The following is a 57671-nucleotide window of genomic DNA, read 5'->3' on the forward strand; positions in this document are numbered from 1 at the left end:
GGACGAGATCACCCTTGCCGAGCGTCGCTCGTACGTCGCGCGAACGCTGACAGCCCTGGTTGTGCTGCCTGTGGGGAGTGGGCGCCGAGTGCCCTTGCGTGAACGTCTGGTTCCGGTGTGGGCCGAGGAGTAGCACCGGAAGGAGCGGGAGCCCATCACCTCTTACGGCGATGGTGGCGGGCTCTGTCGCGTGTGCAGACGTCCACACCCAAGGCGGCGTTCATCTGGCGCCACTGAGCATCAGACCAGCCAGGGGACTTGCGCGCGTGTGCTCGTGCCCAAGCCATGTCCTGATCTTCATCAGCACTACTCGGGTACCGCACCCAGCCGCCCCCTCTCAGCGCCCCACACTTCCCGAGCTATCTCGCGATTCGCGGCAAGATCTTCCGCAACCCCCGCCGCCAGGAGCGCAGCGCCGGGGGTGTGGCCGGAGCCGACGTAGCGCCAATGCCGTTCGGTGACCGTGTCGGGAGTGTCGGTGTGGCCCATGTGTTGGGCGCGTTCGGCGCGTAGCGCCGTGTATGTCGTGGAGTAGGCGCGCGACTTGGTGAGGACGTGTCCCCGGTACGCGAGCGTGTGAGTCCAAGTGCGCAGGTTCAGGGGGCCGTACTCGGGTAGGCCGCCGAGGCGCCAGCAGGTCCGCATGAGGGTGCGGACGTGTTCGCTCACGGGTGCCGACTCGATGTCTGCCCAGGTCGTGAGCGGGTGGTCGGTGCCGGCGCCTGTCTCGCTCGCTCCCTTGGTGACGTACTTCGCCACGTACGCGGCCACGGCGTCATCGTCGGGCCCGTCGCCGTCCACGCGCAGAGACTGAGCGTCGACCTGGGCGCCCCAGCGCAAGGCCAACTCCCCCACAGCCAGGCTGTAGGGGGTGCGGACCAGGACCCGCCGGGCGGAGGCGCGTACGGCATCGATGAGCAGTTCCGCAGTGCCCCAGGCCGGGGGTTCGTCGTCGGGCCCGTTCGGGCCGTCGAGGCGGACGACAGCGTGTACGTGGACGGCCGCGCGCTTTTGGTACTCGGCGACGCGGGCGAAGGACAGCCGGGCATGCTGGGCGAAGCGGGACTGTACGAGGCCGACCGAGGAGGCCAGGCGCCGCCTTACGTCGATGACGAACCGGTCCCAGAGCTTGGAGGCGTGCGCGTGCCACAGCACATGGGCGGTGTAGTCGTAGCAGTCGGCGCACAGCGGTTGCCCGACGACTGGAGCGTCCGGGGCGTGGACGGCGCCGCAGCCGAGGGAGTGTCCGTGTTCGCAGGTTCCGCTGTCGCGGCGGGGTCGGCACGCTTCCCCTGTGCGGTGGACGGGGCCGAAGGACGGGGCGGTGAGGGTGACGAAGAGCCGGGGCCGGTGCCGAACCGCCGGAGGGATGTTCTTGCCGCCGAGGAGGCCCGCGCGGACGAGGTGGAAGGTGTCTCCGGCGTGGAGGCGGGAGCAGGCCGGGCAGACGGTGGAACGGCGGTTGCGGCAGCGGACGAGGATGCGTTCGCTGGGTTCGTTGCGGGTGTCGTAGTGGCTCAGGATCTCGCCGGTTGTGCCGTCCAGGGTGGTGGTCGAGCCGGTGAGATGGACGGGGTGGGAGCAGCCGCCGGTTGCGGTGATCTGCTCCAGCCAGCGCGGGAACCTAGGATCTTGGGCGATGCGGATTGCGTCGCGGTCTGCTTCGGGGAGTTGACGCAGGCGCGCCGCGCGGTCGAGGACGGCGCGCCTGTCAGCCGGGGTGAACTCCGGGGTGATGGTGGTGACCTTCCGGGGTGGGCCGCCGAGGCGGCACGGTGGATGAGTGGTGGCGCGTGGTCGGTCATGGGGATCGCCTTCCTTGCGTGGTCGGGTGGGGTGGGGTTTCAGCGGATGGTTCCGGTGCCCCGGCAGACGCGGCAGCGCCGCCGCCGTCCGGTCCAGGTCCTACGTGCTCCGTCGCCCTTGCAGTGGGGGCACCTCACACGAGGCATAGGCATGGCCGTGTGTCCTTTCTGCTCAGGTGTGGGAGAAGCCGTTGATCATCCAGGTGACGAGTTCGTGGGCGGTCAGGCCCACGGGGGTCTGACCGAGGTAGAGGCCGAAGAGGCCGACGCAGACCGCTTCCCAGGCGCGGACGTCGCGGGAGCGGACGAGGAGGACGGTGATGATCCCGAAGATCACCGCGAACGTGAACGCCGTACCTTCGCTGATCACTTGTCGTCTCCTTCCAAAGCCGCGAGGGCGCGGGTTATGGCGGGCAAGTCCGGGGTCATGGCGGCGTGCTTCCGGGCCGTCGACACCGCTTCTTCAGTCGGCGTGAGGTGGGAGCGGGCACGGCTCCAGCCGCCGTCCGGACCGGTACAGACGGCCACGCCGCGTTCCTCCGCCGTGATCGACTGGGCGACGGCCACGGCGTCCTTGTTGAGGTCGCCCAAGGTCATCTCTGCCGTGCCGGGATCGTTGACGCGGTGGCAGATACGGCCGCCGAGCTGCGCCCGCAGGGCGGTGACGCCGGGGCCGAGGTCGGAGCCGACCCGCTGTCCGGCGACGACCAGGTGCAGGCCGAGCGCCGCCCCCAGCTGAGCCAGCCGCAACAGCAGGGTGGAGCACTGTTCGGCTTCCGCCTTGCTCTCGCGGGTGCCGTCCGAGAGGTACAGTTCCGCGATCTCGTCGACGATCACGACGACCGGCACCGGCCGCAGCTTGTCAGGCAGCTCCCAGATCGAACGGACACCGGCCGACCGGCACGCGCTCATCCGGTCCTGCATTTCGACCACCAGGGCGGAGAGCACGGCGACCGCTTCCCGTCGACACGTGGCCAGCGCGCTCAACCGTCCGGCGAACAGGCCCAGTTCCATGCCGCCCTTGCAGTCGATACCGACCAGGGCGACGGGCTGTCCTGCGAGTTGGGTGATCAGCCGGGCCAGCAGGGTGGACTTGCCCGAGCGGGTGGCCCCGGCGATCAGCCAGTGCGGCACGAGCCGCAGGTTCATGACCCAGGCGCCCCCGCTCTCCAGTGCGCCGATGAGCGCGGAGAGGAGTCCGGCCGGAGCTGAGACGAGGCCAGGCCGCTCCAGCGGATCCGTGGCCGTAGCCGTCAGCAGCACGAGCCCGCGTTCCGGCGAGGTGACCCGGACCGCGTGGACCTTCCACGCGTGCACTAAGGCGTCAGCCGCCTTCATGTACGTCGCCGGAGTCTGCCCCGCGTGCAGCCGCACGGTCACCGTCAGGCCCATGCGGGTGGCGCGCGGGAACGAGATCCGGGGAGCCACCGGCCGTAGCGGATCGCCCTTGACCACCAGATCCCCGAGCAGTCCGCGCGGCGGACGACGGGAGACCGCCAAGTCGTTGAGCATGGCGACCTTGCGCCAGGTCGCCAGCACCCGGCACGCGGTGACCGGGTAGCCGACGAGGTACCAGTGCCAGACCGGACGATGCCGGCGCACCAGGTCACCGACGACGAGCACCCAGGCCAGTGCGGCCAAGCCGAGGGCGAGCAGGATCGGTCCCATCACGCGTCACCGCCCTTGCTCTGCGCGGCTGTGCCGTGCACCGGCGTGATGGCGTCGGCGCGGAAGCTGACGCCGTGCCGCTCACCCATCGACCAGACGAACGCCGTCAGGCCGGTGACCTTGACGATCTGTCCTTCCTCGATGCCCTTCGGGGCACCGCTGACGGCGATCTCGATGACGGAGATACGCCGTCGGTCCTGCCGCACGGTGACGGCCACGGTGTAGACCGGGTTGCCGTCCCGGTCCCGCTTCACCTCCTGTGTCTCGGGGTTGGAGAGCTTTGCCTCGGGTGCGATGGCGCACCGCAGTACGCCCAGCCGCGCCGTGTCCACGGGAATGGACTGCATTTCGTTGGCCTCCTTGGCCAGTCGGGACGCCAGCTCTGATGCTGACGTCACTTGTCCTTACGAGTTATGACTATGAAGTTCTGTACGGCGAGAGTGCAACTACTTATGCTGACGAGTGATGTCGCGCGTGCGACGTGACTACGACCTCACCCGGAGATGCCGAGATGTCAGAGATCCAGCGCCCCGGAGCCCTCTACCAGCAGGTGGCCGCCGCGATCCGCGAAGCGATTCTGTCTGGCGAGTTCGAGCCCGACTCCCTGTTGCCGTCCGAAGCACAGCTCATGGCCCGTTACGGCGTCTCCCGGCCGACTGTCCGCAACGCCATCGCCGCCCTGCGCGCGGAAGGGCTCATCGACGTCCGTCACGGCAAGGGCAGCTTCGTACGCTCCAGCGGACAGCCCGTCCTCACGATCGAGCGCCGCATCAGCCGCACCTCCGAGGGCAAGTTCGTGATGCCCAACGGCGACATCTGGCAGGAGGCCGAGGAGCCGAGCACCTACCGCACCCACACCACGAAGGACACCGGCCGACTCCTCCAACTCGGTGAGGAGGAAGCCTTGTTCGGGTGCGACCGATTGCTCACCGACCCGGGCACCGGCACGCGCGCGATGCACCGCACGCTGATCCCCTTCGAGGTCGCGGACGGCATCCTGATGCTTGCGGAGGAGCCCTGCAAGCGCCCAGCAGCGATCTACCGATGGCTCACCGAGGACGGCCACAAGCTGACGTGGACCGAGACCGTGCGCGCCCGCATGCCCCTGCCCGACGAGCGCGCCACTCTCCAGCTCCCGGACGCGACCCCGATCCTGCACGTCGCCCGCGTCACGCACGACACCGACGACCGCCCGCTGTTCCTCGAAGAGCTTCGCTTCGGCGCGGACCGTGCCGAACTCGCCTACCGGATCACCGCCGACAAGCAGCCCGCGCGACGCGCCCGCGCCTGAGTGCCAACGGCGATCGGTCGAAACAGCCTTCACATCCTCAAGGGCGCGCCTGCGGCGCGCCGGGGCGCCCGGCCGCCCCGGCCGGGCGTGCGGCGTGGCCGCCGATCCCGTCCGGTCGCCAGACGCCCCCGACCGCAGCAGGCCCGAGAAGTCGAGGCGTCGACAGGCCGTCGCAAGCCGGGGCCCACGGGGCTGGGGGTCGACGGCCTCCGAGACTTTAGGCAGCCACCATGGGGCGAGCCTCGAAGAACAGGGGGCCGATCGGGCTATTGCGGGCAGGTCCAAGGACTGCCCGATCCGCTGGCGAGCGTAAGGCCCCCTGTTCACTCGCCCCATGGCAGCTCCAGCCCAAAGTCTCTCCAGCCGGCGACGTGCCCACGTGCACCACTCACCAGCGAAAAGGCGCATCACGCTGCACCACCGTCGCCGTCCGCCCGCGACTCCAGGAGCCGGGCAAGTCGATCCACGGCGTCCGGCCAGCCCGTCAGCCGCACGACCCCGCAACCGTCCTCGTTCGTCGAGGCGACGGCCCGTACGGCGGACAACTCGAAGCCCACGCCCAGGAACGCCCGGTTCAAACGATCGGCCGCCTCTCGCGCCTCACGCCAACCCGCGATGTAGTCGACACCGGACACCCAGAGACCGGAGTCCACGCCCGGCACGTCCAGACCGTCGCTCAGCCAACCCTCACCCGAGCCAGTCACCTTGCCCACCTCTGCCCTGATCTAGGTAACGGATCATCAACTTCCTGTGACCAGAGCCGAAATGCAGCACGACGGCCCCGGTACCATCAGGCACCGGGAACCGCCGTGTTCCCAGCCGGGCCACCCTTCGCTTTCCAGGGCTGATGGGGTGGCCCGGTCTCGGTATTGGGTTATGAAGCGCGGCCCCTCACTCGGGAGGGGAGACTCCGGATGTCGGAGAGGCCGCGCCCCTTCGGCCGGAGTGGTCGGACTCCGGCCGGTGACCGGGTCGCCGCCCGCTCCCGATCGCGGGGGAGCAGACCGGAGCGGAGACCCGGCGTTTGTCAGGCCGAGTTCTCAGCCCAGAGTCGATCGAGGTCCAGACGAGCCCACACCGATTTGCCGCTGCCCTTGAGCCCTGGCGACCACCAGACCGCATCGGCCAGGCGCTGAACGATCCGCAGCCCTCGCCCCCGGTCCGGCAACAGCGCCTCGACAAAGTCACCGGCCAGGGCCGGCGAGATGAACTCACCCGCCGGAAGGTCGGGCGGAGTCGAGTCCTCGTCCAGGACGCCGATTCCCAGCAGCCCGGGCCAGTTCATGAGCCAGACGTCGATTCGCCTCCCGGCACCAGGCATCGCCAGGCAGTCATCCGGGACCGCGTGGTGGACGACGTTGCCGACGAGTTCCGAGACGATGAGCCGCGCGTCATCGATGGCGTACGCCAACCCCCAGGTCTGGAGGTAGGAGCTGACCATGTCCCGCGCAGCCTTCACGCAGTCCCGGTCCTCCGCATAGAGCGTCAACGCCCGGAAGTGACCGTTGTCCGGGTCGTGCACCGAGCGGCGCGGAGCGCCCGTCGTCGAGGCGTTCGCTGGGCCTTTGCTCTGCTGCGCTTCCACCGCGTTCCCTCCCGAGCGCTGGCGAGCCCGATAGCCCGCCGATCTGTGTCGACCAGTGAACGGCGCAGGAGACTCAGGCGGGAGCGTTCACTAGGGGGTTCACGTGAACACCGGCAAAGGCAAAGGGGGTTCACGAATGAACCCTCTACCGCGAGACTGCTGTGACACGATGAACACTCGCCGTCATTCTCGGGTTGGCAGGGGAGCATGAGCCGAGAGCCAAACGCGCATTTAATCGCTGTCATGGACGAGGCCAAGGTCTCGAACAAGGGCCTTGCGAAACGCATGACGGACCAGGCCGCCCAGCGCGGCATGGACCTGGGAACAACGCACGTCGCTGTGAAGCGGTGGCGCGAAGGTGCGGGCATCCGGCCGCAGACGGCGGCGCTCATGGCAGATGTGCTCTCAGCGAAGCTCGGACGTCGCATCACGCCAGGTGATCTCGGCTTCTTCGACCACACCAAGTCGACCGCACCCGAGCCGATCGGCTACCCGAGCACCGTTCCCGATCTCTTGTCCATGCTCGACGGAGTCACCCAGGAGCGTGCCGACACAGCCGTGTCGGATCAACTGGTGGTCGCGGACGGCGACATCAACTCCGCCGTTCTCTCGTGGATGATCGCGCGCCCCGATGGCATTCAGGCCGACAGGCCATCTCACCAACGAGTCGGCATGCGCGACGTCCGCGCGATCAGGGACGCCGCCGGAATGTTCATGCAGCTCGACTTCAAGTACGGCGGAGGGCACGGTCACAAAGCCCTACGCCACTACTTCCGGCACGAAGTGCTGCCCCTGCTCGACACGAGCTACAGCGAGAAGGTCGGCACGGCGCTATTCAGCGCCTCCGCCGAGATCTCCCAGCTGCTCGCATGGACGGCCTACGACGTCGGCAACCACCGGCTTGCCCACCGCTACCTGACATCTACTCTGCGCTTGTCCCAGGTCATCGATGACCGCATGTTCGGCGCTCGCATCCTGGGCAATCTCAGCCACCAGGCCAACTACCTCGGCAACCACGCCCAAGCCATCCAATTGGCCCGCGCCGCCGTCGAGGGCGCCAAGGGCCGAGCGACCCCGCGCGCGTTGTCGAACTACTCGGCCATGGAGGCCCGCGCTCTGTCCAACGCCGGCGACGGTATTGCGGCGGCACGAGCGATGAAGGAGGCAGAGCGTCACTTCGAGCGCGCTGCGACAGGCGAAGACCCCGCGTGGCTCGGCTACTTCGACGAAGCGGAACTCATGGGCGAACTCTGCCACTGCTTCCGCGACCTCAAGATGCGCCGCGAAGCCGTCGCACAGGCCCAACGAGCCGTCGACAGCACCGACCCGAAGTACGCCCGCACCCTCGGTTTCTGCCGCATGGTTCTCGCCCAGAGTCAGCTGCTCAACGGCGAGTTGGAAGCCGCCGTCACTACCGCGAGCCTCGCAGTCGACGGCGGCGACTCTCTGCAGTCCAATCGCTTCCAGCGCTACGTGACCGACTTCCAGAGGGAAGTCAGCGTGCACCTTGCGAATCCCACTGTCGCTGCCTTCAACGAGAAGGTGCACGACGCGCTCACTCGCCTCGACGAAGACGGTGAGTAGCGGCTACCAGGGCCGCCAGTCCCGGGGCGCATCGTCGTTGCGCAGACCGGCGATGCGCCGGCGGTACTCGGCCGCGGTCTCCTCGTCCTCCTGCACGTTCTGCATGAGCCAGGTCGTCATGCCGAACTCTTGGATGCCCCGCAACGTCTCGTACCCGGGCCAGTCGTACAGGTCACGTCCGTACGCGGCCACGAAGTCGGCGTACTGTTCGCCGGTCTGCCACCCAAGGCTATGGTGCTCAACGGCCGTGACCATGAGATCCCACTCAGGGTGGTCGTAGCAGAAGGCTTCGAAATCGATCAAGATGACGCGTCCCTGATCGTTCACCATGAGGTTCTGCACGTGGGCATCCCCGTGGACCGGCCCCTTGGGCGTCTCGAACTTCAACTCCGCATACTTGTCCTGCAGTTCCCGCCACCGCTTCCGTAGGAAGACCTTGTCATCATCCGGAATCATTGCCCGGTCCAGCCGCAGCTGTTGCTTGTCGAAGGGGGCGAACGACGGGAGCACGAGACCTTCTGGCGCGGTCAGGGCGTGCAGGTCTCGCAGGACGCGCCCTAGCTCCCCGTATGTCGCCTTGCGGTCCCCCTCGACGATCAGATGCCAGAACGTCACCGGGTGGCCATCAATCAAGAAAGGCTGCTCCAGGTCCTCAAGGATGCGAGCAGCTGGAAACCCTTCCTCCTCCAGCCACCGCGACACGGCCACTTCTACGCGCGCTTTGGGCAGCCATTCTTCCCCTCGCGCCACGCGCGCGATCACCGGTACCGAGGCCAACCGAAACAGTGCGTTCTCTCCGAGACGGATCAGCTCTGCGTCTCTGTCATCGAGCCCCGCAGCCCGGCACGCAGCAGCCATGATCCGAGCTGCCCTCGCCGACGTGAACCCCTCTTGCGTTCGAGCAGCGTCAACCGCCATGCCCGTACCAGCTCCCCTAGTCGTGCGCGATCAATCAGCGCACGCCCATGGGTGACCAACCCGACGTGCGCCAGACATGACCCCGACCGTACCTAGCTTTCGCAGGGATCGGCCAGAGTTCCTCGGTGCACGCTCTGCGCTTCACATCACCTAATGAGGCGCTCCTAGCCTGCTAGTGAAAGGGAATTCTCCAGCTTCTGGCGGAAACTGCGTAGGCGTACCCCCCTGGCCGGAACCGCCACCGCCAGGCTATCAATGGCCATAAGGAGCTCTTTCATTTGCCCTAGCGCAGGATTGGAAGCGATGAAATCGGAGTAGCTCTCCTCTGCTTTTTGCCAGCGCATCATGAGGATAGCAGAAAGGAACATATTCCCCTTCGTGGAGGGGGTGCCCGCGTCGGATGAAAGGATTCTCATTGCGCGGATAATCTGCTTTTTCCTATCCTTATGCAGTAATGCATGGAGTACGACCGATCTTTCGTAGTGAGCCCACCCGCTTCGCGGTTCAAGTTCGACGGCACGGTCAAGGTCCGCGAGAGACTCGTCATACCTTCCGATCAGCCTGTAGACTAGTCCGCGATTGGTGTGAGACCAGCTGCGATTTGAATCGAGGTCGATTGCGCGATTGAAATCCGCGAGGGCATCGTCATAGCGCCCTATTAGTCGATAGGTAAGCCCTCGGCCGGTTAGATTACTTGCTCCTTCAGGCTCGATTGCGACCGCGCGATTATAGTCGGCGAGTGCATCCTCATACCGGCCTGTAGAACGGTAGGTGCTGGCCCGGCTGGAGAGGGCCCATGCACTGTTGGGGTCGAGTTCGATGGCACGATTATGGTCCGCGAGGGCGTCATCATGCCGCCCGATCGAATCAAGAGCGCTGGCCCGGCTGGTGAGGGCCCATGCACTGTTGGGGTCGAGTTCGATGGCACGATTATGGTCCGCGAGGGCGTCATCATGCCGCCCCTCAGCACCGTAGGTCAATCCGCGACAAGTCAGGGCATGCGCATTTTCCGGATCTATTTCAATCGCCCGATCATAGTCAGCAATAGCATCGACGGGCAAGTTCTTGTTGAAGTAGGTTACCCCGCGACGGACGAAAAGTCTCGCATTGTTGGATTCTAGCTCAATGGCACGGCTATAGTCTGCCAGTGCCTCATCGTACCGCTCCATGGAATGAAGTGTGTCGCCGCGATTAGCATAAGCCCACGTATCTTCGGGACTTAGATCGACTGCGCGACTGAAGTCAGTGAGAGCCTCGTTGAATCTTTTCATAGAATGATAAATCAAGCCGCGGTTTGCGTGAGCCCAGGAATTATCCGGAGCAAGCTCGATAGCTCGGTCGTAGTCGGCCAGTGCATCATCGAAACGACGCTCGAGTTGGTACGCGAGACCGCGGCTGGTTATGGAACTTGCGTTATTAGGATCAAGTTCGACTGCGCGATTGTAGTCCGCTAGTGCTTCGTCGGCCTGACCGAGAGCTCCGTACGCCAGCCCGCGACACGTGTAGGCCCACGCATGATCTGGACTTACATCGACGGCGCGATTGAAGTCGGAAAGGGCGTCGTCGAATTGCTCCATGGTTGTATAGATCATTCCGCGGCCCACAAGCGCATCTATGCTGTTGGAGTCAATTTCGATGGCACGGGTGTAATCGGCGAGTGCTTTATCGCTCTTTTGTAGCGAATTATAGGTGTCAGCGCGACAGGAATACGTCCAAGCATCCTCTGAGCGAAGCTCGATGGCGCGGTCATATTCAATGAGCGCATCATCGAATCGCCCCATCGTGTGGTATGCCATGCCTCGGCCGTTGTGTGCTGGAAAATTAACTGGATCGAGCTCAATAACGCGATCGTAGTCGGCGAGAGCATCATCGACCTGCCGCTTAGCCAGATATGCGAATCCTCGACTGTAGATACTTAGCGTGCTGGCGGGGTCGAGCTCGATTGCTTGACTATAGTCGCTAACAGCGTCATCCAACCGGCCCATGAGGTGGTGTACTTGTCCGCGCCCACAGTAGGCAGCATGTGCAGTCGGGTTGAGCGTCAGAGCTGTTGAATACTCAGTCAGGGCCTGGTCGTAATTTTTTGATTTCTTGAGGTATCGCCCGCGGAGGGTGTGAACTATGGACCGAGTCTCGTTGTCAAGGTCGGTGCGTACGAGGAGGAGAGAAAGAGAATGGGTTCGGGTGGGAGGCTCTCCCTCAAGAGCATCCAGAAACTGATGTCCCCAGTTGCTAACCGTGGGGACTGCGGAATCTTGCCCAGCTTGCACTATGGTTTGCACCCATCTGCGCGCCGTGTTGATATCATATCTATATGCATCGACTAGCAACCTCAAGGCTTCTGGGAATGCAGTACGGGAGTCGGCGCAAAGGCGATGATAGGTCTCCTGCATTCGGAAGTTTCGCCATATCTCGTCCTCCCACCAATCTTTACTTTGGGCGGGATGATTTTGCTCCAATTGAACTCTTCGTTGGTTGAATGATTCAGCCAAGCGAGTTTGCTGTTCGTGCCAGCGTGAGGGGGACTGACGCCGTTGCAGGCTCAGCATTGCTGCGCGTACAACGTCGTGATACCGACAACGGCCGGCACGATAATTCACGAAAGGCATCGACTTCAGCCAGCCGAAGAGTTCTGCGGCCTCGTCGTCTACTGCCGCACGATAGACGTCCTCGTCTAGCTCTTGAGCCAGGGCGCAGGCCAAGGCGACAGCTCGGCGTGCCGGATCTGTTTCCCACTTCAAAAAGCGTTCAACCGCTGTGTCACTAGGATCCCCAACTTCCGCAACGCTTGTTGGGCGACTTTCTGCCAGAGTGGAAACGAGGACTGGGAGGCGTTGGGAGAGTTGAAGTATTACCTCGATGACGGGTTCGTGTGTAATACCCTTGGCCGTCAGCAGGAGCCGAGCTTCCGCCTCGGTAAATACGTCGAGCGGCACATCGGTGATCAGATCGCGAAAATCACCCCAACATCCATCATTCAGTCCCGATTGGCCGGCCAAGACAACAAGTACGTTTGCAGGGAGCTCTCCATACTTATCGCTGAGTAAGAGGTCACGCAGCCAAGAATTGAGGAGCGGGCCCGTGCGCTCGAAAGTATCGAAATAGAGAACGAGCCATGTTCGGCGCTGTGCTATTTCAGTCAGATCTTCAAGAAAAATGGGGGTGAGTTCTTGTAGCGGGGAGAGGACTAGCTTGACATCGTCATGGTTACTGAAGCGGCTGCTAAGTATCGTCTTGAGATGACTTGCTCCCGCCGCTACTTGTTGTGGGTCGACTGCGCCAACAAATGCTCCCACTCCAGGTATCATGCCCAGCCCTACAAGCCCCAACTGTGAGGCGACGACACTGGAAGGGGACGGGTTCGGTCCCGTCGCTCCTTGACTTGGTGAATCTGATGTTCCACCTCCTGGCTGTACTGCCACGGCAGCAGTGGCATCGGCTTCATGGCGACGCTGTCGGTAGGTGCTAAGCCGCTTGTCGAAGTTTTTCAAGGTCATGCCTTGCTGAGCCAACTGCCCGCTGATGGATTCCATCACCTCAAGGGCGCCAGTCACCGACTCGTCCACATAGGCAGTAATGGCTTGGGCTTCACGAGCTGCACCTTCCATCTGCCGCAGCAGCGTGGATTTTCCAACTCCCCCGGGGCCTCTCACATGGAACAGGAACTGCGTCGTCTCTTCCGGTGGTTGCCTCAAGACGTCCCTGAATATCGACAATTCACCATGTCGGCCGACGAATCCGCTTCGCCTCTGTCGGCGGATCAACTCCTGTCGTGAAGGTCGTTGCACCACCACGTATGCCCCCATATGTGCGGGAATCTCGTCTTCCTACCACCTACTTTCATTCTTGCAGGACCCGACGACGTTTGCACCGTGCATGCCGCGGTCGGGCACAGGCATGGTCAATCTGCGCCAATGTGGATCATGAGCCCACGACGAGTCAGGCTGTCGCTGCTGCCAGGTGCTCCTGGTGATGCCGCTGAGATGGAACAAGAGTGTGCCCCGCAGGGGGATCTCAGGGATGGCTTCGGTAAAGACCTTGCCTGTAGTCCCGAGACATGAGACGAGTTAAAGGGTGTGAGCGCGGCTTGACATGGATCAAGCAACCGTTCCTGCCGAGGACGCATCGCTGTGACTGGGGCATGCAGCCGGAGTCCGCCCTACCGGTTGCTCCAACTCTGGCTCTCCAGTGAGGCCAAACTGGCCCACCCTTAAGTCGCCGGTCACGCTCGGTCAACGGCCAGCTCTCACATCAGGAATGACTGCTTGATCCACGTCATGCGGTCCCGCTTAGGCAGCGGGGTACGGATGAGGGACAACCGTGGCCAAGCCCACGAGGACGATGAAAGCTGAGGGCGCGGGGCAAGAGGTTACTTTCATCGAGGTGTTGCGCGGTCATCCAGGAGACGCCGAACACCTCCAGCGTCACGCCGGTCACGAACATCACCGCGCACAGGACCGTGACCGGGACCGGCACGGCCAGCGCGGCGGAGGGCAGTGCGAGCGGGAAGACGCACAGCGTGCTGGCGAGGAGCAGGCGGCGGGGCTTCCAGCGGGTCATGAGAAGGGCGCCGACGACCGTGCCGGCTCCGAAGAATCCCAGAGCGAGGCCCCATGGGCCCGCCCCGCCGAGGTGATCCCGGGCGACGAGCGGGCCGTAGACCGCGTCGGCGGCGGCGACGACCGCGTTGGCGATGGAGAACTGGACGACGATGCCCCACAGCCACGGCCGCCCGGCGAACTCCCGCCAGCCCTCCCGCAGGTCGGCGAGCATGCCGCCGCCCGGAGTGCGATCGGGAACGTGACTGACGTCGAGGAACGCCCGCATGGCCCCGGCGACCGCGAAGGCCGCCGCGTCCGCCGCCAGCACCCAGCCGGGCCCGATCGCGGCCACCATGGCACCGCCCAGCGCGGCGCCGCCCACCGCCGCCCCCTGCATCGCCATCCGGAAGACGGCGAACGCCCGGCTCGCCTCCTCACCCTGGACCGACGACAGCAGCATGCCCTCGGCCGCCGGGCTGAAGAAGGCCTGGCCGGTGCCGCCGAGGGCGGTCAGCAGCATCATCTGCCACAGCTGAGCCTCCCCGGACAGGACCAGCACGGCGAAGGCGGCCTGCGAGAGACAGTTGAGGGCGTTGGCCGCGACCATCACCCGGTGCCGGGGCAGCCGGTCCGCGACGGCACCGCCGATCAGCAGGAAGAGCACCAGGGGCAGGGTGCGGGACGCGGCCACCAGACCCACGTCGCCGCCGTCGCCGCCCGCCTCCAGCACCGCGAACGCGGCGGCGATCAGCGCGCCGTGACTGCCGAGGTTCGTGACGAACGCCGCGGCGGTCAGCAGGGAGTAGTTGCGGCCCGCCCAGACGGGGCGGCGGGAGCGGCGGCGGGCGTCGGCGGCGGAGGTCACCGGCCGACTATCCCCGCCCGACCGCACAATTGCCAACCGAATTGCAGGTCACGGGCTGTATGCACCACTTCGACCCCCAGCCGGTACGACGCTCGTCACATCGACCTGTTCAGTCGACCCTACTCACGGGTAACCTTGCGGTCATGAGCGCAGACCAGATGTCGATCGGCGAGATGCTCGCCGCCACCGTGCCCATGGCCCGGACCCTGAACCTGGAGTTCCTGGAGACCACGCCGGAGAAGGCCGTGGTGGCTCTGCCGGACCAGGGCGACTACCACAACCACGTGGGCGGGCCGCACGCCGGTGCGATGTTCACGCTCGGGGAGTCCGCCAGCGGGGCCATCGTGCTGGCCGCGTTCGGTGAGCAGCTCGCGCGCGCCGTGCCGCTCGCGGTGCGGGCCGAGATCGCCTACAAGAAGCTCGCCATGGGCGCCGTCACCGCCACCGCGACCCTGGGCCGCCCGGCCGCCGAGGTCGTCGCGGAGCTGGACGCGGGGGAGCGGCCGGAGTTCCCGGTGGCCATCGAGATCAGGCGCGCGGACGGGGCCGTCACCGGCGAGATGACCGTCGTCTGGACCCTGCGGCCGAACAGCTGAGCCCGTCGAACGGCGGCAGGCAGGGGCCCCGACCGGGGCCCCTGTTTCGTGTCCGGGTCCGTCCTCTCAGGCCGCGAGCCGCTTCCGCTCCGCCCCGCCGTCCTCCAGCCCCGCCATGAACTCCTTCAGTCAGGCGACGAACTCCGGTCCCAGGTCCTGCCGGTCGCACGCCGGCCGTACCACCGTGCGCAGGTGGTCCGCCTTGTCGCCGGTGTCGTAGCGCAACCCGTCGAAGACGACTCCGTGGACCGTCCCGCCCGACGCCATGTCCTGCAGGGCGTCGGTCAGCTGGATCTCGCCGCCGCGCCCGGGCGGGGTGCGCTCCAGGACGCCGAAGACGGCCGGGTCGAGGACGTAGCGGCCGATGACCGCGTGGTGGCTCGGCACGTTCTCGCGTGACGGCTTCTCGACCAGGCCCGTGTGCGGAGGTGATGGATGTCGGCGAGCCGGGCGGGGTCGCGGTGGTCCTCGATGGCCCGCACCGCACGCCGAGAGAAAGCTCGGAGCTTGCTGTGCGGCATGCGGAATTGAAGATTCCGTGGACCAATGTTCTTTGCCTGCACACAACTTGGCACCCGGTCCGGCGGTGATTTCGAATGCCGGTGCGGATACCGCCGGTAACTCTTCTGAATTCTCTGCCTTTTGAACATCGGTCACTCGAACTTCTTGTTTCCTGTCCGTTGCTTGTGCGAAAGTGAGCGGCCCGATAGCCGGTCCACAGCCGACGCGGCCTAGGTACGCACCAATCACGCACCTGCTTTCCGACGGACGCCCATTCCCCATGGCGTCCTGCGGCTGGGAAGGAAATGGTTCAGTGCAATCCCCTTACCCCCCACGCCCGCCGTACCCGCCACGGCCCGGGGTGAGCCCCGGAGGGTCCGACCGCGATCTCCTCGCGAACCTGGGCCGTACCGGTGCGGACGGTCACGCCGTCGCTCTGCTCATGGCGCGGCACTGGCGTGCCGCCTACGACTACGCGGCCATCTGCCTCGTGTCCACCGAGAGTTCGGCCTCCATGGTGGCCGCCGCGGCGTTCCACCGCGTGCTCGGTCACCCGGCCGACGGCGCGCTGCGTCCCCAACTGCTCGCCGCCGTACGGGACCTGGTGAAGGAGTGGGCGGCGGACGGCGCCATTTCCGCCCTGCTGCCGGAACTCGGCAAACCCACCGGAGGGCGCGGGCTGCGCGCCGCGCGGTCCGTCACGCCCGAAAGGCGCCATATCGCCGAGCACGCATTCCGGGCTCTCCCGGGGGCTTCGCAATGCCTCCTCTGGCACACCGAGGTCGAGGCGGAACCGATAACCATACCCGCCGGTCTGCTGGGGGTGGACGCGGGAACAGCGTCCGCCGCGATGGAGGAAGTGCGTGAGCAATTCCGGCAAGGCTGTGTCCGCGCCCACCGCGAACTCGCGCCCACCCGGGAATGCCGTTACTACAACCGCCTCCTCGACGTCCCCATTCGCCGGGGCGGAGCCTTGTTGCCCGATGTGCAACAGCATCTGATGGAATGCCGTTACTGCCGTCACGCCGCCGAGCAGCTCAGCCATTTCGAGGGCGGACTCGAAGTGCTGCTCGCCGAAACCGTGCTCGGCTGGGGCGCCCGGCGCTATCTCGACTCCCGGCCCGGCCGCGGCGGCATCGGATCGGCGTCGACCGGCCGTCCCCGACGCGGCGGGCGGCACCGCCCGGCCCAGCTCGCCGTGCCGCGCGGACGCACGCGGGCCCTTGCGGTGGGCGTCGGTCTGACCTCCCTCGTCCTGCTTGTCACGTTACTCACCGCCAAGGGCTGGTCCGAGGAGAACGGTGTCCCCGCCGCGCAGGCGACGTGGGGCGCGCCCAGCGGCCAGTCCGTCAACCCGGGTGCGAACTCCCGGCCCTCGACAGGCGGTTCACCGTCGGCCGCCTCGGCCGAGGACCCCGTCGAGATCGCCCAGGGCAGGCTCCGCAACGTCGACCGCGGCCTGTGCCTGGACCTCCACGAGGGCGAGATCCGCACCGGTGCCCGCGCCGAGCTGGCGGAATGCTCGTCCGCGGCGTCCCAGCAGTGGTCGTACCAGGACAGCGGCCTGCTGCGCAGCGCGGCCGACCCCACGCTCTGCCTGGACTCCGATGCCGACAACGGCAGGGTCGTCCTGGCCAACTGCCTCGCGCACGCCGGCGAGGTGCGCTACGACCTCACCGTCCACGGGGAACTGCTGCCACGCCGCTCCGGGGGGCTGGCGGTCGCTTCCGGTGAGGACGAGAGCGTGGTGCTCGTCGAGCGCGACGGATCCGAGGCGCAGCGCTGGGTGCTCGACGGCGGGCCGGCGGCCGATGGGGTGCCGGAACCGGAGCGGAAGGCGGAGGTGAAAGGGGAGGGCGGCAAGCCCGCGGACCCGGCGCCCGCGCCCGGGCACGAGTCGCCGGATGCCGCCGCCCCCGAGCCGCCCGAGGCCGACTCTCCGAAGGACGAGCCGAACCGGCCGGCGGACGAGCCGGAGCCGCGGTACGAGACGCGATACGTCCAGGACGGCTCCGGCGACGAACCCGAGCCCGCCACTCCTGTCGACGCCGTCGTGACCCTCCCGGCTGAAGTACCGGCCACCGTCTCCAAGGTCGTCGGCGCGGCCACGCGGACGCTCGACTCCGCCCTCCGCTAGTCAGGGGTCACCCCGCACGGGGGTGACCCCTCCTTCGGCCCCTGACGTCATTCGGTCGTTTCTCGTCCATGTCATTGACACGAGTCACTGACGTTCCTAGTTTTCCCGCCGCGCCACTGCAGTCCCATGCTCACGAACGTGGAGGTGGACCGGTGATACGTCGTATGTCCGTCGCACTGTTGGCCCTCGCGGCCGCGCTTGTCGCTCCCGTGCCCGCGCAGGCCGCCGACCCACCTGTCGTCCGCACGGACGCGGGCTGGGTCCGGGGTGAGACCACCGCCGAGGGACGGCAGTTCCTCGGCATCCCCTACGCCGAGCCGCCCGTCGGAGAACTCCGCTGGCGGGAACCGCGGCCGGCCCGGCCCTGGCAAGGCGTGCGTACGGCACGGGACTTCGGCAACAAGTGCGTACAGACGGCCGGTTGGGACCCCGGATACGAGCGGCCGAGCCACACCGAGGACTGCCTCGACCTCAATGTGTATGTCCCCAAGGGCGCCGCCCGCCGGGCGGTCCTGGTCTGTTTCCACGGCGGAGGGCTCACCGCCGGGGCCGGTCAGGACGTCGTCCCCGACACCTTCGCCCGCCAGACCGGCACGGTCGTCGTGACCGTCAACTACCGCCTCGGGGCGATGGGCTTCCTCGCCACGGCCGGCCTGGACGGCGAGGCCCGCGACGGGGTCTCCGGCAACTTCGGCATGCTCGACCAGCAGGCAGCGCTGCGCTGGGTGCGCGCCAACATCGGCCGCTTCGGCGGCGACCCCGGCCGCGTGACCATCGCGGGCGAGTCGGCGGGCGGCCGCTCGGTCTGCACCCAGCTGGCCTCGCCGACGGCGAAGGGGCTGTTCCGGGCCGGGATCATCCAGAGCGGGGCGTACGGCGACTGCGGTGCGCGTACGCACGAGACCGCCGTGACCCAGGGCGCCGCCTTCGCGCGGAAGCTCGGGTGTGCCGACCTGGCCTGTCTGCGCGCCAAGCCGCCCGCCGACATCCTGGCCGCGCAGAGCGGATTCGACTGGGCGCCGGTGACCGGCGGCACCTTCCTGCCTCGGCAGCCGAAGGAGGCGTTCGCGCGGGGAGCCGCGGCCGGCGTACCCGTCATGAACGGCGCCAACCAGGACGAGGGCCGCCTCTTCGCCTTCGCCCGCTTCGACCTGAGCGGCACCCCGCTCACCGCCGAGCAGTACCCGACGGTGATGCGGACGGACTACGGCGACGAGGCGCTCGCGCGCTACCCCCTGTCGTCGTACCCCTCCCCGACCATCGCGTACGCCACGGCCCAGGGCGACCAGCTGTTCGCCTGCCCGGCCCTCCGCCTCGACGGCACGCTCGCCGGACGCGGCAAGGTCTACGCGTACGAGTTCGCCGACCGCACCTCCCCGCCCTTCGCCTCCCTGCGCGACCTCGGAACGGACTTCGACTTCGGCGCGACCCACGTCAACGAGGTGCAATACCTCTTCGAGCACTTCGGCCTTCCGTCACCGCTCAACGCCGAGCAGCGGAGGCTGGCTCGGCAGATGGTCCAGTACTGGGGCTCGTTCGTCCGGGACGGCGTGCCGCGCGCGGCGGGCCAGCCGGGGATGCCCACCCGCCCCGGTACCGTCCTCGCGCTCCGCACCCCGTCCGCCGGCGGGAACGCACTGAGCACCACCGTGCACCGTGAGCACAAATGCAACCTGTGGGACACCGAGAGCGTCACACAGAGCAGGTAGGCTGCCCCGGCGCGCGCTCAAGCCGAGCGTGCGCCGGGAACACAAGGTCCAGGAACCGAGAGGAAGCGGCGTTGCACGTCCAGGAATGGCTCGAAACGGTGCCCCCGCTCGCCATCTATCTGCTGGTCGGCGTGGTCATCGGCCTGGAGAGCCTGGGCATCCCGCTGCCCGGCGAGATCATCCTGGTCTCCTCGGCGCTGCTCGCCTCCCAGCACGGTGAGATCGACCCCTTCGTGCTCGGCGCCTGCGCGACCGCGGGCGCGATCATCGGCGACTCCATCGGCTACGCCATCGGCCGCAAGGGCGGCCGCCCACTCCTGACCTGGCTGGGCACGAAATTCCCCAAGCACTTCAGCGAGGGCCACATCGCCACCGCCGAGCGCTCCTTCCAGAAGTGGGGCATGTGGGCCGTCTTCTTCGGCCGCTTCGTCGCACTCCTGCGCATCTTCGCCGGCCCCCTCGCGGGCGTCCTGCGGATGCCGTACTGGAAGTTCCTCATCGCCAACGTCTTCGGCGGCATCCTCTGGGCGGGCGGCACCACGGCGGTCATCTACTACGTGGGCGTGGTCGCCGAGTCCTGGCTGAAGCGCTTCTCGTGGCTGGGCCTGGTGGCGGCGGTCCTGATCGGCCTGACGTCGATGCTGATCATCAAGCGCAAGGCGAAGAAGGCGCAGCCGGCACAGCCGGAACCAGAACCGGTTGGCGCCGGGGACTGAAACGCCGCCTTCTTGGGCGCGGGGAACTGCGCGATCAACCACAACGAGCCCGCAGACCGCGTACAACCTCTAGCCCCCGTGCTCTTCCCGGTGCGCCTTCGCCAACTCCGCGTACATGGTGCCGTTGAGCGTGACGCCCTGCCGCTCCTCTTCCGTAAGCTCCCGCTTCACCTTCGCCGGCACCCCCGCGACAAGCGACCCGGGCGGCACCCGCATCCCCTGCGGCACCAACGCCTGCGCGGCGACCAAGGACCCCGCCCCGATCACCGCGCCGTTCAACACGGTCGCCCCCATCCCGATCAGACAGTCGTCCTCAACGGTCGCGCCATGCACCACGGCGTTGTGACCGACCGACACTCGTGCGCCGATGCTGACGGGGAAACCAGGATCCGCATGCAACGTGCAGTTGTCCTGGATATTGGAATGAGCCCCGACGGAGATCCGCTCCACATCACCGCGCGCCACCGCGCCGTACCAGATGCTCGCGCCCGCCTCCAGCGTCACATCCCCGATCACCGAGGCCGTGGGCGCTACGAAAGCCTCTCCGTCGATCTTCGGCTCTCTGCCGCCGATGCCTTTGATCAGCGCCTGGTGCGTCATCACCGTCTCCCGTCGTCTGCGGTACATCGGCACGTTACGCCACCCGGTAGGGCGAAGATCACAGCCCCTCGACCTCATAAGGACACCGAACGCTCAGTACGGTGACCCCGTGCCGAAGCATAAGAACACGTTCTCGTCCTGGCGGCGCAGCCTCACGCAGCGCGCCGTCCACGCGGCCTGGGCCTGGGCGCAGCGCGCGGGTTCGGTGACCGCCGAGAACCCCGGCCGCCTCCGCTTCGGCTCGATCGGCGAGGCCACCCGCCTCGCCTTCCCGCTCGGCACCGTCTTCGGCGAACCCTGGATCCACCTCGGCTCCCACTGCATCGTCGGCGAACAGGTCACGCTGACCGCCGGTCTGATGCCCGACCTCGACCTGGGCCCTGAGCCGATCCTGCGCATCGGGGACGGCGTCGTGCTGGGCCGCGGCAGCCATGTCATCGCCGACACGACGGTCACCATCGGCAGCGACTGCTACTTCGGGCCGTACGTCTACGTCACGTCCACCAACCACTCGTACGACGATCCGCACGAGCCCATCGGCAAGCAGTGGCCCCGCATGGAGCCGGTCGAGATCGGCCCCGGGTGCTGGATCGGTACCGGTGCCGTGATCCTGCCGGGCGCGCGGATCGGGCGGAACGTCGTGGTCGCGGCCGGTGCGGTGGTGCGGGGCACGGTGCCCGACCACGCCGTCGTGGCGGGGGCGCCCGCCCGTGTCGTACGGCGCTGGACGCCCGGTGAGGGCTGGCAGCCGCCGCTGCGGACCCCGGCGCCGGTGCCGATACCGGACGGGATCACCCCCGAGCAGCTCCAGGCGCTGTCCGAGCTGGACGAGGAGACGGCGGCGAAGCTGGCGGAGCTGGACGAGAAGGCGGCCGCCGAACTCGCCGAGCCGGCCGCGGAGGCGTGAGCCGGTCGGCTCCGGAACCCTGAGTCAGCCGGCCGCCAGCAGCACCGTGCCCATCAGCGCGAGCCCCGCACCCGCCGCCTGCACCGCCAGCAACCGCTCCCGCAGGAATCCGCGCGCGGCCAGCGCGGTCACCACCGGGTAGAGCGAGGCCAGTACGGCGGCCACGGTGACCGGGCCATGCTGCGCGGCGACCACATACGTGCCGTTCGCCGCCACGTCGGCGAGGCCGACGAAGGCGAACGTGGGGAGCGAGCGCCAAGGGATGCCGCCGTCCGGGAGGGCGGCCGCGCCCCGCCGCACCGACACGTACAACGCGAGGCCGCCGGCCGCCACGTTGACCACGCGCTGGACGAAGAGCGCGAGGAACAGGCCCGTGATGGTGGTCGACGCCTCCGCGATCAGCGCGAACACCGTGCCGAAACCGAAGGCCGCGATCAGCGTGAGCAGGATGGCCCGCCGCTGTACGGGCGCGCCCCGCAACTGCGGTCCGCCCGCGAGTGCGACACCGAGCACGGCGACGGCGATCCCCGCGATCTGCACCAGTCCGGGGCGCTCGCCGAGGAACAGGCCCACACCGACCGGGACCGCGACACCCACCGTGCCCAGCGGGGACACCACGCCCATCGGGCCGAGCGCGAGCGCCTTGTAGAAGCAGAGCAGGGCGACCGGGCCCACCACGCCGGCGGCGACCGCGAACCACAGCTGGGAGCCTGCCTCACTCCAGCCGCCCGTGGCGACCACGATCACGCCGAGCACGGTCGCGGCGATCGCCTGCGAGACGACGACCACCGTGAGCGCGGGGGTGCGCCGGGTCAGCAGTCCGCCGCCGAAGTCGGCCAGCCCCCACAGCAGGCTGGTGGCCAGGGCGAAGAGTGCTGTCACGGTTGGCCTCGCAGTACAGTTCGGTGCACGATCGGGTGCACCCCACCGTAGTGCAGCGTATTGGACCCTGTCATCCAGAATAGTGAACTCCGGAACTTGGACGGAATGTGTCGGACCTTGAACTGCTGACCCAGTCCCTGGCGCGCAACGTCAAGCATTGGCGCGCGGTGCGCGGCTTCACGCTGGACGTGCTCGCCGCCCGGGCAGGCGTCAGCCGCGGCATGCTCATCCAGATCGAGCAGGCACGCACCAACCCCAGCCTCGGCACGGTGATCAAGATCGGTGACGCGCTCGGGGTCAGCATCACCACCCTCCTCGACTACGAGCAGGGGCCGAAGGTGCGGGTCGTCCCGGCCGACCAGGTCGTGCGGCTGTGGCACACCGACGCGGGCAGTCACAGCCGGCTCCTCGCCGGCACCGAGGCGCCCGGCCCGCTGGAGATGTGGCACTGGCGGGTGATGCCGGGTGAGAGCAGCACCTCGGACCCGCACCCCGTCGGCACCGTCGAGATCGTCCACGTCACGGCGGGCGAACTGACCCTCACCGTCGACGGCACGGACTACCTCGTCCCGGCCGGCGCGAGCGCCACCTTCGAGGCCGACGCCCCGCACACATACGGCAATCAGGGTGACGTCCCCACGGAGTGGATGCTGGCCGTCTCGGTCCCGCCGGCCCGCTGAGACCTCACTCCGACGGCGTCGACGGGGCTATTAGCGTGCGCTCATGGACGCACCCATCGGACACTTCGACAACGCCACCCCCGCCCCCGCCTGCCTCGACGAACTGACCCGCCCGGTCGCCGACGCCGTACGCCACTGGCACGGCAGCGTCCCCGCCGACCAGATCGTCTACGTCGAGACCGATCCGCAGTGGGCCGACACCGCCGTCTTCGTCGAGCACTACGGGCGGGAACTGCTGGAGCAGTCCGCGAACTGCGTGGTCGTCGCCGGCAAGCGCGGCGGCGAGACCACGCTGGCAGCGTGCGTCGTGCTGTCCACCACCCGGGTCGACGTGAACGGCGTCGTACGCCGCCAACTCGGCGCCCGCAAGGCGTCGTTCGCGTCCATGGACATGGCGACCGGCGAGACCGGCATGGAGTACGGCGGCATCACCCCGATCGGACTGCCCGGCGACTGGCCGGTGCTGGTGGACTCGGCCGTCGTCGACCTGCCGTACGTCCTGGTCGGAAGCGGGCGCCGGCGGGGCAAGCTGCTGGTGCCGGGGAAGGCGTTCGCGGAGCTGCCGGGGGCGGTCGTACTGGAAGGGCTCGGCGTCGCCTGAGCGGGGCGCGCTCAGGCCTTGGCGTGGTGGGCCAGGGCCAGATGCGGATCCGCCTCGCCCGGCAGCGGTGCCGGGTCGGCGTGGACCAGGGCCGCGGTGAGCCGGGGTACGGCGTGCAGCAGGGCGTGCTCGGCGTCGACGGCGACGGCGTGCGCCTGACGTACCGTCACCTCGCCGTCAACGACGACCGCCACCTCGGCGCGCAGCCGGTGCCCGATCCAGCGCAGCCGCAGCTCGCCCACCTCACGCACGCCCGTGACCTCCCGAAGCGCCCGCTCGGCCCGGTCCACCAGGGCCGGGTCCACGGCGTCCATCACCCGCCGGAACACCTCGCGCGCCGCGTCCCGCAGCACCAGCGTGATCGCGGCGGTGATCGCCAACCCTACGAGCGGGTCCGCGAGTTGCCAGCCCAGTGCGGCACCGCCCGCGCTCAACAGGACGGCCAGTGACGTGAATCCGTCGGTACGGGCGTGCAGCCCGTCCGCGACCAGCGCGGCCGAGCCGATCGCGCGGCCCACCCGGATCCGGTACCGGGCCACCCATTCGTTCCCCGCGAACCCGACGAGCGCCGCCACGGCCACGGCAGGGATGTGCTCCATCGGGCGGGGGTCGAGGAGGCGGTCGACGGCCGTCCATGCCGCGAAGGCCGCGGACGCGGCGATCGTCAGCACGATGGCGATGCCCGCGAGATCCTCCGCCCGCCCGTAGCCGTAGGTGAAGCGGCGGTTCGCCGCGCGCCGGCCGAGCACGAAGGCGATTCCGAGCGGTACGGCGGTCAGCGCGTCCGCTGTGTTGTGCACGGTGTCCCCGAGCAGTGCCACCGAACCCGAGAGGACCACCACGACCGCCTGAACCAGCGCCGTCACGCCGAGCACGGCGAGCGAGACCCACAGGGCGCGCATGCCGCGGGCTGAGGACTCAAGGGCGGAGTCGAGCTTGTCGGCGGTTTCGTGGGAGTGGGGGCGCAGGAGGTGGGTGAGGCGGTGGCGGGGGCCTGCGGTGGAGTGGGAGTGGTCGTGCCGGTGGGGCCGGTGGGGCTGGTCGTGACGGTGCCCGTGCTCGCCCCCGTGCTCATGTGCGTGCCCGTGTCCAGGGTGGGGCTCGCGTCCGTGGTGGTGGTCGTGCTCGTGCCGGTCGCTCACGGCTTCCCCTTCCGGTGCGCGGGTATGGACGCGAAGCCGCCCACCCGGCCATTATGTGCGTATGAGCGCACGCATGCACCTATCACCTGCGCACGATGCGCACCCGCGCACTCCGGGCGAGGAACAGTTCGCGCTCGCCGCCGAACTCCTGGCCCTGCTCGGCGACCGCACCCGCCTCACGCTGCTGCACGCCCTGACGGCGGGGGAGGCCGACGTCACGACGCTCACCGAGGCCTGCGGCGCGGCCCGGCCCGCCGTCAGCCAGCATCTGGCCAGGCTGCGTCTCGCCGGCCTGGTGGACACGCGCAAGGAGGGCCGCCGGGTGGTCTACTCCCTGCGCGACGGCCATCTGCGCCGCCTCGTCGACGAGGCGCTGAGCGTGGCGGACCACCGGCTGAGCGACCGGCCGCTGCACGACTGATGGTGGAGCACCGCCGTACGGCGGGGTCTCAGCAGCCGGTGTTCTTACCCAGGTACTGCTCCGCGAACGCCATCGCCGCCGTCGGGGAGCCGAGGAGGCGGCGCAGTCGCGCGAGGGTGGTGCCCGCGCGATAGGGGTCGCCCGAGGACGGGCCGTGGTAGACCTCGGAGAGCCAGTGGGAGAACTCCTGGTAGTCCCACACCCGGCGCAGGCAGGCCGCCGAGTAGCCGTCCAGGCCGGTTCCGTCACCCTTCGTGAGGTACGCGATGAGCGCGTCGCCGAGCAGGAACGCGTCGTGCAGGGCGAGGTTCATGCCCTTCGCGGCGATCGGGGCGGTCAGGTGGGCGGCGTCGCCGGCCAGGAAGAGGCGGCCGAACACCATGGGTTCGACCACGTAGCTGTGCATGTCGAGAACGCGCTTCTCGATCAGCCGCCCCTCCGTCAGGGCAGGCGCGCCGTTCGCACCGAGCCGCTGCTGCAGTTCTGTCCAGACCCTGTCGTGCGACCAGTTCTCCGGATCGTCGCCCGGCGGGCACTGGAGGTAGTAGCGCGTCACCTCGGCGCTGCGCTGCATGTGCCCGGCGAACCCGCGCGGATGCATGCCGAACACGACACAGTCGGCCGACGGCGGCGCCTCGGCGAGCAGCGCCAGCCAGCCGACGCCGTAGTCGCCGCGCGAGATGCGGGCACGGTCGGCCGGCACGGCGGTGCGCGACACCCCGCGCGCGCCGTCACAGCCGGCCACGAAGTCGCAGCGCACGACCTCGCGCCCGCCCGTCTCCGGGTCGGTGTACGACACCGAGGGGTAATCGGTCCCGAGGTCGTGCAGTTCCACGTCCTGAACGCCGAAGCGGATGGCCCCGCCCCGCACGTCCGCGTACTCCCGCACCAGGTCCGTCACCAGCAACTGCTGGGGGTAGACCCAGTGGTGAAGCCCCGTCAGTTGCCCGTACTCGAACCGGTAGCGCTCCCCGGCGAACCGGAACTCGCACTCGCTGTGCCGCTGCGCCCGCTCCAGCAGCGTGTCCGCGAGACCCCGCCGCTGGAGTCCGCGTACGGCCCACTCCTCGATGACCCCGGCCCGTGGCCGCCGCTCGATGAACCGGCGGGTCTCGGTCTCCAGGACCAGGCAGTCGACGGACGCCGCCCGCAGGATGCTGCCGATGGTGAGGCCGGCCGGTCCGGCGCCCACGATGACGACCGGAAAGCGTTGAGGGGCACCGGAGTTGGTGTGGGGGGAGGTGGAAGTCACCCGAGCATTATGAGGCGGCCGACGTGGGGAGGGGAGGGCTCCGGGTGGGTGGCTCGGCGCTTCGGCGACGTATCGCCGCCCGGTCAGCCCAGGCGCGGGATCTCGATCGCCGGGCAGCGGTCCATGACCATCTCGAGCCCGGCGGCGCGGGTGCGGTCGTACGCCGCCTCGTCGATGACGCCGAGCTGCAACCAGACGGCCTTGGCGCCGATGGCCGCGGCTTCGTCGGCGACGGCACCGGCGAGGTCGCTGTTGACGAACACGTCGACGACGTCGACTTCGAAGGGGATCGCTTCCAGGGAGGGATATCCCTGTTCCCCGTGGACCGTCTCGGCCTTCGGATGCACGGGCACGATGCGCTTGCCGAAGCGCTGGAGGACGTCGGCGACCCCGTATGCCGCACGCCGCTGGTTCGTGGACAGGCCCACGACGGCCCAGGTGTCGCCGAGCTCGGTGAGGATCTTGCGGACTGTCGCCGGGTCGCCGTACACGCTCGGCCTCCTTGGGATGGGTGGGAGGGCTGTCGTCGTGGGCAACAGCGGGCCGAGTGCGGTGATTCCCTGCCGCGACGCAGCACGTACCGCGCCCGGCGGCTGTCGTGCCTCCGGGCGCGGTAGCAGGCCTGTCGCCGCTGGTCGGGCTCCCGCTCGACCGTGGCACGGTCCGCCATGCTGCTGCACAACGGGCGGCCGTATGCGGCACCGGCGGCGGGCTGCCGCCGGTGGTGTTCACCTCATCGCACCTCCCGCGCATAGGGCGCGACCGTGATCCGGTCGATCAGCGGCGCGTAACGGGAGCGGAGCAGTACACCGGGGAAGGTGTCCGAGGCGTAGGTGGTGCCGTCGAAGTTCGGCAGCTCCTCGGAGCGGAAGGCGATCGTGTTCCGCCCCTTCTCGAGGCGGACCGGCACGGTCAGCTCCCAGAAGTTGTTCTGGTGGAAGCTGTGCGGGAAGCCGACCCGCCGCATCTCGCCGCCGTTGACGGTGATGTCGGCGTGGCGGGCGAGTGGGTCCGGGTTGTAGTGCGTGGCCTCGGACTGCTCGGGGTTGGAGTAGCGGACGCGCAGCGCGTACAGGCCGGCCCGGTCGGCGGCCACGGTGAACGTCGCCGTGTTGCCGTTGCCCGGGTCGCCGCCGATGCCGGTGATCGCCGTGCCGCCGGTCGCCAGGGAGAGCGGGACGAGCGCGGCCGAGCCCGCGAGCCGGGCGTCGCCCGCTTCATAGGTACGGGCCTCCAGGGCGCCCTCGGTGGGCGTGACCGTGAGGCGGTCGACCAGGGTGGCGACCGGACCCCCCGTCAGCGTCACCTTGTTGACACCTCCCGAGAGGGAGACGGCCACGCTGCGCTTCCCCTGCGACAGGCGCAGCACGTCGTGTCCGTTGACCGAGAGACGGGCGCCCGAGCCGCTGAGGGTGTCGACCTTGAGGGTGGCCTCGCGGTCGGCGGGGGAGTAGACCCAGAACGTGGCGGTCGCGTCCTTCGGCAGCCGGGCCGCGCCCGAACCGGTGGCCGGGCTCCCGGCCTGCTTGGGCAGGTCGTAGACGGGCCGTGCGGCTCCGTCCAGCCAGGCCAGCTCGCCCTCGTACACCTGGGTGGCGGCCGAAGCCTCCGGCAACGACAGGGTGAGTCGGTCGACGATGGCGTCGCCCTTGGTGGCGCGCTCGCCGTCGAGGCTCTTGGCGGCGAGCGTCAGGGTGTGCCTGCCCTTGGTGAGCCTGACCTTGGTGCCGGTGTGGTCCCACACCACCCACTTGTAGCCCAGCGGCAGGTACAGCTCCTGCTCGCTGTCCGCCTTGCCGTCCACGCGCAGGAAAACGTTGGTGGGGCCCTGCTCCTTCACCTTGTCGAAGGTGTTGAGGGAGTTGGCGAAGACGTTCAGGTCGTAGGTGCCGTCCTCGGGCACGTCCACCGTGAAGTCGAGCGTGACGTCGGAGCCGGTGCGCAGGCCGCCCACGTCGTAGCCGCCGGAGGTGTAGAACTTCGACACGTCGCGGGGCGAACCCTCGGGGCCGTTCTTGGAGTAGCCGGACCCGGTGTGGGCGGCGTCCTCCGCCTCGTACGAACCCTGCCAGCGCACGGGTGGCGACTGCGTGCTCCGCGCCTTCCCGGCGGGGCTGAGGACGATCTCGTACGCCGAGGACTCCTTCAGCGTCGGCAGCGCGCCGTCGCCGAAGTCGACGACCACCTTGCCGTCGTCACCGACCTTCAGATTCGTCTCCCTGAGCAGCTTCGGGCCGGAGTTGTCGCCGACCTGCCCGCTCCACTCGATCTCGCGCACCCAGGCGTGCACGCGGTCACCGAAGACGTCCTTCGGGACGTCCGCGAAGGTGATGTGGCCCTTGCCGTTGGATCCGCCGAAGATCAGCCGCGCCTGCCGCTTCTTCTCGTCCAGCGTGCCGAGGCCCTGCATGGTGTAGTTCTCGCCGGGGAACGGCGGGGTCACCTTCACCGTGTGCCCGGTCATCGAGGCGTACGAGTTCAGCAGCCACCACTGGCCGTTGCCGCGGTTCGACTGCACCGCCGAGTCGGAAAGATTGCCGTCGATGTTCCAGTAGGCGATGTCGGCGTCCACCTTGGACTCCTCGATCGCGGACACCCACTGGATCATCTGGCCTGGTACCGAGGTGTGGTAGTTGAAGGCGTACTCGTTGATGTTGACGGGGAGTTGAGTGCCCTCACGGTCGGTGCCCTTGAACAGGTCCTTCTCCCACGCCCGGTACTTGGCCACGCTCGCGCGCACGGCCTCCGGGTGGCTCAGCTCGTGCCAGGTGATCACCTCGGGGAGGGTGCCGGCGGACAGGGCGTGCGTGAGGAAGCCCTTCACCTGGTCGTACAGGACGCTGGTGTTGGGGCCGGCGATGCGGGCGTCCGGCATCTTGCTCTTGATGAGCCTGTAGAAGTCGTCCCAGGCGGCGAAGAAGTCGTCGGGGTCGCTCAGCCAGCTGACCTTGTCGTAGCTCCATTCGCCGGTGCCGAACATGTTGCCCTCGGGTTCGTTGAACGGCACGAAGACGATGTTGTCCTGGTACTCCTCGGGGAGCTTCATGACCTGGTCGACCTGCGCGGCGATCTTCTCCTTGTAGAGCCTGAGCTTCTCCTCGGGGGTGTCGCCCGGCCACTGGTACGGGAAGCCGCGGTGGATGTCGGTCATGTAGATGTACACATCACCGTCGGTGGAGTCCGCCAGCGGCTTCACCACCTCCAGCGCGTCGGCGCCGGGGTGCTGGGGGCCGTCCTGCGCCTTGGTCGAGACCGTGCGCAGGCCCATGCCCTCCATCAGGTTGTTGGTGGGGACGTCCGGTCCGTACACGCCGTAGAGGGTGCCGGAGGCGCCGCCGTGGAAGGCGCCGGTGTCCGAGCCGAGGTCGACGGTGAGCTCCCCCTCGCGGACCACGGTGACGGTCGCCCGCACGGCACGTCCGGCCGCCGTGCCCGACACCGTGAAGGTGCCCGGCCGGTCGTACTCGTCGGACGGTACGGCGTCCCAGGCGATCGGCAGGTCGCGGTCGTAGCCGTCGGAGAAGGAGGAGCGGACGGCGGCCGGGAGGGGCGGGGCGGTCCCGGTCGTCGTACGCACCTCGAAGGACGTCTTCGAGGGATCCTGCGGCGTCGGCACGGCCCCGACGGTACCGGCCACCTGCTCGGCGCTCAGCGCCGCGTGCCACACGGTGAAGTCGTCGATCGCGCCCTTGAGCAGCGGGTCCGGCCAGAAGGACTTGCCTATGTAGCCGGCCGCCGTGGCCGAACCCTCCAGCAGCTCCTTGGCCTTGATGTGGGTCGCGGCGGAGGAGACCGCCACGCCGTCGAGGTAGGTGGTGAGCCGGCCGGCGGTGGTGTCGAGGGTGACGGTGACCGTCCGCCACTCGTTCGCGGGGAGCGGCGCGTAGCCGCGGACCTGGGCCTCCGCGCCGCCTCCGCCGGTGGTGACGGAGGTCTGGAACAGTCCGCTGCCGCTGTACGGGGTGCTGAACAGGTACTTGGTGGTGTTGGTACCCAGGTCGAAGATCCGCTGCCAGGACGACTTGTCGCCGCTCCACTTCACGCGGGCGGAGACCGTCAGGTCGCTTGCGTCGCCGACCACTTCGCGGGGCAGGCGGACGTATGCGCCGTCGGACGTGGGCGCCCCGCCGGGCAGGGACAGGGCCTTGCCTCCGCCGGTGCCGTCGACGGACCGGGCGGTGGAGCCGTTCACCAGGGTCGCCGTCAGGCCGTTGCCGGAGCTGTCGGCGATCCTGCCGGAGGCGAGGTCGTCCTGGTCGAAGGTGTAGTGGGCGGCGGGCTGGGGCGCATCGGCCGCCTGCGCGGGGACGGCGGGGGCGGTCAGCAGGCCCGCGCCGAGAGCGGCGGCCACGGCGGCCGGGGCTCGGCGCCGGGCGGATCTGTCAGCGGATGGCATGAGTGCGTCCTCAATCGTCGAGTGCGGGTCGAACCGGTTCGATGTCGGGCGTCACAGCGGCACGGGGATTCTTCGGGTGGCGGGGATGACGCCTGGGGAAGCGGGGCGGGCGCGGAACAGGCCACGGTCGTCGGAAGGGATCACTTCATCGAACCGGTTCGCGAAGCTAGCACCGGGACACTCGGCCAGCAATCCCTTCGGCACAAGGATTCTCCAGGCATCCTGCCGGGATCCATGAGTCACGTCAGGGGTGTTGACAGGCGCTCGGTCGGTTCCTACCTTCACTTCACGCGAACCGGTTCGACGACCGGTCCGCCGTATCGAACCGGTTCGACCTAGGAGTCGCTGTGAACATCGGTGAGATCGCCCGGCGGGCCGGTGTCTCACGCAGCACCGTGTCCTACGCGCTGAGCGGCAAGCGACCGGTCTCGGACGACACCCGCCGGAAGATCCAGCAGGTCATCGACGAACTGGGCTACCGCCCCAACGCCACCGCACGCGCCCTGGCCAACGGCCGGACCAGCACCATCGGCCTGGTCTTCCCGCCGGCCGGCAACCACTACACCGGGATGCAGCTGGATTTCATCGGCAGTGTCGTGGAGGCCGCCGCGGCCTACGACTACGACGTGCTGCTGTCGCCGAGCGGCGTGGACAGCGACCGCTCGTTCCAGCGGCTGCTGGGGGAGCGGCGGGTCGACGGCGCGATCCTGATGGAGATCAGGCTGGAGGACGACAGGGCGGAACACCTGGCCGCTCTGGACTTCCCCTTCGTCGCCATCGGCCGTACCGCGCAACCCGACGGCGGCTGGTGGGTGGGCCTGGACCACACCGCCCTGGCGGCGGCGTGCGTCCACCACCTGGCGGATCTCGGCCACCGCCGAGTGGCCTTCGTCAACCGGCCCGAACAGTTGCTGCGGGCCGGCTACGAGTCGGCGCACCGCGGCCTGGACGGTTTCACCAAGGCCGCGGCAGAGCGCGGGCTGACGGTGCGGACGTACTGCTGTGGGGACGACGCCGCCTCGGGTCAGGCCTGCGTGGAACGCATCCTGCACGACGACCCGGCCACCACGGCCCTGGTCACACTGAACGAGGCCGCTCTGGGCGGCCTCTTCCGGGGACTCGCCCAGTCGGGCCGCCATGTGCCGCGCGACTTCTCGGTGACCGGCGTCGTGGCGAGCCGCTGGGCGGAGACGGTGACCCCGCAGCTCACGGCGGCGGACGTACCGGCCGAGGAGATGGGCCGGCGCGCCGTCGAACTGCTGGTGGAGCGGCTCGACCAGCCCGACGGACCACCGCGGCACCACCTCCTGGCGCCGCCGATCTCCCTGCGGGCCAGCACCGGGCCCGCAGGGACCGCAACCTGACCGCACCCGCGTAGTTCTCCTCGACTCACTTCACTCCACTTCACCGGGCGTTCGAACGGCTCGACAGCGCCGTTCGCCGTGCCCTTCTTCCCTCGCCACCCCGTGCCCTCGGTACCCGCATGCCCAGAACAAAGGAACCCTCGCGATGAACAGCTTCTCCAGACAGCGCCGTCTGACCGCCGCGGCCATGACCGCCCTGGCCGTCGCCACCAGCGCCACGGCCTGCGGCTCCGGCTCGGGCGGCACCGGGACCAATGCGGCGGACAGCGGCACGTACACCATCTGGGACCCGTACCCGCAGTTCGACAAGAGCTCGGACTGGGCGAAGCTGCTGGACGACTGCGGCACCGAGGCCGGCGTCAAGATCAAGCGGACCGCCTTCGACACCAGCGACCTGTCCAACAAGGCGCTGCTCGCCGCGCAACAGGACAACTCCGCGGACATCCTCATCGTCGACAACCCGGTCGTGTCGACGCTCGCCGAGGCGGGGGTGCTCACCACGACCGACGACAACAAGCTGGACACCTCGAAGGCGGACCCCAACCTGCTCGCGGCCGGCCAGTCGGGCGGCAAGACCTACGGCACGCCGATCGGCGCCAACACCCTCGCTCTCTACTACAACAAGGAGGTGCTGAAGGAAGCCGGCGTGGACGCGGACTCCGTCAAGGACTGGACGTCGCTGACGGCGGCACTGGAGAAGGTGAAGAAGGCCGGCAAGAAGGGCATCACGTTCTCCGCGATCGGCACCGAGGAGGGCAGCTTCCAGTTCCTGCCCTGGTTCTGGGGATCCGGCGCGAAGCTGACCGAACTCGACTCTGCCGAGGCGGTCTCCGCGCTGTCCCTGTGGAAGAACTGGCTCGACAAGGGCTACGCGCCCAACTCGGTCATCAACAACACCCAGACCACCAGCTGGCAGGAGTTCGCGAGCGGCGACTACGCCTTCGCCGAGAACGGCACCTGGCAGCTGGCAAACGCCGAGAAGGCCGGATTCGACTACGGCGTCCTGCCCATCCCCGGTGCCGACGGAGGCAACGCCTCCGCCCCTACCGGCGGCGAGTTCGTCACCATCCCGGTCCAGGGCGACACCGGCCGCTACGCCACCTCGCAGAGGCTGGTCACCTGCCTGACCAGCACCGAGAACCTCTACGACACCGACACCACCCTGTCCTACGTGGCCCCCACCAGCGAGGTCCAGGACAAGCAGGTCGCGGCGAACGCCGAGTTGAAGCCGTGGGTCGACGCGGTCAAGGCGGCCAAGGGGCGGACCAGTGACGACCTCGGCACCAAGTACCCCAAGATCTCCGAGCAGATGTGGAAGGCCGTCCAGTCGGCCCTCAGCGGCTCGAACTCCCCGAAGGACGCGCTGACCGCCGCCCAGTCCGCCGTCAAGTGACCGCATCCCAGGGCCCTTTGATGAGTCATTCCCGCTCCCAGCCGGGGGTCCCCCCGGGCGAAGCACGGGGGAGGGCCGCCTGGGCCTTCCTCACCCCGGTGACCCTCTACCTCGCCCTCTTCTACGCCTATCCGCTCTACCGCAACGTCGACCTGAGCCTGCGCGACTACACGGTCCGTTCCTTCGTCCAGGGCGACGCGCCGTTCACGGGTCTCGCCAACTACCGGACCGTCTTCGACGACCCGACCTTCGCCCCGGCGCTGCTCCACACCGTGGTCTTCACCGCCGTGTGCCTGGTCTTCCAGTACGTCATCGGCCTGGCCCTCGCGGTCTTCTTCAACCAGCACTTCCGGCTGTCGGTGACCTTGCGCGCGCTGTTCCTGGTGCCCTGGCTGCTGCCGCTGATCGTGTCGGCCTCCACCTGGTCGTGGATGCTGAACAGCGAGTCCGGGATCATCAACGCCGCTCTGCACGCCATCGGCGTCGACCCGGTCAACTGGCTGACCTCGCCGTCCTGGTCGCTGACCTCGGTGATCATCGCCAACATCTGGATCGGCGTCCCGTTCAACCTGGTCGTCCTCTACAGCGGGCTGCAGTCGATCCCGGCCTCGCTGTACGAGGCGGCGGCCATCGACGGCGCGAACGCCTGGCAGCGGTTTTGGCGGATCACCTTCCCGCTGCTGCGCCCGGTGTCCGCGATCACCCTGCTGCTGGGCCTGGTCTACACGCTCAAGGTCTTCGACATCATCTGGATCATGACCAAGGGCGGCCCGGCGGACTCGTCCTCGACCTTCGCCACCTGGTCCTACCAGCTCGGCTTCGGAAACCTCGTGCCCGCCTTCGGCCCGGGTGCGGCCGTCGGCAACCTGCTCGTGGTCGCCGCCCTGGTGTTCGGCCTGGTGTACCTGCGGGTGCAGAGAAAGCAGGCCTTGTCATGAGCCGAAGCGGCAAGCGTACGGGGTGGAAGACGGCCGTCGGTGTGCTGCTGACCGGGATCATGCTCTTCCCGGTCTACTGGATGCTGAACGTGTCCTTCACCCGCGACCAGGACATGCGCAAGAGCCCGCCCGACCTGTTCCCCGTCCACGGCACCCTCGCTGGCTACCGCACCGTTCTGGACGAGCAGTTGCCCTACCTCGGCACCAGCCTCGTCATCGGCCTGGGCACCGTCGTGCTGACGGTGGCCCTGTCCGCCCCCGCCGGCTACGCCCTGGCCAAGCTGCGCCCCCGCGGCGGCGGTGTGCTCAACTTCCTCCTGCTGGCGGCCCAGATGATCCCCGGCATCATCATGGCGATGGGCTTCTACGCCATCTACCTCCAGCTCGGCCTGCTCCAGTCCGTCCCTGGCCTCATCGTCGCCGACTCCACGCTGGCCGTCCCCTTCGCGGTGCTGATCTTCACGGCGTTCATGTCCGGCATCCCCGGCGAACTGCTCCAGGCCGCGAGGACGGACGGCGCCGGACCCTTGCGCACCTTCTGGTCGATCGTCCTGCCGATGAGCCGCAACGCCGTCGTCACGGTCTCCCTGTTCGCGTTCCTGTGGTCCTGGTCCGACTTCGTCTTCGCCGGCACGCTCGTCAACGGCGGCGCCCACGAGCCGATCACCCTCGGCATCTACCACTACATCGGCAACAACAACCAGGAGTGGAACGCGATCATGGCCACCGCCGTCGTGGCCTCGCTGCCCGCCGCGGTCATCCTCGTCCTCGCCCAGCGCTACGTCGCCGCCGGTGTGACCGCTGGCGCGGTCAAGGACTGAGTTCCCTTCCCTCCGTTCGAGTCCCCGTGCTCGAGAAACGAGTCGCACTTCATGACCGCCGCTCTGCCCGGCCCGTCCTTCTCCGTCCACGACATCCCGTTCAGCATGTACGGGTCCTGGTTCGACATCTCACCCGTGGTGGCGGAGAAGACGTACGCCGAGGATCTCCATCTCGTCTCGCACCAGAACGGCATGCACGCCGTCCTGCGTCTGGCCACCGTGGACCCGTCGACGCGTGATCGCGCCGAAACCCGCGTCGAGGCGACACCGGGACTGCTCAGCTGGACCGGTGAGATCGGCCGTGTCGATCTGGCCTACGAGTCGCCGGACACCGTACGCCTGCGGGGAAGCGGCCTGGGCATCGGCGTCTTCGCGGCCGCGCAGGCCCTGACCCCGTTCAGCGGCACCTATTTCTTCCGCGACCCGGCGGCGAACGCGCACGTGTTCACGTCGTACGAGACCGGACGCCGGTACCGCGTCACCGTGCTGTCCGGCACCATCGCCCACACAGCCGGTGACCAGACCCTGGGCAGCGGCCACCGCGGCCTCATGGTGACCGCGGAGGCGGCCGGCGTCTGGGAGATCGCGGTGGAGGAACTCGACACCGCCCGCCCGCCGTACGCGTCGACAGTGACCTTCGGCAAGATCGTCGAGGCCGCGCGGAACTCCTTCGCGGACTTCGTCGACACGGTGGCCCCCTGGCGGTCGGCCGCGACCCCGGCCGCCGAACTCGCCGCGTACGTCGTGTGGTCCGCGACCGTACGCCCCGTGGGTCTGGTCACCCGGCCCGCCGTCCTGATGTCCAAACACTGGATGGACAAGGTCTGGAGCTGGGACCACTGCTTCAACGCCCTGGCCCTGGCCCCCGGTCGCCCCGAACTGGCCTGGGACCAGTACCACCTGCCCTTCGACCACCAGGACGAGACCGGGGCGCTGCCCGACTCGGTCACCCACTCCGAGGTTCTCCACAACTTCGTCAAACCGCCCGTCCACGGCTGGGCGTTCGGGCACCTGCGCCGTCGCCTGGCCACGCCGCCGGGCCGGGCGGAACTGGCCCAGACGTACGACAGGCTGGAACGCTGGACGAACTTCTGGCTCACCGCACGGCGCGCCACCGGAGCCGAGCTGCCCCACTACCAGCACGGCAACGACAGCGGCTGGGACAACGCCACCGTCTTCGACCCCGAGCGCGTCGTCGTCACCGCGGACCTGGCCGCCTTCCTCGTCCTCCAGCTCCGCGAACTCGCCGCCCTGGCCACGGACTTGGACAGGCCGGACGATGCCCGCCGGTGGACGGGGGCCGCCGAGGCGACCCAGGCGGCGATGCTCGATCAGCTCTGGACCGGTGACCGGTTCGTCGCCCGGGGAGTCGACAGCGGCGACACCTGGCACAGTGCCGGACTGCTCGACCTGATGCCGATCGTCCTGGGCGAGCATCTGCCGGAGGAGATCAGCGGCGTGCTCGCAGCCCGTGTCGAGGCCCACCTGACCCCGTACGGGCTGGCCACCGAGCTGCCGAGTTCGCCCCATTATCTGGCCGACGGCTACTGGCGCGGCCCCATCTGGGCCCCTGCCACGGTCCTCATCGAGGACGGCCTGCGCCGCGCCGGCCACCATGGACTGGCGGACGAGATCAGCGCCCGTTTCCGCAGCCTGTGCGAGAGCCATGGCTTCGCCGAGAACTTCGACGCCCTGACCGGAACGGGCCTGCGCGACCGCGCCTACACCTGGACCGCCAGCAGCTACCTCCTCCTCGCCGAAGCGCACGCGGGCCGTTCCCTTGACAGGAGGTCGTCGGTCGGGCTTTCTTAGACGCGTTGCGCATAACGCTACTGTTGTGCAATTCGCAACGTGGTAGTGGCCCCTACACCGCGGAGTAGCGCTCCAGATGACTCGCAAGCCACCTGCTGAGGACCCCGGCGACGCCCGTCTGCGAGTCGGTCCGCCGAAGGAGTACGCCGCCGGCCTCCCCGCGGTCACCTCCTCGCTGCGGCACGCCGGCGAACAGATGGGTGCCCGGCGCAGCCTGCTCACTCTGCTCCGGGTCAATCAGAAGGAGGGTTTCGACTGCCCGGGCTGCGCCTGGCCCGAACCCGAACACCGGCACCGGGCGGAGTTCTGCGAGAACGGCGCCAAGGCGGTCGCCGAGGAGGCCACCGTACGCCGGGTCACTCCGGACTTCTTCGCCGAGCACACCCAGGAGGACCTGCTCCCGCGCAGCGACTACTGGCTCGGGCAGCAAGGACGCCTCACCCACCCGATGTACCGCCCGGCCGGCGCGGACCGCTACCGGCCGATCTCCTGGGACGACGCGTTCGCCGTGATCGCCCGCGAGCTCACCGCGCTCGACCACCCGGACCAGGCCGCCTTCTACACCTCCGGACGGGCGAGCAACGAGGCCGCGTTCCTCTACCAGCTCTTCGTGCGGATGCTCGGCACCAACAACCTGCCGGACTGCTCCAACATGTGCCACGAGTCCAGCGGTTCGGCCCTGACGGAGACCATCGGGATCGGCAAGGGCAGCGTCAGCCTGGAGGATCTCCACGAGGCCGACCTCATCCTCGTGGTCGGCCAGAACCCCGGCACCAACCACCCCCGCATGCTCTCCGCGCTGGAGGAGGCCAAGCGGCGGGGCGCCCGCGTCATCGCGGTCAACCCGCTGCCCGAGGCGGGACTGCTCCGGTTCAAGAACCCCCAGAAGCCCTCCGGCGTCGTCGGCGGCGGCACCCGGCTGGCGGACCAGTTCCTGCAGATCAGGCTGGGTGGCGACCAGGCGCTGTTCCAGGCCTTCAACCGCATGCTGCTGGAGGCGGAGGACGAGGCGCCCGGCACCTGCCTCGACACCGCCTTCATCGGGCGGTACACGCATGGCTTCGAGGAGTTCGCCGAGCGCGCCCGCAAGGCCCCGTGGGAGGAGATCCTGGCGGCCACCGGCCTGTCCGAGGAGGAGATCCGCACGGCGTTCGGCCATGTGTCGGCCGCCGAGAAGATCGTCGTCTGCTGGGCGATGGGGCTCACCCAGCACAAGCACTCCGTGCCCACCATCCGGGACGTCGTCAACTTCCTTCTGCTGCGCGGCAACATCGGCCGCCCGGGCGCCGGACTCTGCCCGGTGCGCGGCCACTCCAACGTGCAGGGCGACCGCACGATGGGCATCTACGAGAAGCCGGACGCCGCGTTCCTGGACCGGCTCGGCGCCGAGTTCTCCTTCACACCCCCGCGGCACCACGGCCACGACGCGGTCGACAGCATCCGCGCCATGCGCGACGGTGACGTACGGGTCTTCGTCGCGCTGGGCGGCAACTTCGTCGCCGCGGCCCCCGACACCGAGCTGACCGAGCAGGCGCTGCGCAGGTGCCGGCTCACCGTCCAGATCTCGACCAAGCTCAACCGCTCGCATGTCATCGCCGGGGAGCAGGCCCTCATCCTCCCGTGTCTCGGCCGGACCGAGGCGGACCTGCGGCCGAGCGGGCCACAGCTGGTCACGGTGGAGGACTCCATGGGCATGGTGCACCTCTCGCGGGGACGGCTCGCCCCCGCGTCCGGGCACCTGCTCAGCGAGGTCGCCATCATCTGCCGGATGGCGCGGGCCACCCTGGGGGAAGGTCCGCGGGTGCCGTGGGGCGACTTCGAGTCGGACTACGACCGCATCCGGGACCGTATCGAACGCGTGATCCCCGGCTTCGAGGACTTCAACGTACGGGTACGGCGGCCGGGCGGCTTCGCGCTGCCCCACCCGCCCCGCGACGAGCGCCGGTTCCCGACCGCCACCGGCCTGGCCAACTTCACCGTGAACCTGCTGGAGAGCCCCCGGGTCCCGCCGGGCCGGCTGCTGCTGCAGACGCTGCGCTCCCACGACCAGTACAACACCACCATCTACGGCCTGGACGACCGCTATCGCGGCATCCACCAGGGCCGCCGGGTTCTCTTCCTGCGCCCCGACGACCTGACCGAGCGAGGCCTGGCCGACGGTGACCTCGTCGACATCGTCAGCGAGTACGGCGACGGGGTGGAGCGCAGGGCGCATGCCTTCCGGGCAGTGCCGTACCCCACGCCCCGGGGCTGCTGCGCCGCCTATTTCCCCGAGACCAACGTGCTCGTACCCCTGGACTCCACGGCGGCCATCAGTAACACCCCCACGTCGAAGTCCATCGTCGTCCGGCTGGAACCGGTGACCGCCGACGCGTAGCCCGGGGTTCGGCCGGCCGGGGTTCCACTGCACGGCCGTTCGCGGTGACGGGCCGATCGCGGTCGGGCAACTCAGCACCTCCGACCCCTTGACAGCCCTACCCGGGGCCCAGAGGGTTGTTTCCCATAGTGAATGCCGATGCATTATTCGCAACGACGCAGGACGGCGCCCGCTCCGCCTCCCCCTCCCTCGTCGATCTCCGATCCGCCCCGGCGCGCCGGTCGGCCAGGCGGAAGCACCGACGAGTCTCCATGACGTCGTCCGCGACAAGGACTCCACTGCCGTCTGTGGAAAGGACGAGCTGATGAACAACACCCGCGAAAGAGACGGGAGTCGAGGTCATCCCGTCGACGCGGATCTGCCCGGAAGCCCGGCGGCCTCCGGCGGCCCCCGCACCGACATGGTCGTCTTCGGCGTGGCCGCGGTTCTCACCCTTGCCTTCGTCGTCTGGGGAGCGACGGCGACCGACACGTTGGAGAGCGTGTCCGGGAAGCTGCTGGACGGGGTCATCCGCAACGGCGGCTGGGCATTCGTGCTCGCCGCCTCGGGCTTCGTGGTCTTCGCCCTGTGGCTGGCGATGAGCCGCTACGGGCGGATCACGTTGGGCGAGGAGGGTGAGCAGCCCGAGTTCCGCACGGTCTCCTGGATCGCCATGATGTTCAGCGCGGGTATGGGCATCGGCCTGATGTTCTACGGCGTGAGCGAACCGCTGTCGCACTTCGTCACGCCACCGCCGGGCACCGACCCGGCCGATGCCCACCAGGCCATGGAGACCGCCATGGCCACCACCCTCTTCCACTGGACGCTGCACCCGTGGGCGATGTACGCGGTGGTCGGCCTGGCCATCGCCTACAGCACCTTCCGACGTGGACGCCGGCAGCTGATCAGCGCCGTGTTCACGCCGCTGATCGGCGAGAAGCGGGCGAACGGCTGGGGTGGCCGGGTCATCGACATCCTCGCCATCTTCGCCACCCTCTTCGGTTCCGCGGCCTCCCTGGGGCTCGGCGCCCTGCAGATCGGCAGCGGATTCACCGGACTTGGCTGGCTTGGATCCGTCGGCACCGGCCTGCTGGTCGCCGTGATCGCGGTGCTGACCGTGGCGTTCGTCGCCTCGGCGGTGTCCGGGATCGCCAAGGGCATCCAGTGGCTGTCCAACATCAACATGGTGCTGGCGGTGACCCTGGCGGCCTTCGTCTTCCTCGTGGGGCCGACCATCTTCATCCTCGACCTGCTGCCCACCTCCATCGGCGCCTTCCTCGGCGACCTGACCCAGATGGCCGGGCGTACCGAGGCGTCGAGTGGTGAGGGAGTCGCCGACTGGCTGGCCGGCTGGACGGTCTTCTACTGGGCCTGGTGGATCTCGTGGACGCCCTTCGTCGGGATGTTCATCGCGCGGATCAGCCGCGGCCGGACCATCCGGCAGTTCGTGGGCGGCGTCATCCTGGTGCCCAGCACGGTCAGCCTGCTGTGGTTCGCGATCTTCGGCGGCTCGGCGATGCACCTGCAGGACGAGAAGCGCCTGAGCGACGCCGCGACCGCCCAGGGCCAGCTCTTCGACGTGCTCCAGCAGTACCCGATCGCCACGGTGACCAGCGTGGTCGTGATGATCCTCGTCGGGATCTTCTTCGTCTCCGGCGCCGACGCCGCCTCGATCGTGATGGGCACGCTCTCGCAGCGCGGATCCCTCGAACCGACCCGGGGCATCGTCATCTTCTGGGGCGTGCTGACCGGGGCGGTCGCCGCGATCATGCTGCTCATCGGCGGCGGCAAGGGCGACGCGCTCACCGGCCTGCAGAACCTCACCATCCTCGCCGCGGCACCCTTCACCCTGGTGATGATCGGCCTGTGTATCGCGCTCACCCGCGATCTGCGCCAGGACCCGCTCATCATCCGCAGGAGCAAGGGCAAGGAAGCCATCGAGACGGCCGTCATCGCCGGCCACGAGAAGTACGACGGCGACTTCGAACTCCGCATCGGCCCGTGCACGTCCACCGACGACACGGACTCCGCGCAGTCCCAGCCGTCCGAGCAGGCCACGCAACCCACGCAGGCCACGCAACCCACGCAGTCCACCTCCTCCTCCGCTCGCTGAGAGCGGCGGCACCCGCGCCCGGCGGGGTCGTGGCACCGCCCTGTGCGGCCACGACCCCGCCGGGCGTTCGCGCTGCCGTGCCGGGATCCCGGCCGGCCGGGAGAACCCTCGCCCCGCTCCTTGACCCCCGGTCGGCGCTCAACGATGCTGTGTTGCGACACGTGAGATGTGTGCCGTAATGAGCAACATCTGATTCAAGTCTCGACCAGCCGAGGAGTGGCCATGACGCACCAGGTCCGTGCTGTCGTCGCGCGGGGCAAGGGCGCCCCCGTCAGCCTGGAAACGATCATCGTGCCCGACCCGGGTCCGGGTGAGGCGCTGGTGAAGATCGAGGCCTGCGGGGTCTGCCACACCGATCTGCACTATCGCGAAGGCGGCATCAACGACGACTTCCCGTTCCTGCTGGGGCACGAGGCGGCCGGTGTCGTGGAGTCGGTGGGGGAGGGCGTCACCGATGTCGCGCCCGGAGATTTCGTGGTCCTCAACTGGCGTGCGGTGTGCGGTCAGTGCCGGGCCTGTCTGCGGGGCCGGCCGTGGTACTGCTTCAACACCCACAATGCCAAGCAGAAGATGACCCTGCTGGACGGCACCGAGCTCTCGCCGGCGCTGGGTATCGGCGCGTTCGCGGAGAAGACGCTGGTCGCGGCCGGGCAGTGCACCAAGGTCGACCCCACCGCGTCGGCGGCCGCCGCCGGTCTGCTGGGATGCGGCGTGATGGCGGGCATCGGGGCGGCCATCAACACCGGGAACGTCGGCCGGGGAGACTCGGTCGCCGTCATCGGCTGCGGCGGTGTCGGGGCCGCGGCGATCGCCGGGGCGAACCTGGCGGGCGCGGCCAAGGTCATCGCGGTCGACATCGACGACCGCAAGCTGGAGACGGCCCAGAAGCTCGGCGCGACCCACACCGTCAACTCCAAGAACGCCGACGCGGTCGAGGCGATCCGCGAGCTGACCGGCGGCTTCGGTGCCGACGTGGTGATCGAGGCGGTCGGCCGCCCGGAGACGTACAAGCAGGCCTTCTACGCCCGCGACCTCGCCGGCACGGTCGTCCTGGTCGGGGTGCCGGAAGGCCTTCGAGCGGATGCACCACGGCGACGTCCTGCGCTCGGTGGTGGTCCTCTGATGGCCGCCCGCATCGAACACCTCGTCACCTCGGGCACGTTCTCACTGGACGGCGGCACCTGGGACGTCGACAACAACGTGTGGATCGTCGGCGACGACGCCGAGGTGATCGTCATCGACGCCGCCCATGACGCCGACGCCATCGCCGAGGCCGTTGGCGACCGGCGCCTCACCGCGATCGTGTGCACCCACGCGCACAACGACCACATCGACGCCGCGCCCGAACTCGCGGCGCGCACGGGTGCCCCCGTCCTCCTCCACCCGGACGACCTGCCGCTGTGGAAGCAGACCCACCCCGACCGGGCGCCGGACGCCGAACTGACCGACGGCCAGGGCCTCACGGTGGCCGGCATCGAGCTGACCGTGCTGCACACGCCCGGCCATGCCCCCGGCGCGGTCTGCCTGTACGCGCCGGCCCTGTCGGCGCTCTTCAGCGGCGACACGCTCTTCGCGGGCGGGCCGGGGGCGACGGGGCGGTCGTACAGCCACTTCCCGACCATCGTCGAGTCGATCCGGGACCGGCTGCTGACGCTGCCGGAAGACACCGTCGTGCACACCGGACACGGGGACACGACCACCGTCGCCGCCGAGGCGCCGCACCTCCAGGAGTGGATCGACCGGGGCTTCTGACGCCCACCGGCGACCACGCACGCCCGCCCTCGGCTCGCGGCCGCTCGGGAGCCGATGCGGCGGGCTGTTGTTGTTCTATGTGAGTTGAGTTCTATATCGCGCAACGCAAGGAACGCCCCAGAGCGCCCTCTGAATGCCTTGACAAGGGTTCTGGGCGACCTCAGACTGATGTTGCGCTTACCGCAATCCGTTTCGTTATACGCACCGAGGTGTCATGATGATTCCCGCGTGCCGTCTCGAGGATCTCCCCCGAGGCGAGGCCCACCGGCTCGACATCGATCCGCCGGTCTCGGTGTTCCACACCGACGACGGCGAGCTCTTCGCCATCGACGACACGTGCACCCACCAGGACGCGTCGCTCGCCGACGGCTGGCTGGAGGGCTGCGAGGTGGAATGCCCGCTGCATGCTTCGAAGTTCGACCTGAGGACCGGTGCGGTGGACGCCCCGCCGGCCAAGCTTCCGGTCCGGACGCACGAGGTCCTCGTCGAGGGCGGCATGATCTACGTCCGTCTGTCCACCGAGGCGCCCAACCTGCCGCCCTGCATCGCGGCCCGGCTGGCCGGGGGCCCCGCGTGAGGACCGTCGCCGTGGTCGGCGCCTCGCTGGCCGGACTGTCGGCGGCGCGCTCACTGCGCAAGCAGGGCTACGACGGCCGTCTGGTCGTCGTCGGGGATGAGCTCCACCGCCCGTACGACAGGCCCCCGCTGTCCAAGGAGTTCCTCGCCGGCACCCTCGGCGAGGCCGAACTCGCCCTGGAGAGCGACGACGAGGACCTCGGGGCGGAATGGCTGCTCGGCGTCCGCGCCACCGGACTCGACCACCCCCGGCGTGTCGTCCGGCTCGGCGACGGACGGGAGGTGCAGGCCGATGGAGTCGTCATCGCGACCGGCGCTGCGGCACGCACCCTCCCCGGCTCCGAGGGTCTGGCCGGAGTGCACACCCTGCGCACCCTGGACGACGCCCGCGCCCTGCGGGACGAACTGGCCCGCGGCGGACGGCTGGTGGTGATCGGCGGAGGCTTCATCGGAGCCGAGGTCGCCTCCACCGCGTACGCCCTCGGGCTCGACGTGACCGTCGTCGAAGCGGCCCCGACGCCGCTCGCCGGACCGCTCGGCGAGACCATGGGTGCCATCGTCTCCGCCCTCCACGCCGACCACGGCGTACGGCTGGAGTGCGGCGTGGGCGTCAAGGGGCTGAGCGGGGAGACGCGCGTCGACGCCGTCCTGCTGGAGGACGGTCGCAGCATCGCCGCCGACATCGTCGTCGTCGGTGTGGGGGCACGCCCCAACGTCGAGTGGCTGGAAGGTTCCGGCATCGCACTGGACAACGGCGTCAAGTGCGGCGCCGACGGCCGCACCAGCCTGGCGGGCGTGGTCGCCGTCGGTGACTGCGCCAACTGGTACGACCCGCGCGCGGGTTTCCATCGCCGCGTGGAGCACTGGACCGGTGCTCGCGAGCGCCCCGACGCCGCGGTCGCCACGCTGCTGGCGGGCGGTGCGGTGGAACCGGGTGCGCCCCGGCCGCCGTACTTCTGGTCCGACCAGTACGGCGTGAAGATCCAGTTCGCCGGTCACGCGGCCGGCGCGGACAGCGTGACCATCGAGGCCGGCGCCGCGGACGACCGCGATGTCCTGGCCGTCTACCGGCGGGCCGGGGATCCGGTCGCCGTGCTCGGGATGAACCAGCCGCGGCTGTTCATGCGCTGGCGCAAGCAACTCGCCGCCGGCGCATCCTGACAGCGCCTGCCTCCCGGCGTCGCTGCCCGCATCTTGACACCGCCCCAGCGGCATCCCATGCTGCGGTTGCACATCGCACGCAGCGTTGCTCCATACACAACGCCGTCCGGAGTCGCTCTTCCCGGCGCGTGACCGACCCCTCCACGACGTTCTCCCGAGGAGTGCACCGTGACCTCGACCAGCCTGCCGGACAGCCTGATCGCCACTCTCCCCGGCTCCTCCTACACGGATCCGGGGATCTTCGCCCAGGAGCAGGAGCGCATATTCGAGACCATGTGGTTCTGCGTGGCGCGCGCCTCCGAGCTGGCGAAGCCCGGTGCCTTCCGCACCGTCGACGTGGGCCGCGAGAGCATCCTCGTCACCCGGGCGCGGGACAACTCCATCCGCGCGTACTTCAATGTGTGCCGGCACCGGGGCGCGAAGCTCTGCACGGAGCAGACCGGCGAGGTGAAGCGGGCCTTCCAGTGCCCGTACCACGCCTGGACGTACGACCTGAACGGCAAGCTCGTCGCGGCGCCCAACCTCACCAAGATGCCCGACGTGGGCCGTACCGAGTACGGCCTGGTGAGCGTGGCCGTGCGTGAATGGCTCGGCTATGTGTGGGTGTGCCTCGCGGAGAACCCGCCCTCGTTCGAGGAGGACGTCGTCGGTGAGATCGTCGCCCGCCTGGGGGACGTCGAGTCGCTCGAGCGCTACGGCATCGAGAGCCTCTCCGTCGGCAAGCGCATCACGTACGACGTGAAGTCCAACTGGAAGCTCATCATCGAGAACTTCATGGAGTGCTACCACTGCGCGACGATCCACCCCGAACTCACCGAAGTACTTCCGGAGTTCGCGGACGGTTACGCCGCCCAGTACTACGTGGGTCACGGCGCGGAGTTCGGCGAGGACGTCCAGGGTTTCACCGTCGACGGTTCCGAAGGCCTGGACCGCATCCCCGGGGTCGCCGAGGACCAGGACCGCCGGTACTACGCGATCACCGTCAGGCCCCAGGTGTTCATCAATCTCGTGCCCGACCATGTGATCTTCCACCGGATGTACCCGGTGTCCGTGGACCGCACGATCGTCGAGTGCGACTGGCTGTATCTGCCGCACGTCGTCGAGAGCGGCAAGGATGTCAGCCGGTCCGTGGAACTCTTCCACCGCGTCAACCAGCAGGACTTCGACGCCTGCGAGCGCACGCAGCCCGGAATGAGCTCCCGGATGTACGCCAAGGGCGGCGTGCTGGTGCCCAGCGAGCACCACATCGGCGCGTTCCACGACTGGGTGAACGAGCGCCTGGGCACCCCTCAGGGGTGACTCAGCCCAGGTATCCCATCCGGTGGCTGATCTCCTGGGCGCCCTTGAGCAGCACCGGGGACAGCTCGTGCAGGCGCTCCTCGGTCAACCGGTACCCGGGTCCGGAGGCGCTGAGCGCGGCGATGACCTCGCCATCCCGGTTGCGGACCGGGGCGGCCATCGCGTGCAGGCCGACCTCGAGCTCCTCCAGGGTGAAGGCGTAGCCCCGCTCGCGGGCCTCGGCGAGGTTCTTCTCGAGCTTCGTCTTCGCGGTGATGGTGCGCGGGGTGACCTTCTTCATACCGGCGGCGGCCAGCAGCGCGGCGCGCTCCTTGGCGGGCATGTGCGCCAGCAGGATCTTGCCGCTGGAGGTGGCGTGCAGGGGGGTCAGCTGGCCGACCCAGTTGTGCGCGGTGATGGCCCCCGGGCCGCGCACCTGGTACAGGTTGATCGCGTAGTGCTCCTGCATCACGGCGATGTTGACGGTCTCGCCGATCTCCTCGGCGAGACGCTCGCAGACCGGACGGCCCTGCTGAGTGATGTCGATACGGCCGGTGACCGCGCCGGCCAGGCGAACGATGCCGAAGCCGAGCCGGTACTTGCCGCGCTCGCCCGCCTGCTCGACCAGACCGCGCGCCTCCAGGGCTCCGAGCAGACGGAAGGCGGTGGACTTGTGCACCTCGATCTCGCCCGCCACCTCGCTGACGCCCGCCTCGCCACGCTGCGCGAGGATCTCCAGGACGCTGATGGCTCGGTCGACCGACTGCACGCCGCCGGTTTGCGAGTTTGACGTTTCCGTGTCAGGGCTGTAGTTGCTCACAGTGAAACTATACGCGTAGTAAACAACGTAACGGCAAGCAACCGCAGCGTAATAAAGCCGTTAGAGGTTGCGTGGTTCGCAACCTGGTGCGTATCGCGATACCAGCGCTAGCATGCCTCGCACATCTACGGCGCGAGCGAGACGAGGCACCATGGCTCCTGTGCAGTACGACTTCGTCATCGTCGGCGGCGGATCGGCCGGCAGCGCACTGGCGAACAGACTCTCCGCCGACCCGGCCAACCGGGTCCTGGTCCTGGAGGCGGGCCGCTCGGACTATCCGTGGGACGTCTTCATCCACATGCCCGCGGCGCTGACCTACCCCATCGGCAGCCGGTTCTACGACTGGAAGTACGAGTCCGAGCCCGAGCCCCACATGGGCGGCCGGCGCGTCTACCACGCGCGCGGCAAGGTACTGGGCGGCTCCAGCAGCATCAACGGCATGATCTTCCAGCGCGGCAACCCCATGGACTACGAACGCTGGGCGGCCGACCCGGGCATGGAGACCTGGGACTACGCACACTGTCTGCCGTACTTCCGGCGCATGGAGAACTGTCTGGCGGCCGACCCGGACGACGAGTTCCGCGGCCACGACGGCCCTCTCGTCCTCGAACGCGGCCCGGCGACCAACCCCCTCTTCGACGCCTTCCTCAAGGCCACCGAGGAGGCGGGCTACGCGCCCACGGACGACGTCAACGGCTACCGGCAGGAAGGTTTCGCCAAGTTCGACCGGAATGTCCATCGTGGGCGTCGGCTGTCAGCCTCGAAGGCGTACCTCAAGCCCGCGATGAAGCGGCCGAACCTCACCGTCAAGACCCGTGCCCTCGTCACGCGCGTCCTCTTCGAAGGCAAGCGCGCCGTCGGTGTCGAGTTCCAGCGCGGCCGGGGCGCGCTCCAGCAGGTCCGCGCCAAAGAAGTCATCCTCTGCGGCGGCGCCATCAACTCCCCGCAGCTGCTCCAGCTCTCCGGCGTCGGCAACGCCGCCGAGCTGGCCGCCCTCGGCATCGAGGTCGTCCACGACCTCCCGGGCGTCGGCGAGAACATGCAGGACCACCTGGAGGTGTACATCCAGTACGCCTGCAAGCAACCCGTCTCCATGCAGCCGTATCTGGCGAAGTGGCGGGCCCCGTTCATCGGCCTGCAGTGGCTGTTCAGGAAGGGCCCGGCCGCGACCAACCACTTCGAGGCCGGTGGCTTCGCCCGCAGCAACGAGGACGTGGACTACCCCAACCTGATGTTCCACTTCCTGCCCATCGCGGTCCGCTACGACGGCTCCGTGCCCGCCGGCGGCCATGGCTACCAGGTGCACGTCGGGCCCATGTACTCCGACGCCATCGGCTCGGTGAAGATCAAGAGCAGGGATCCGCGCGAGCACCCGGCTCTGCGCTTCAACTACCTCTCCACCGAGCAGGACCGCCGTGAGTGGGTCGAGGCGATCCGGGTGGCGCGCAAGCTCCTCAACCAGCCCGCGCTCGCCCCCTACAACGACGGGGAGATCTCCCCCGGACCGTCGGTGGAGACCGACGAGGAGATCCTCGCGTGGGTGGCCAAGGACGGCGAGACCGCGCTGCACCCGTCCTGCACCTGCAAGATGGGCACCGACGAGATGTCCGTCGTCGACCCCGCCAGCATGCGGGTGCACGGAGTCGAGGGACTGCGCGTGGTCGACGCCTCCGTCATGCCGTACGTGACGAACGGCAACATCTACGCCCCGGTCATGATGGTCGCCGAGAAGGCCGCCGACCTGATCCTCGGCAAGGAGCCGCTCGCGCCGTCGAAGGCCGCGTACTACCGCCACCGTGACGCCCAGAAGCAGGCGGAGTAGGAATTGGGCACCGCAGGGCTCCGGGCGCTGCTGAACAGCGTCCGCTACGAGGTACTGCCGGCGAAGGCGACCGAGGACAAGGTCCTCGCCCATGTCCCGCGCGGCGTCGTCGTCACCGTGACGGCGTCGCCGGTCAAGGGCCTGGAACCGACCCTCGACCTCGTCGGCCGGCTGGCGGCGCACGGCTACCGGGTCGTCCCGCATGTGCCGGCGCGGCTGCTGCGGGACGACGCGCACCTGAAGGAGGTGGTCGACCGGCTGCGCGAGGCGGGCGTGGAGGACGTCTTCGTCCCGGCCGGCGACGCCGACCCGCCCGCCGGGGTCTACGACGGGGCACTGCCGGTCCTGCGCAGGCTGACCGAGTTGGGCAGCCCCTTCGCCCGCGTCGGCGTCACCGGCTACCCCGAGAGCCATCCGCTCATCCACGACGACGTCACCATCCAGGCGATGTGGGACAAGCGCGAGCACGCCACGTACATCGTGAGCAACCTGTGCTTCGACCCGCGCGTGCTGGGGGACTGGATTGCCCGTATACGACGCCGGGACGTCACGCTGCCTTTGCACGTGGGTGTCGCCGGGCCCGTGCAACGGGCGAAGCTGCTCGCCATGGCGACGAAGATCGGCGTGGGGGAGTCGACCCGCTTCCTGACGAAGCACGCCTCGTGGTTCGTGCGTTTCGCGGCGCCCGGCGGGTATGCCCCCGAGCGGCTGCTGACCCGCACGGCGGAGGCCCTCACGGCACCCTCGGCGGGAGTGGCAGGCCTGCACCTGTTCACGTTCAACCAGATCGCCGAGACGGAGCGGTGGCGCCGCGCGCTGCTGGACCGGTTGGGCGGCTGACCCGGGAGAAGGATGGCAACGGACATCGCATGGAAGCTGACCCGAACCTTCAACAGCTCGTGGGGTGACGTCCGTTGGGACCGGCTGGGGCAGCCCGGTCGGCCGCCGGTCGTCCTGCTGCACGGCACGCCCTTCTCGTCGTACGTCTGGCGTGCCGTCGCCCGCTCGCTCACCCGCCACCACCAGGTGTTCGTCTGGGACATGCCCGGCTACGGAACCTCCGAGAAGGCCACCGGACAGGATGTATCACTGGCAGCGCAGGGCCGCGCCTTCACCGAACTCCTGAGCCATTGGGGCCTTGCGGAACCGCTCGTGGTCGCCCACGACTTCGGCGGCGCCGTCGCCCTGCGGGCGCACCTGCTGCACGGCGCCCGTTACCGCGCCCTCGCCTTGGTGGACCCGGTCGCGCTGGCGCCGTGGGGCTCGCCGTTCTTCCGGCTGGTCCGCGAGCACGCCGACGTCTTCGAGCGGTTGCCGCCCACGCTGCACGCCGCGCTGGTGCGTGAGTACGTCACCTCCGCCAGCAGCCCCGGCCTGCACCCGGCGGTCCTCGACCGGCTCGTCGAGCCCTGGCTGGACGGCCCCGGCCAATCGGCCTTCTACCGGCAGATCGCCCAGGCCGACCAGCGCTACACCGACGAGATCCAGGGCCGGTACGGCGAGATCGGCATCCCCACGCTGGTCTGCTGGGGCGAGGACGACACCTGGATCCCGGTGGCGAAGGGCCGCGAGCTCGCCGCTCTGATCCCCGGCGCACGCTTCGAACCGATCGCCGGCGCCGGCCACCTCGTCCAGGAGGACGCTCCCGCGGAACTCACGGCCGCGCTCATCGCCTTCCTCCAGCAGGAGTCGTGATCGGGGCACGATGCCCCTCTGGTCGTATACGAACAAGGGCGGGACCGGAACCCGGTCCCGCCCCCTGGCGCGTGTGGTTCAGCGGAAGACGACCGTGCGGTTGCCGTCCACCATCACGCGGCTCTCGCTGTGCCACTTCACCGCGTGCGCGAGCACCTGCGCCTCCACGTCCCGCCCGACCGTCACCAGCTCGCCCGGGTCGAGCGAGTGGTCCACCCGGACCACGTCCTGCTCGATGATCTGGCCCTCGTCCAGGTCCGACGTCACATAGTGCGCCGTCGCGCCGACGAGCTTGACTCCGCGCTGGTAGGCCTGGTCGTAGGGGCGCGCGCCCTTGAAGCTGGGGAGGAAGGAGTGGTGGATGTTGATGGCGCGGCCCTCCAACTGCTTGCACAGGTCGTCGGAGAGGATCTGCATGTAGCGGGCCAGGACCACCAGGTCGATGTCCAGGTCGCGTACCAGCTCCAGCAGGCGCGCCTCGGCCTCGGGCTTGGTGTCCTTGGTCACCGGGATGTGGTGGAAGGGGACGCCGTAGGTCTCCGCGAGCCCCTCGAAGTCCCGGTGGTTGGAGACGATCGCGGGGATCTCGATGTTGAGGGCGCCGGTGCGCCGGCGGAAGAGCAGGTCGTTCAGGCAGTGGCCGAACTTGGAGACCATGATCAGCGTCCGGGTCGGCGTGGCCGCTTCCGTCAGGGTCCAGGAGATGCCGTAGGCCTGGGCCACGGGACCGAACCGGTAACGCAGACCTTCCAGCTCGACGTTCGGATCGGAAACGTCGAAGTGGACCCGCATGAAGAAGCGGCCCTGAAGTCGGTCGTCGAACTGCTGGCTTTCCAGGATGTTTCCGGAGTTCCTGACGAGAAAGCCGCTCACGGCGTGAACCAGTCCCGCGCTGTCGGGACAGGAGAGGGTCAGGACGTACTCACGGCCAGGGCGGGGTCGGGGGGACATGGGCGGCCTCCGTCGGTGCGTATTGCACAACAAGGTGAGCGATACGCAACATGGTCTGCTCGGCGCCGCTTGCGGTCAAGGGTGGATGGGTAAAGGGGTGCATGGTGAAATCGTCATCCGCCAACCTCTTGACGCCGGTCTGTCCATTCGACACTGTGTTCCACCACAAGCAATCGGGTGCACGATGCGCAACGAATTTCCCTTGAAAGGCTCGTCGCGTGGCAGACCTGTACGTGGATGGCGAATGGCGGGATCCGATCGCCGGTGGGCACCGGGACATCCGATGTCCCGCCGACGGCACGCTCGCGGCGACCGTATCGGAGGCGACACGCCCCGACACCGAGGCCGCGATCGCGGCGGCCCGGCGCGCCTTCGACGTGGGGCACTGGCCGAACACCCCCGAGCGTGAGCGCGGCGCGCTGCTGCTGCGCACCGCCGACATCCTCGAGCGCGACGCCAAGGATTTCGCCCGCGCCGAGTCCCTGGACACCGGCAAGCGACTGGTGGAGAGCGAGTACGACATCGCCGATGTCGTCTCCTGCTTCCGCTACTACGGCGGCCTCGCGGGCACCGACGCGGGCCGCGCGATCGACACCGCCCGCGACGACGCAGTGAGCCGGGTGGTCTACGAGCCGGTCGGGGTGTGCGGGCTCATCACCCCCTGGAACTATCCGCTGCTGCAGGCGAGTTGGAAGGTCGCTCCGGCGCTCCTCGCCGGCAACACGATCGTCCTCAAGCCCAGCGAGCTCACCCCCTCCACCTCCATCCTGTTGATGAAGGCGCTGGAGGAGGCGGGGATCCCGGCCGGCGTCGCGAATCTCGTCCTGGGCGCCGGGCCCGAGGTGGGCGCACCGCTGTCCGAGGACCCGGCCGTGGACATGGTCTCCTTCACCGGAGGCCTGGAGACCGGCAAGCGGATCATGGCCACCGCCGCCGCGACCGTGAAGAAGGTCGCGCTGGAGCTCGGCGGCAAGAACCCCAACGTCGTCTTCGCCGACGCCGACTTCGAGACGGCCGTCGACTTCGCCCTCACGGCCGTCTTCCTGCACTCGGGGCAGGTCTGCTCGGCCGGTGCCCGGCTGATCGTCGAGGACTCCCTGCACGACCGCTTCGTCGACGAGGTCGTCCGCCGGGCCCGGCAGATCCGGCTCGGCGGCCCCTTCGACCCCGACGCCGAGACAGGTGCGCTGATCTCCGCGCAGCACCTGGAGAAGGTCGAGGCGTACGTCGCGGCCGGCCTCGCCGAGGGTGCCGTACTGCGCTGCGGCGGCGCCCGGCCCGACGACCCCGCGCTGGCAGGCGGCCACTACTATCCGCCCACCGTGCTCGACGAGTGCCGGCAGGACATGCGCGTGGTGCACGAGGAGTCCTTCGGGCCCGTGCTGACCGTGGAGCGCTTCACCGACGAGGACGACGCCGTACGCATCGCCAACGACACCGAGTACGGGCTCGCCGGAGCCGTGTGGACGCAGGACGCCGGCAAGGCCCAGCGGGTCGCCGGGCGGCTGCGTCACGGCACGGTGTGGATCAACGACTACCACCCCTATGTGCCGCAAGCGGAATGGGGTGGCTTCGGGCACTCGGGCGTGGGCCGGGAGCTGGGACCGACCGGCCTGAACGAGTACCGAGAGCCCAAGCACATCTGGCAGAACATCCAACCCCGGCCGCAGCACTGGTTCCGCGGCTGAACGCCGAAAGAAGGTCGAACGTGACCACACAGACCGAGGTGCCGCAGCGGCGCGGCACGCCCCAGGACTCGGGCTCCACCCCGGTCATCTCCGTGCGCAGGCTGTGGAAGGTGTTCGGGCCGAAGGCCGACCAGGTGCCGGACTCCGAGGAGCTGCGCGGGCTCACCCGCCGCGAACTCATGGACCGCACCGGCTGCACCGCCGCCGTACGGGACATCCACTTCGACGTCTCGCCCGGCGAGGTATTCGTCGTCATGGGTCTGTCCGGCTCCGGCAAGTCGACGCTGGTGCGATGTCTGACCCGGCTGATCGAACCCACCGCCGGTGAGGTCGTCTTCGAGGGCGAGGACATCCGCCAGGCCGACGACAGGCGCCTGCGCGATCTGCGCCGCCGCAAGTTCTCCATGGTCTTCCAGCACTTCGGTCTGCTGCCCCACCGCCGCGTCGTCGAGAACGTGGCGTTCGGTCTGGAGATCCGGGGCATGGGCAGGGCCGAGCGCGTCAGGCGGGCCCAGGAGGTCGTCGAGCTGGTCGGCCTCGCGGGCTACGAGAACTCCTACCCCGACCAGCTGTCCGGCGGTATGCAGCAGCGCGTGGGCCTGGCCCGTGCGCTGGCCGGTGACCCTGACGTGCTTTTCTTCGACGAGCCGTTCTCGGCGCTCGACCCGCTGATCCGGCGTGACATGCAGAACGAGGTCATACGCCTGCACCACGAGGTCGGCAAGACGATGGTGTTCATCACCCACGACCTCTCCGAGGCCCTCAAGCTGGGCGACCGCATCCTGATCATGCGCGACGGCAAGATGGTCCAGTGCGGCACCGGCGACGAGCTCGTCGGCGCCCCGGCGGACGACTACGTCCGCGAGTTCGTCAAGGACGTGCCGCGCGGCGACGTGCTCACCCTGCGCTGGATCATGCGCCCGGCGGAGGACGGCGACCCCCTGGACGGCCCCGAGCTGGGCCCGGACGTCGTGGTGAAGGAGGCCACCCGGGCGGTGCTCGCGGCCGACAAGCCGGTCAAGGTCGTCGAGGACGGCAAGCTGCTCGGCATCGTCGGCGACGAGGAGATCCTCGCGGTGGTCGCCGGGCAGGAAGGCGGCGCGTGATGACCGTCGCCGTGGAGAAACCCGAGAAGACGAAGCCGGTCGAGCCGCCCGCGCCCGTCGAAGAGGCACGAAAGGTCAGCCGGTCCATGATGGTCGGCGCCATCCTGGTCGTCTGGCTGGTGCTGTTCCTGGTGCTGCGCGGCAAGCAGACCCTGGCCCTGGCGGCGGCCGACCTGACCGACCTGCACCGGTGGTTCAACGACGTCAACGACTCGATCGGCGCGAACCGCAACTCCAACCCGCTCTTCCTCTACTTCTTCAACGAGATCCGCCTGGTCATCGACACTCTGGTGACCTTCGTCCAGGAGCTGATCTCACAGCCGTCCGCCGACCGGCCCGTCCCGCAGATCGGCTGGCTCGGTGTCGTCGGCATCGCCGGCTATGTCTCCTGGGCCGTGGGCAACTGGCGGGTCGCGCTGCTGGCGGTGGCCGGCTTCACCTTCCTGGGCCTGCAGGGCCTGTGGCAGGAGAGCATGGACACCCTGGCGCTCACCGTCTCGGCCGTCTTCGTGGCGCTGCTGTTCGCGATCCCGCTGGGCGTGTGGGCGGGGCTGTCCGACCGGTTCAACCGGGTCATCACGCCCTTCCTGGACTTCATGCAGACGATGCCGACCTTCGTCTATCTGGCCCCGCTGACCCTGTTCTTCCTCATCGGCCCGGCCTCCGCCACCATCGCCACCGTGATCTACGCGGCTCCGCCCGCGATCCGCATCACCGCGCACGCCATCCGCTCCGTGCCGGCGACGACGGTGGAGGCGGCCGACTCACTGGGGGCGACCCGACGGCAGGCCCTGCTGAAGGTCCTGCTGCCGATGTCCAAGCGGACCGTGGTGATGGGCGTCAACCAGACCATCATGGCCGCCCTGGCCATGGTGACCATCGCCGCCCTGATCGACGCGCCAGGCCTCGGCAAGACCGTCGTCCAGGCACTCCAGACGCTCGACGTCGGCACCGCCTTCAACGCGGGTCTGGCCATCGTCGTCATGGCCATCGTCCTGGACCGGGTCACCACCGCCGCGAGCGCACGCGAGGAGGCCGCCCGCCGTTCGAAGAACCGCTTCTTGGCGTGGCGACGCCCGCTGCTGGCGGCGGGTGCGGCGGTCACGGCGGTCCTGGCCTATCTGTCCCACACCTATCTGTGGGCGGCGGAGTTCCCCGGCGAGGGGGGCACCGGCAGCACCATCCGGAGCACGGCGGACAGTGTGACCACCTGGGTGCAGGACAACCTCTCGGGCCTCACCAACGCCTTCCGGGACGTCCTCACCAACAGTCTGCTCAACCCGTTCCAGGCGCTGCTCACCGACTCCCCGTGGTGGCTCGTCGGCGGGGCACTGATCGCGCTCGGCGTCGTCCTCGGCGGCCGGCGCGCCGGCGTCACCACGGCGGTGTGCGTGGGCCTGCTGGTCGGCACCGGTGTGTGGTCGGACGGCATGACGACACTGGCGTCCACCCTCGTCGCCACCGTGCTCGTGATGCTGCTCGGCGTCGTCTTCGGCGTCTGGATGGGGCGCAGCGCGCTGGTGGACCGGCTGATCCGGCCCACCCTGGACGCGGCCCAGGTCATGCCGCCGTTCGTCTATCTCGTGCCGTTCCTCGCGCTGTTCGGCGCGACCCGCTTCACGGCGATCGTCGCCGCCGTCGTCTACGCGGCCCCCGTCGCCATGAAGATCATCGCGGACGGCGTGCGGAACGTGCCCGCGACGACCGTGGAGGCGGCCACCTCCGCCGGGTGCAACACCTGGCAGATCATCACCAAGGTCCAACTGCCGATGGCACGCGGCGCCCTGACCCTCGCGACCAACCAGGGCCTGATCTACGTGCTGTCGATGGTTGTGGTGGGCGGCCTGGTGGGAGCGGGCGCCCTCGGCTACGACGTCGTGGCCGGCTTCTCGCAGGGGCAGTTGTTCGGGAAGGGGCTCGCCGCAGGGCTCGCCATCGTCCTTCTCGGAGTCATGTTCGACCGGATCACTCAGGCAGCGGCGCGGCGTACCAGCGCGTAAGGAGCAACTGACCATGGCAAGGCAAGCAAGACAGTGGAGAGTCGGCGCGGCCGGCATAGCGGTCCTCGGCCTCACCCTCACCGCCTGCGGTGGTGCGAAGGTCGGTGACAGCTCCTCGGACGCCGGCGGCTCGGGCAGCTCCGGCAAGTGCGGCACCTTCAACCTCGCCGTCAACCCGTGGGTGGGCTACGAGGCCAACGCGGCGGTCATCGCGTACGTCGCGGAGAAGGACCTCGGCTGCAAGGTCACCAAGAAGGATCTGAAGGAGGAGATCGCCTGGCAGGGCTTCGGGACGGGTGAGGTCGACGCCGTCGTCGAGAACTGGGGTCACGACGACCTGAAGAAGAAGTACATCACCGACCAGAAGACCGCCCTCGACGCCGGCCCGACCGGCAACGAAGGCCTCATCGGCTGGTACGTGCCGCCGTGGCTGGCCAAGGAGCACCCGGACATCCTCGACTGGAACAACCTCAACAAGTACGCGGCCGAGTTCAAGACGTCCGAGTCTGGTGGCAAGGGCCAACTCCTCGACGGCGACCCGTCGTTCGTGACGAACGACGAAGCCCTGGTGAAGAACCTCAAGCTGGACTACAAGGTCGTGTACGCGGGCAGCGAGACCGCCCTCATCCAGGCCTTCCGGAAGGCGGAGAAGAACAAGGAATGGGTGATCGGCTACTTCTACGAGCCGCAGTGGTTCATGTCCGAGGTGCCGCTGGAGAAGGTCAAGCTGCCCGAGTACAAGGCGGGCTGCGACGCCGACGCCGAGAAGGTCGACTGCGACTACCCCGTGTACAAGCTGGACAAGATCGTCAGCAAGAAGTTCTCCGAGTCGGGCAGCCCGGCCTATGACCTGGTGAAGAACTTCAGCTGGACCAACGACGACCAGAACGTCGTGGCCAAGTACATCGCGGTGGACAAGATGACCCCCGAGGCCGCGGCCGAGAAGTGGGTCGAGGCCAACCGCGACAAGGTGGAGGCCTGGATCAAGTAGGCCGTTCCCGGATGCCCGGTGGGTGGTGCGTACGGACGCGCACCGCCCACCGGGCATTCCTGTTTTTTCAAGCCTTTCTCCGACGTCACCGGACCTCTTGACACCCACCTGCACGGCAGGCACATTGAGTTGCGCAACCTGAATCACGTTGCGCAGAAAGCAACTCAACCGGAGGTGCGGCGATGGCGGGACCGCGTGTGGTCATCATCGGAGCGGGAGTCGTCGGCGCGGCGCTCG

General features: G+C 68.8%; 47 protein-coding genes and 2 pseudogenes (2 of these 49 cut by a window edge). 31 read left to right on the plus strand and 18 right to left on the minus strand.

Annotated elements, in window-relative coordinates; translation table 11 throughout:
- Positions 1 to 133, plus strand: partial view of a recombinase family protein gene (locus IF78_RS0134575; protein WP_031486516.1) — the 3' portion only. The gene continues 1499 nt to the left of window position 1, outside the view; only the last 133 of its 1632 coding nucleotides appear in the window; the start codon falls outside the window, past its left edge; its stop codon occupies positions 131 to 133.
- Between the two features lie 173 nt (positions 134 to 306).
- On the opposite strand, the gene IF78_RS44125 is transcribed toward IF78_RS0134575, so the two are convergent.
- The 4 genes from IF78_RS44125 to IF78_RS0134595 all read right to left on the minus strand — a co-directional run bounded on the left by IF78_RS44125 (position 307) and on the right by IF78_RS0134595 (position 3820).
- A complete protein-coding gene (locus tag IF78_RS44125; RefSeq protein WP_031486517.1) occupies positions 307 to 1680 on the minus strand; it encodes a replication initiator in 1374 nt (457 codons plus the stop codon).
- A gap of 297 nt (positions 1681 to 1977) precedes the next feature.
- A complete protein-coding gene (locus tag IF78_RS0134585) occupies positions 1978 to 2175 on the minus strand; it encodes a hypothetical protein (protein ID WP_031486518.1) in 198 nt (65 codons plus the stop codon).
- Entirely contained in the window at positions 2172 to 3473 is a 1302-nt protein-coding gene (locus IF78_RS0134590; protein WP_031486519.1) for an FtsK/SpoIIIE domain-containing protein, read from the minus strand. Before IF78_RS0134590 ends, IF78_RS0134585 begins: the two co-directional genes overlap by 4 nt.
- Positions 3473 to 3820 (minus strand): SCO3933 family regulatory protein, encoded by a 348-nt coding sequence (locus IF78_RS0134595; RefSeq protein WP_031486520.1) that lies wholly within the window; start codon positions 3818 to 3820, stop codon positions 3473 to 3475. Before IF78_RS0134595 ends, IF78_RS0134590 begins: the two co-directional genes overlap by 1 nt.
- Before the next feature lie 164 nt (positions 3821 to 3984).
- On the opposite strand from IF78_RS0134595, the gene IF78_RS0134600 reads away from it, so the two are divergent.
- Positions 3985 to 4764 carry a GntR family transcriptional regulator gene (locus IF78_RS0134600; protein WP_031486521.1) on the plus strand — a complete coding sequence of 260 codons (780 nt, stop codon included), beginning with the start codon at positions 3985 to 3987 and terminating at the stop codon, positions 4762 to 4764.
- 407 nt (positions 4765 to 5171) lie between these two features.
- Here IF78_RS0134600 and IF78_RS0134605 read toward each other — a convergent pair whose 3' ends face one another.
- Positions 5172 to 5468: a hypothetical protein gene (locus IF78_RS0134605; protein WP_037641923.1), complete on the minus strand. Its 297-nt coding sequence runs from the start codon at positions 5466 to 5468 to the stop codon at positions 5172 to 5174.
- Positions 5469 to 5791: 323 nt separating this feature from the next.
- The gene (locus tag IF78_RS0134610; protein ID WP_031486523.1) at positions 5792 to 6349 is read right to left on the minus strand and encodes an ATP-binding protein; all 558 of its coding nucleotides are present in this window, start codon (positions 6347 to 6349) and stop codon (positions 5792 to 5794) included.
- Between the two features lie 207 nt (positions 6350 to 6556).
- On the opposite strand from IF78_RS0134610, the gene IF78_RS0134615 reads away from it, so the two are divergent.
- Positions 6557 to 7933 carry an NsdA family TPR-like regulatory protein gene (locus IF78_RS0134615; protein ID WP_031486524.1) on the plus strand — a complete coding sequence of 459 codons (1377 nt, stop codon included), beginning with the start codon at positions 6557 to 6559 and terminating at the stop codon, positions 7931 to 7933.
- 3 nt (positions 7934 to 7936) lie between these two features.
- On the opposite strand, the gene IF78_RS0134620 is transcribed toward IF78_RS0134615, so the two are convergent.
- The 3 genes from IF78_RS0134620 to IF78_RS0134630 form a co-directional block, all read right to left on the minus strand.
- Positions 7937 to 8851 (minus strand): phosphotransferase enzyme family protein, encoded by a 915-nt coding sequence (locus IF78_RS0134620; protein WP_031486525.1) that lies wholly within the window; start codon positions 8849 to 8851, stop codon positions 7937 to 7939.
- 164 nt (positions 8852 to 9015) lie between these two features.
- Positions 9016 to 12645: a tetratricopeptide repeat protein gene (locus IF78_RS48630; protein WP_158751564.1), complete on the minus strand. Its 3630-nt coding sequence runs from the start codon at positions 12643 to 12645 to the stop codon at positions 9016 to 9018.
- A 481-nt stretch (positions 12646 to 13126) separates the two neighbouring features.
- Positions 13127 to 14257: an MFS transporter gene (locus IF78_RS0134630; protein WP_234439926.1), complete on the minus strand. Its 1131-nt coding sequence runs from the start codon at positions 14255 to 14257 to the stop codon at positions 13127 to 13129.
- Positions 14258 to 14400: 143 nt separating this feature from the next.
- Here IF78_RS0134630 and IF78_RS0134635 point away from each other — a divergent pair, with 143 nt between their 5' ends.
- The gene (locus IF78_RS0134635) at positions 14401 to 14853 is read left to right on the plus strand and encodes a DUF4442 domain-containing protein (RefSeq protein ID WP_199921446.1); all 453 of its coding nucleotides are present in this window, start codon (positions 14401 to 14403) and stop codon (positions 14851 to 14853) included.
- Between the two features lie 66 nt (positions 14854 to 14919).
- Here IF78_RS0134635 and IF78_RS44130 read toward each other — a convergent pair.
- Positions 14920 to 15273 (minus strand): annotated as a pseudogene (locus IF78_RS44130) (sugar phosphate nucleotidyltransferase); the annotation flags it as partial.
- 361 nt (positions 15274 to 15634) lie between these two features.
- Here IF78_RS44130 and IF78_RS0134645 point away from each other — a divergent pair.
- The 3 genes from IF78_RS0134645 to IF78_RS0134655 all read left to right on the plus strand — a co-directional run bounded on the left by IF78_RS0134645 (position 15635) and on the right by IF78_RS0134655 (position 19916).
- The gene (locus IF78_RS0134645; RefSeq protein WP_078662688.1) at positions 15635 to 17491 is read left to right on the plus strand and encodes a ricin-type beta-trefoil lectin domain protein; all 1857 of its coding nucleotides are present in this window, start codon (positions 15635 to 15637) and stop codon (positions 17489 to 17491) included.
- 164 nt (positions 17492 to 17655) lie between these two features.
- Entirely contained in the window at positions 17656 to 19200 is a 1545-nt protein-coding gene (locus IF78_RS0134650; protein ID WP_051828381.1) for a carboxylesterase/lipase family protein, read from the plus strand.
- Positions 19201 to 19271: 71 nt separating this feature from the next.
- Entirely contained in the window at positions 19272 to 19916 is a 645-nt protein-coding gene (locus IF78_RS0134655; RefSeq protein ID WP_031486532.1) for a DedA family protein, read from the plus strand.
- Between the two features lie 69 nt (positions 19917 to 19985).
- Here the strand turns inward: IF78_RS0134655 and IF78_RS0134660 are convergent, their stop codons facing one another.
- Entirely contained in the window at positions 19986 to 20516 is a 531-nt protein-coding gene (locus IF78_RS0134660; RefSeq protein ID WP_031486533.1) for a gamma carbonic anhydrase family protein, read from the minus strand.
- Between the two features lie 109 nt (positions 20517 to 20625).
- On the opposite strand from IF78_RS0134660, the gene IF78_RS0134665 reads away from it, so the two are divergent.
- Entirely contained in the window at positions 20626 to 21423 is a 798-nt protein-coding gene (locus tag IF78_RS0134665) for an acyltransferase (protein WP_031486534.1), read from the plus strand.
- Between the two features lie 24 nt (positions 21424 to 21447).
- Here IF78_RS0134665 and IF78_RS0134670 read toward each other — a convergent pair whose 3' ends face one another.
- Positions 21448 to 22305 (minus strand): DMT family transporter, encoded by an 858-nt coding sequence (locus IF78_RS0134670; protein ID WP_031486535.1) that lies wholly within the window; start codon positions 22303 to 22305, stop codon positions 21448 to 21450.
- 107 nt (positions 22306 to 22412) lie between these two features.
- Between IF78_RS0134670 and IF78_RS0134675 the strand changes: the two genes are divergently transcribed.
- Both IF78_RS0134675 and IF78_RS0134680 read left to right on the plus strand, forming a co-directional pair.
- A complete protein-coding gene (locus IF78_RS0134675; RefSeq protein WP_031486536.1) occupies positions 22413 to 22985 on the plus strand; it encodes a helix-turn-helix domain-containing protein in 573 nt (190 codons plus the stop codon).
- Positions 22986 to 23028: 43 nt separating this feature from the next.
- Entirely contained in the window at positions 23029 to 23586 is a 558-nt protein-coding gene (locus tag IF78_RS0134680; protein ID WP_031486537.1) for a YbaK/EbsC family protein, read from the plus strand.
- Positions 23587 to 23597: 11 nt separating this feature from the next.
- Here IF78_RS0134680 and IF78_RS0134685 read toward each other — a convergent pair whose 3' ends face one another.
- Positions 23598 to 24728: a cation diffusion facilitator family transporter gene (locus tag IF78_RS0134685; protein ID WP_031486538.1), complete on the minus strand. Its 1131-nt coding sequence runs from the start codon at positions 24726 to 24728 to the stop codon at positions 23598 to 23600.
- A gap of 61 nt (positions 24729 to 24789) precedes the next feature.
- On the opposite strand from IF78_RS0134685, the gene IF78_RS0134690 reads away from it, so the two are divergent.
- Positions 24790 to 25149, plus strand: a complete 360-nt coding sequence (locus IF78_RS0134690; RefSeq protein ID WP_037641914.1) for an ArsR/SmtB family transcription factor — start codon at positions 24790 to 24792, stop codon at positions 25147 to 25149.
- A 28-nt stretch (positions 25150 to 25177) separates the two neighbouring features.
- On the opposite strand, the gene IF78_RS0134695 is transcribed toward IF78_RS0134690, so the two are convergent.
- The 3 genes from IF78_RS0134695 to IF78_RS0134705 all read right to left on the minus strand — a co-directional run bounded on the left by IF78_RS0134695 (position 25178) and on the right by IF78_RS0134705 (position 30797).
- Entirely contained in the window at positions 25178 to 26401 is a 1224-nt protein-coding gene (locus IF78_RS0134695; protein ID WP_031486540.1) for a 4-hydroxybenzoate 3-monooxygenase, read from the minus strand.
- Between the two features lie 83 nt (positions 26402 to 26484).
- On the minus strand, positions 26485 to 26892 hold the full coding sequence (locus IF78_RS0134700; protein ID WP_031486541.1) for a CoA-binding protein: 408 nt from the start codon (positions 26890 to 26892) through the stop codon (positions 26485 to 26487).
- 242 nt (positions 26893 to 27134) lie between these two features.
- Complete coding sequence (locus IF78_RS0134705; protein ID WP_078662689.1) at positions 27135 to 30797, minus strand: LamG-like jellyroll fold domain-containing protein; 3663 nt, start codon at positions 30795 to 30797, stop codon at positions 27135 to 27137.
- Between the two features lie 347 nt (positions 30798 to 31144).
- Here IF78_RS0134705 and IF78_RS0134710 point away from each other — a divergent pair, with 347 nt between their 5' ends.
- From IF78_RS0134710 to IF78_RS0134760, 12 genes and pseudogenes are all read left to right on the plus strand, one after another.
- Positions 31145 to 32161 (plus strand): LacI family DNA-binding transcriptional regulator, encoded by a 1017-nt coding sequence (locus IF78_RS0134710; RefSeq protein ID WP_031486543.1) that lies wholly within the window; start codon positions 31145 to 31147, stop codon positions 32159 to 32161.
- 145 nt (positions 32162 to 32306) lie between these two features.
- Positions 32307 to 33554: a sugar ABC transporter substrate-binding protein gene (locus IF78_RS0134715; RefSeq protein ID WP_031486544.1), complete on the plus strand. Its 1248-nt coding sequence runs from the start codon at positions 32307 to 32309 to the stop codon at positions 33552 to 33554.
- Between the two features lie 20 nt (positions 33555 to 33574).
- Positions 33575 to 34492 carry a carbohydrate ABC transporter permease gene (locus IF78_RS0134720; RefSeq protein WP_031486545.1) on the plus strand — a complete coding sequence of 306 codons (918 nt, stop codon included), beginning with the start codon at positions 33575 to 33577 and terminating at the stop codon, positions 34490 to 34492.
- Positions 34489 to 35313, plus strand: coding sequence for a carbohydrate ABC transporter permease (locus IF78_RS0134725; RefSeq protein WP_031486546.1), 825 nt, complete (start codon positions 34489 to 34491; stop codon positions 35311 to 35313). The genes IF78_RS0134720 and IF78_RS0134725 overlap by 4 nt, the downstream gene beginning before the upstream one ends.
- 51 nt (positions 35314 to 35364) lie before the next feature.
- Positions 35365 to 37125 (plus strand): amylo-alpha-1,6-glucosidase, encoded by a 1761-nt coding sequence (locus tag IF78_RS0134730; RefSeq protein WP_031486547.1) that lies wholly within the window; start codon positions 35365 to 35367, stop codon positions 37123 to 37125.
- Positions 37126 to 37201: 76 nt separating this feature from the next.
- The gene (locus IF78_RS0134735; RefSeq protein WP_031486548.1) at positions 37202 to 39502 is read left to right on the plus strand and encodes an FdhF/YdeP family oxidoreductase; all 2301 of its coding nucleotides are present in this window, start codon (positions 37202 to 37204) and stop codon (positions 39500 to 39502) included.
- A gap of 304 nt (positions 39503 to 39806) precedes the next feature.
- Positions 39807 to 41594 (plus strand): BCCT family transporter, encoded by a 1788-nt coding sequence (locus IF78_RS0134740; RefSeq protein WP_037641915.1) that lies wholly within the window; start codon positions 39807 to 39809, stop codon positions 41592 to 41594.
- A gap of 222 nt (positions 41595 to 41816) precedes the next feature.
- A pseudogene (locus tag IF78_RS49920) lies at positions 41817 to 42659 on the plus strand (S-(hydroxymethyl)mycothiol dehydrogenase); the annotation flags it as partial.
- A 57-nt stretch (positions 42660 to 42716) separates the two neighbouring features.
- Positions 42717 to 43346 (plus strand): MBL fold metallo-hydrolase, encoded by a 630-nt coding sequence (locus tag IF78_RS49925; RefSeq protein ID WP_031486551.1) that lies wholly within the window; start codon positions 42717 to 42719, stop codon positions 43344 to 43346.
- Positions 43347 to 43560: 214 nt separating this feature from the next.
- Positions 43561 to 43923, plus strand: a complete 363-nt coding sequence (locus tag IF78_RS0134750) for a bifunctional 3-phenylpropionate/cinnamic acid dioxygenase ferredoxin subunit (protein WP_031486552.1) — start codon at positions 43561 to 43563, stop codon at positions 43921 to 43923.
- On the plus strand, positions 43920 to 45083 hold the full coding sequence (locus IF78_RS0134755) for an NAD(P)/FAD-dependent oxidoreductase (RefSeq protein WP_031486553.1): 1164 nt from the start codon (positions 43920 to 43922) through the stop codon (positions 45081 to 45083). The genes IF78_RS0134750 and IF78_RS0134755 overlap by 4 nt, the downstream gene beginning before the upstream one ends.
- Before the next feature lie 168 nt (positions 45084 to 45251).
- Entirely contained in the window at positions 45252 to 46382 is a 1131-nt protein-coding gene (locus tag IF78_RS0134760; RefSeq protein WP_031486554.1) for an aromatic ring-hydroxylating oxygenase subunit alpha, read from the plus strand.
- A 1-nt stretch (position 46383) separates the two neighbouring features.
- Here the strand turns inward: IF78_RS0134760 and IF78_RS0134765 are convergent, their stop codons facing one another.
- Complete coding sequence (locus IF78_RS0134765; RefSeq protein ID WP_031486555.1) at positions 46384 to 47130, minus strand: IclR family transcriptional regulator; 747 nt, start codon at positions 47128 to 47130, stop codon at positions 46384 to 46386.
- Between the two features lie 202 nt (positions 47131 to 47332).
- Between IF78_RS0134765 and betA the strand changes: the two genes are divergently transcribed.
- From betA to IF78_RS0134780, 3 genes are read left to right on the plus strand one after another with little or no spacing between them, the layout of a single operon-like run.
- Positions 47333 to 49003 carry a choline dehydrogenase gene (gene betA, locus IF78_RS0134770; protein ID WP_031486556.1) on the plus strand — a complete coding sequence of 557 codons (1671 nt, stop codon included), beginning with the start codon at positions 47333 to 47335 and terminating at the stop codon, positions 49001 to 49003.
- 3 nt (positions 49004 to 49006) lie between these two features.
- Entirely contained in the window at positions 49007 to 49843 is an 837-nt protein-coding gene (locus IF78_RS0134775; protein ID WP_031486557.1) for a methylenetetrahydrofolate reductase, read from the plus strand.
- A 12-nt stretch (positions 49844 to 49855) separates the two neighbouring features.
- Positions 49856 to 50698: an alpha/beta fold hydrolase gene (locus tag IF78_RS0134780; protein ID WP_031486558.1), complete on the plus strand. Its 843-nt coding sequence runs from the start codon at positions 49856 to 49858 to the stop codon at positions 50696 to 50698.
- Positions 50699 to 50776: 78 nt separating this feature from the next.
- Here the strand turns inward: IF78_RS0134780 and purU are convergent, their stop codons facing one another.
- Entirely contained in the window at positions 50777 to 51649 is an 873-nt protein-coding gene (gene purU, locus IF78_RS0134785) for a formyltetrahydrofolate deformylase (protein WP_031486559.1), read from the minus strand.
- A 218-nt stretch (positions 51650 to 51867) separates the two neighbouring features.
- Between purU and IF78_RS0134790 the strand changes: the two genes are divergently transcribed.
- From IF78_RS0134790 to IF78_RS0134810, 5 genes are all read left to right on the plus strand, one after another.
- A complete protein-coding gene (locus tag IF78_RS0134790; RefSeq protein ID WP_031486560.1) occupies positions 51868 to 53337 on the plus strand; it encodes an aldehyde dehydrogenase family protein in 1470 nt (489 codons plus the stop codon).
- A 20-nt stretch (positions 53338 to 53357) separates the two neighbouring features.
- Positions 53358 to 54443 carry a quaternary amine ABC transporter ATP-binding protein gene (locus IF78_RS0134795; protein WP_031486561.1) on the plus strand — a complete coding sequence of 362 codons (1086 nt, stop codon included), beginning with the start codon at positions 53358 to 53360 and terminating at the stop codon, positions 54441 to 54443.
- Positions 54443 to 56443: an ABC transporter permease gene (locus tag IF78_RS0134800; protein WP_031486562.1), complete on the plus strand. Its 2001-nt coding sequence runs from the start codon at positions 54443 to 54445 to the stop codon at positions 56441 to 56443. Before IF78_RS0134795 ends, IF78_RS0134800 begins: the two co-directional genes overlap by 1 nt.
- Before the next feature lie 13 nt (positions 56444 to 56456).
- Entirely contained in the window at positions 56457 to 57434 is a 978-nt protein-coding gene (locus IF78_RS0134805; protein WP_031486563.1) for an ABC transporter substrate-binding protein, read from the plus strand.
- 182 nt (positions 57435 to 57616) lie between these two features.
- Positions 57617 to 57671, plus strand: the 5' end (the start) of a protein-coding gene (locus tag IF78_RS0134810) for a GcvT family protein (RefSeq protein WP_031486564.1). 2384 nt of this gene lie beyond the right edge of the window; 55 of the gene's 2439 nt are visible here — the first part of the coding sequence; its start codon is at positions 57617 to 57619; the stop codon falls past the right edge of the window.

The sequence above is a fragment of the Streptomyces bicolor genome, from assembly GCF_000719285.1.
GTDB classification, from domain to species: domain Bacteria; phylum Actinomycetota; class Actinomycetes; order Streptomycetales; family Streptomycetaceae; genus Streptomyces; species Streptomyces bicolor.

Bases quoted from the DNA above. Each gene is read 5' to 3' on its own strand.
- IF78_RS0134590 (WP_031486519.1), bottom strand. From the start codon at position 3,473: ATGGGACCGATCCTGCTCGCCCTCGGCTTGGCCGCACTGGCCTGGGTG.
- IF78_RS0134595 (WP_031486520.1), bottom strand. From the start codon at position 3,820: ATGCAGTCCATTCCCGTGGACACGGCGCGGCTGGGCGTACTGCGGTGC.
- IF78_RS0134600 (WP_031486521.1), top strand. From the start codon at position 3,985: ATGTCAGAGATCCAGCGCCCCGGAGCCCTCTACCAGCAGGTGGCCGCC.
- IF78_RS0134615 (WP_031486524.1), top strand. From the start codon at position 6,557: ATGAGCCGAGAGCCAAACGCGCATTTAATCGCTGTCATGGACGAGGCC.
- IF78_RS0134620 (WP_031486525.1), bottom strand. From the start codon at position 8,851: ATGGCGGTTGACGCTGCTCGAACGCAAGAGGGGTTCACGTCGGCGAGG.
- IF78_RS0134635 (WP_199921446.1), top strand. From the start codon at position 14,401: ATGAGCGCAGACCAGATGTCGATCGGCGAGATGCTCGCCGCCACCGTG.
- IF78_RS0134645 (WP_078662688.1), top strand. From the start codon at position 15,635: ATGGCGTCCTGCGGCTGGGAAGGAAATGGTTCAGTGCAATCCCCTTAC.
- IF78_RS0134650 (WP_051828381.1), top strand. From the start codon at position 17,656: ATGTCCGTCGCACTGTTGGCCCTCGCGGCCGCGCTTGTCGCTCCCGTG.
- IF78_RS0134660 (WP_031486533.1), bottom strand. From the start codon at position 20,516: ATGACGCACCAGGCGCTGATCAAAGGCATCGGCGGCAGAGAGCCGAAG.
- IF78_RS0134680 (WP_031486537.1), top strand. From the start codon at position 23,029: ATGGACGCACCCATCGGACACTTCGACAACGCCACCCCCGCCCCCGCC.
- IF78_RS0134690 (WP_037641914.1), top strand. From the start codon at position 24,790: ATGAGCGCACGCATGCACCTATCACCTGCGCACGATGCGCACCCGCGC.
- IF78_RS0134705 (WP_078662689.1), bottom strand. From the start codon at position 30,797: ATGCCATCCGCTGACAGATCCGCCCGGCGCCGAGCCCCGGCCGCCGTG.
- IF78_RS0134715 (WP_031486544.1), top strand. From the start codon at position 32,307: ATGAACAGCTTCTCCAGACAGCGCCGTCTGACCGCCGCGGCCATGACC.
- IF78_RS0134720 (WP_031486545.1), top strand. From the start codon at position 33,575: ATGAGTCATTCCCGCTCCCAGCCGGGGGTCCCCCCGGGCGAAGCACGG.
- IF78_RS0134725 (WP_031486546.1), top strand. From the start codon at position 34,489: ATGAGCCGAAGCGGCAAGCGTACGGGGTGGAAGACGGCCGTCGGTGTG.
- IF78_RS0134730 (WP_031486547.1), top strand. From the start codon at position 35,365: ATGACCGCCGCTCTGCCCGGCCCGTCCTTCTCCGTCCACGACATCCCG.
- IF78_RS0134735 (WP_031486548.1), top strand. From the start codon at position 37,202: ATGACTCGCAAGCCACCTGCTGAGGACCCCGGCGACGCCCGTCTGCGA.
- IF78_RS0134740 (WP_037641915.1), top strand. From the start codon at position 39,807: ATGAACAACACCCGCGAAAGAGACGGGAGTCGAGGTCATCCCGTCGAC.
- IF78_RS49925 (WP_031486551.1), top strand. From the start codon at position 42,717: ATGGCCGCCCGCATCGAACACCTCGTCACCTCGGGCACGTTCTCACTG.
- IF78_RS0134750 (WP_031486552.1), top strand. From the start codon at position 43,561: ATGATGATTCCCGCGTGCCGTCTCGAGGATCTCCCCCGAGGCGAGGCC.
- betA (WP_031486556.1), top strand. From the start codon at position 47,333: ATGGCTCCTGTGCAGTACGACTTCGTCATCGTCGGCGGCGGATCGGCC.
- IF78_RS0134780 (WP_031486558.1), top strand. From the start codon at position 49,856: ATGGCAACGGACATCGCATGGAAGCTGACCCGAACCTTCAACAGCTCG.
- purU (WP_031486559.1), bottom strand. From the start codon at position 51,649: ATGTCCCCCCGACCCCGCCCTGGCCGTGAGTACGTCCTGACCCTCTCC.
- IF78_RS0134800 (WP_031486562.1), top strand. From the start codon at position 54,443: ATGACCGTCGCCGTGGAGAAACCCGAGAAGACGAAGCCGGTCGAGCCG.
- IF78_RS0134805 (WP_031486563.1), top strand. From the start codon at position 56,457: ATGGCAAGGCAAGCAAGACAGTGGAGAGTCGGCGCGGCCGGCATAGCG.